We start from the raw sequence: 57,671 nt of genomic DNA on the forward strand, positions 1-57,671 counted from the left end.
CGTCGACTCCGGCGGCGGTCCCACGACCTTGTCCGGCTCGTTCCTCAACTCGGTCATCGTCGCCGGCGTCTCCACGGTGCTGGCCACGGTGCTGGGCGTGCCGGCGGCCTGGGCCTACTCGCGTTTCTCCGTGAAGGCCAAGAAGGACCAGCTGTTCTTCATCCTGTCGACCCGGTTCATGCCGCCCGTGGTGGTCGTGATCCCGATCTTCCTCATGTACCGCCAGGTCGGGCTGTTCGACACCAAGCTCGGCCTGATCCTCATCTACACCGCCTTCAACGTCCCGTTCACGATCTGGATGATGAAGGGGTTCGTGGACGAGGTGCCCGCGGAGTACGAGGACGCCGCCATGCTCGACGGCTACACCCGCCTGCAGGCGTTCTGGAAGTTCACCCTTCCCCTGCTCCTGCCCGGCATCGCCGCGACGGCGGTCTTCGCCCTCATCTTCTCGTGGAACGAGTTCGTGTTCGCCATCTTCCTCACCTCCAGCGACGCCGTGCGGACGGCGCCACCCGCCATCGCCGGCCTCATCGGCGGAACCACCGTGGACTGGGGTCTCGTGGCCGCCGCCTCCATCGTGTTCGCCCTTCCCGTGCTCGTCTTCTCCTACCTGGTGCGCAAGCACCTCGTCGCCGGTGTGACGCTCGGGGCGGTGCGACGCTGATGGCGGGCATCGAGGTGACCACCCTGCACAAGCGCTACCCGGACGGAACGGTCGCGGTCGAGCACGTGGACCTGTCCATCGGCGACGGCGAGCTCTTCGTGATGCTCGGCCCTTCGGGCTGCGGCAAGACGACCACGCTGCGGGCCATCGCCGGTCTGGAGCGGCAGACGTCGGGCGACATCCGCATCGGCGACACGCTGGTCAACGACCTGCCGCCGGCCGAGCGCGACATCGCCATGGTGTTCCAGTTCTACGCGCTCTACCCGCACCTGCGGACCCGCGACAACCTGGCCTTCCCCCTGCGGGCCGAGGGCCTGCCCAAGGCGGAGGTCGAGGAGCGGGTCGCCGAGGCCGCCCGGCTCATGCGGCTCGGTCCGCTCCTGGACCGGCGTCCGCACCGGCTGTCCGGCGGTGAGCAGCAGCGCGTCGCGCTCGCCCGCGCCCTGGTGCGGCGGCCGCGCGCCTTCCTCATGGACGAACCCCTCACGAACCTCGACGCGGAACTGCGTGCGGACATGCGCACGGAGATCAAGCACCTGCAGGGGGAACTGGGGACGACGATGGTGTACGTCACCCACGACCAGGTCGAGGCGATGTCGCTCGGCCACCGGATCGCCATCCTCAACAAGGGCCGCGTCGAGCAGATCGGCACGCCGCTGGAGGTCTACGACCGTCCGGCGAGCCTCTTCTGCGCCGCCTTCATCGGCTCCCCGCCGATGAACCTGATCGAGGTGGAACTGGCCGACGGGAAGCTGCGCAGCAAGAGCGGACTGGCCCTCACTCCGCCGCCGAACCTGCCGCTCGACCGTTCGCTGATCGCGGGCGTCCGGCCGGAGGCCCTGGAGGTCACCGAACCGGGGGCGGACGGGTCGGTCCCGGGCCGCGTGGTCTCGGCGGAGTGGCTGGGCGACGAGATCATCTACGTGGTCGACCACGGCGACCAGCGCGACGTACGGGTTCGTATGCCATTGAACGTCCGTTTCGCCGCCGACGCACCGGTCGGGCTGCGGCACACCGGCGGGCCCCCGCCCGTCTACGACGCGAACACGGAAGAGCTGGTGGCCTGATGGGAACCGTGGCAGTGCAGGGGCTGCGCAAGTCCTTCGGCAAGGTCCAGGCCCTCGACGGGGTGACGCTGGACGTGCCGGACGGTTCGTTCTTCGTCGTGCTCGGGCCCTCCGGGGCGGGCAAGACGACGACCCTGCGGGCGATCGCCGGCCTCGAGAAGCTCGACGCCGGGTCGGTGCACCTGGACGGCAAGGACGCGACCGGCGACACCCCGGCCGCACGCGATCTGGCCATGGTCTTCCAGAGCTACGCCCTCTATCCGCGGCTCACGGCGTACGAGAACATCGCCTCACCGCTGCGCGCCCGGCACCGCTCTTCGAGCGAGATCGCCGCCGCCGTCGAGAAGATGTCGAACCTGCTGCACATCGAACGTCTGCTGCAGCGCCGCCCCGCGCAGATGTCGGGTGGTGAGATGCAGCGGGTCGCCCTGGCCCGGGCGCTGGTCCGTCAACCACGCGCGTTCCTCATGGACGAGCCGCTGACCAACCTCGACCTCAAGCTCCGCGTCGAGATGCGCACCGAGCTCACCCGCATCCACCGCAGCCTCGGCGGCACCTTCATCTACGTGACCAACGACCAGGTCGAGGCGCTGTCCATGGCCGACCAGGTCGCGGTCATCAAGGAGGGGCAGGTGCAGCAGGTCGGCACGCCGACCGAGGTGTACGAGCGCCCCGCCAACAAGTGGGTCGCGGGCTTCGTCGGGAGCCCGTCGATCAGCCTGCTCGCCTGCCACGCCGAGGGAGACCGCCTGGTCGGGGCGGACGGCTGGACGCTGCCGCGTCCTCGCTGGACCACGGCCGAAGACGGTCGTCCGCTGCTGCTGGGCCTGCGCGCGGAGGACCTGTCCGTCGAGCGGCGCGGCGACGCGTCGTTGTCGGGTGAGCTCTACGGTCTCGAGCCGCTCGGCGACCGGACGCTGGTCGACGTCCAGATCGGCTCGGAGATCGTCAAGGTCAAGGCCCGGCCCACCGTCACCGGCACGCCGGGTGAGCGGCTGCAGGTCACGGTCGACCTCGACCGGGCGCACCTGTTCGACGCGGGCACCGGGCTGGCGCTGTCCGAGGCCGGAAGGTAACCGCGCGATCACCATGAACTTCACAGGAGCGACCCAATGAGTGACCCCATGAACGCCTTGGCCCCCGAACACCGCCGGCTCCGGATCGGCGACGCCTGGCGCGACGCCGCAAGCGGAGGCGTCTTCGCCGTCGAGGACCCGGCCACCGGCAAGACCATCGCCGAGGTGGCGGACGCCGGCGTCGCCGACGGCCTCGCCGCTCTGGACGCCGCCAGCAAGGCGATGACCGACTGGGCGGCGACCCCGCCGCGAAAGCGGTCGGAGTTGCTGACCGCGACGTACCGTGCGCTGACCGAGCGATCCGAGGAGGTCGCCCGGCTGATCACGCTGGAGATGGGCAAGCCGCTCGCCGAGGCGCGGGGAGAGGTGGCCTACGGCGCCGAGTTCTTCCGCTGGTTCGCCGAGGAGGCGGTGCGCGTCGAGGGGCGCTACAACACCGCTCCCAACGGCGGCTACCGCATCCTCACCGTGCCGAAGCCGGTCGGGCCGTGCGTCTTCGTGACGCCGTGGAACTTCCCGCTGGCCATGGGCGCCCGCAAGATCGCCCCGGCGCTGGCGGCGGGCTGCACGACGATCACCAAGCCGGCCGCCCAGACGCCGCTGACCATGTTGTTCCTGGCCCGCATCATGGAGGAGGTCGGCGTTCCCCCCGGCGTCGTCAACGTGGTGACGACGAAACGTTCCGGCGAGGTGGTCTCGGCGCTGCTGGCCGACCGCCGGACCCGCAAACTGTCGTTCACCGGGTCGACCGAGGTCGGCCGCGTGCTGCTGCGCCAGGCGGCCGACAACGTGCTGCGCACCTCCATGGAACTGGGCGGCAACGCGGCCCTGATCGTGTGCGCCGACGCCGACCTGGACGTCGCCGTCGACGGCGCCATGGTGGCCAAGATGCGCAACATCGGGGAGTCCTGCATCGCGGCCAACCGCATCTACGTCGAGGAGCCGGTGCGCGAGGAGTTCACGGCGCGCTTCGCCGCCCGGATGGGCGCGCTCACGATGGGCCACGGCCTGGACGACGGCGTGACCGTCGGCGCGCTGATCGACGAGCCCTCCGTCGCCAAGATCGACGAACTGGTCACCGAGGCGGTCGGCCGCGGCGCCCGGGTCGTGGTGGGCGGCGAGCGTCCCGACGGCCCCGGCCACTTCTACCCGCCGACGGTCCTGGTGGACGTGCCCGAAGACGCGCGGATCCTGGAGGAGGAGATCTTCGGCCCGGTGGCGCCGATCATCTCGTTCACCTCCGACGCCGAGGTGATCGCCAAGGCCAACGACACCGAGCACGGCCTCGTCGGCTACGTCTTCACCCGCGACCTCCAGCGGGCGCTCCGGTTCACCGAGGGACTGGAGACCGGCATGGTCGGCGTCAACCGAGGTCTCATCTCGGACCCGTCTGCTCCGTTCGGAGGCGTGAAGCAGTCGGGGATCGGCAAGGAGGGGTCCCACGAGGGCATCCTCGAGTACCTCGACGTCACCTACGCGGCGATCGACCTCCCGTGACCGGCCTCCACACCACCGCCGACGTTTCAGAGAGGCCCTGACATGCTTGAGACCGTGCGCGGCCCGCGCCAGCTGATCGTGGGCGAAGGGGTCGCGCAGAACATCCCGCGAGTGGTGGCCGAGTGCGGCTCGCGCGTCCTCATCGTGACCGACCGTGTTCTCGTGGGACAACCGGGCGTGGCCGGGATCGTGGCCGCCGTGCGGGAGAAGGTCGACGTCGTCGGGGTGTTCGCCGACGCGACTCCGGACGTGCCCCTCTCCGACGTCGCCCTGGCCGTCTCGGTCGCCGCGGAGGTGGACGCCGACGTCATCCTCGCCATCGGGGGCGGCACGGTGATCGACCTGGCCAAGATCGTCGGCGTGATCCGCCGCCACGGCGGCACGCCGCGCGACTACTACGGCGAGTCGAGGGTGCCCGGACCGACGATCCCCCTCGTCGCGGTCCCGACGACGTCGGGCACCGGCTCCGAGCTCACGCCCGTCTCGGTGCTGACCGACCCCGACCGCGCACTGAAGGTGGGCGTCTCCAGCGTCCACATCGTGCCCGACTTCGCCATCGTCGACCCCGAACTCACCTACAGCTGCCCCGCGACCGTCAGCGCCCACTCGGGCATCGACGCGTTCTGCCACGCGGTGGAGAGCTACATCGCCCGCCCCCGCCCCCACGGCCCGCGCGACCCGGTGGAGCAGGTCTTCCTCGGCCGCAACCCGATCACCGACCACTACGCGCTCCTGGCCGCGGAACGCATCGCCCGCAGCCTGCCCCACGTCGTCAGGAACGGCGGCGACAAGGAGGCCCGCGCGGACATGTCGTACGGGTCCATGCTGGCCGGCATCGCGTTCTCCCACGCCGGCAACGGGGCGCCGCACGCCCTCCAGTACCCGATCGGCGCGGCCACCCACACGCCGCACGGGCTGGGCGTCGGGCTGCTGCTGCCCTACGCCCTGGACGCGGCCAGAGACGCCATCGACGACCGCTTGGCCATCCTCGCGGGGGTGTGCGGGCTGGACGTGGCCGCCGCGTCGGACGCCGAGGCCGCCGATGCGTTCCTCACCTGGCTGGACGGGCTTCTCGCCGACATCGGCATCCCCACGACCTTGGCGGACATCGGCGTGGCCCGGGGCGACCTTCCCCGCTTCGCGGAGATGGCCGGCGGCGTGACCCGGCTGATCCAGAACCATCCGGGGCCGACCGACACGGCCAGCCTGACGGCGATCCTGGAAGCGGCCTGGACGGGGGACCGGACGCGGCGCGTCCTGACTCCGGAGTAGAGACGTGGCCACCGTCGTCGGCTGACCAGTACTCGATCAGCGTTCACGCCGGGCGGATCAGCGCTGAGCACCCCCCCGGAGTGATCAGCGGCACGCCGCCCGGCGGTCAGCAGCGGCCCTGGTCGCCTCAACCGTCGGCGACGTAGCCGAACGGCTCACCGTGATCGACCGATAGACGGTATTCATCCCGCACGGCCTGAGCCGTCGATCCCATCTGCGGATATATCAGACCTATACCGCTCCTTCGCATGCTTGGCCCCCAACGCGGGACAGGACAGCAGAAGGAGAACGGATGCGTATCAAGAAGATCCTCATGGTGGCCGTGGCGGGCCTCATGCTGTTCACGGGGTTGCCGATCGGACCCGCCTCGGCCGACCTCCGGGGGGTGTACGTGAGCGTCATGAAGGCGCCGGGCGCGGGGAACACCCTGGTGATCGATCTTCCGGTCCCGTTCCAGGGAGACGGGGTGCGGCCCGAGTTGTGGCCCCTGACCGGAGGGGACACGCAGTACTGGGCGATCGTCCGGACCGGCACCACCTCGGACTTCGCGGGCATCTACGAACTGCGCAACTACGGCTCCAAGAGGTGCCTGGACATGGCGATCGACGGGCCGATCGGAAACGGCACCCGGGTGCAGCAATGGCGCTGCAGCGGCGGCAGCAACCAGCGGTGGGTCGCCCGGCCGCAGGTGAACGGGGACCCCTGGGTCAAACTCGTCAACCTGCAGAGCAACCTCTGCCTGGACGCCGTCGGCGCGAGCTACCGCGCGGGGACGAAGTTGCAGGTCTGGCAGTGCGTCGGCGGCTGGAACCAGCGCTTCAACATCAGCTGACCGCCTGAAGGCCCGCTCCTGCTCAGCGTCGGTGAGGTGGCCGGGAGCGGCTGCCGACAACGGCGACGGCGGTAGGCGCGGGCCACAACGCCAAGCGGCGGGCGTCCATGGCGGCGCCCCACCTACCGCTGCCGACCGGCTCGGCTAGGCCACCTTGGACGAAGGCGCGGTCCAGGCCGCCCGGCAGGCGCCGAGGTCACGGGTGGTGAAACCGCGGTTCATCCAGTACGCGATGTTCTTGCCCGTTCCGTTGTAGATGCTGGCCTCCAGACGCCGCATCTGCCCCAGGACGTCCTTCCAGTCGGCCGCGTCCCGGTGGCGCATCGAACGGTAGACGCTCCCGATGAACGCCCCGGACCGGCAGTACTCCTGGAGGGAGTTGCGCCGGATGAGGTCCATCTCGACGGCACGACTCTCGTCCATGTCGAGCAGGGTCGGCTCGATCCCGGCGATCCAGTTGATGTGCCACGTGTACAGGTTGGACATCATCGTGAAGATGTACAGGTCGTCGGGGTTGCGGCTGAGGAGTTTCCGGTCGAGGACGACGACGATCTTCACGCTGTCCGCGCAGTACTGCAGGAACTGGTATTTGTGCCACGGCATCCCGCACGACCGTTTCGGATTCTTGGTCAGCAGGGTCACCACGGGCTTGCGGAACCTCAGACCCGCCTTGGCGAACTGCGCCGTCCACACCCGGTTGAGGCAGGCCACCACGGCGGTGACGTACTTCTTGGCCAGCGCGGCGTCGTCGGTGCGGCTGATGGGCTTCTCCACGCAGGTGGATCGCGGGATGACGCCGCTGTCGTAGAGCTCGTTGCCGGACAGCTTCGGATGGTCGACCGGATCCGCGTGCGCGGGCGCGGCCGTGAAGGTCAGCGTCGTGAGCAAGGCGATGATCAAAGAACGTCTCATGGATCATGAATGTTCGCCGCCGGCCGGGCACCGCGCAACCGCGAAGACGACCGGCTCCGATGCCCGGTGACGTCGAGCCACGGTGGACTTGTGGGTCATCGACGTCCAGGACTCTGCGGGGGAAGCTTCGCCGGTCCAATCCGGCATGGCAATCGTGGGCGGGTACGGGTCTGTGTTCTTGCTGAGGTTCGGGGTGCCGTAATTCCCATCGGTGAACCCGCGGCGAGAAGATTTGCCGGTTCCAAATCCGTACCGCCGCCGTCGGCGGCACGCTGAACAGGCGGCGCCCCCGAGCGCTCCCGAGAAGGTCACGTACACCTCCGGCAGCGCCAGATCAGGGCGGGCGCGGTGACGACCATCACCAATCCTCGTCGCGATTAGGGCTCATTGCTTGCACTCTGGCGGTTCAGTCGAGGTCGTCTCGCGCCTTTTCTTTGCGACATCCGAAGGTTCTGCCGATAAAGGTTGCGGAGGAAATCCGCGCCATGCGGGCGTGCCACTCCATGGCGATATCGAGGGCCTTGAACAATCAAATGCAAGGCCGTCCTCAGGCTGTTCCACGACTGGCCGTTGACAACAAGGTCGGCGGCGCTGAGAACACCGTCCACCGGTGACCGGACTCGCGCTCGACGAGCGACGGCGCCCATCGCCCTGGGCGGCCCACGCCGGCGTCACGATGAACCGTCGATTCGACATACTCGAATGCCGTGACGAATCCGTCGATCAGCCGGGAAATTCTACGAATCGAAACCCTTGACAAGGTGTCTCGCATTTATCAAGGCTGTGATCAGCACTAAATCGAAGAGGATTCGAGTTATTCGAATGGCGATGACGGGAATGGCGGCGACCGCGAGCGCAACGCCCCGCATGGAGTTCTGGGCTCCCTCGACACCTGGACGGCCGTCCTGAGCGGCGACTCGACCGGAAGCACGCCGACGAGTGAACCGAACCAGCGCACATCGGCACCCGTGACGGCCCCGAAGCCCGGAGCGGCACGAACGGACGCCTTGCTCAATGGAAAAGGAAGCACAATGAGAGCAACAACTCGCAATCGCAGACGTCGCTCGGCCGTGGCGGCCCTGAGCGTGGTCGCCCTGGGGGCGTCTCTGCTCTTCGCCCCGACGTCGGCCGCCGCGGACGGGCCCGTGGCCTCGATCCTCTTGGGCGAGGTCAACGAGGAGAACGGCCTGCGCCAGATCGAGCAGGGTGACGGCACGACCGTGCCCGTGACGGTCGGCGGGAAGAGCGCGCGCAAGACCGTGCAGACCACGGCTCCGGCGCAGCACATGTATTTCCAGGTCGACGACGCGGTCGCCTTCAACGGCACGTACGTCGCGTGCCTGCAGGTCGAGTACTTCGACGAGGGCGGTGCCACCTTCCGCGTCCAGTACGACTCGACCAGCAGCGCCTACGGCTCGACGGGTTCGGTGAACCGCACCGGGTCGAACACGTGGAAGACGGCCGGCTTCGAGCTGATGGACGCCCGGTTCGCCAACCGCGAGAACGGCGGCGCCGACTTCCGCGTCGAGGCGGGCACGACCGGGGTGACCTTCCACAGCGTGAAGTTGACGATCGTCGAGGACGACGGCGTGACCCCGCCGTGCGCGGCCGCCGATCCCGACCCGGAACCCACCCCCATCCGCTGGCGGCTGAAGTACGACGAGCCGTTCAACAAGAAGATCCGCACCGAGGCCAGCCCCTGGGTGCTCGACGACTACAGCGACCCGGTCGACGACTACAACGACGACAACGGCGACCTCTACCGCCTTCAGCTCGGCCCCGAGTTCGACGCGTCGATGGCGACCATGCGGACGTACCGGCAGGAGACCGAGTTCGGCAAGGACGGCTGGCTCACGGCGTCCCTCTCCACGCGTGAGAGCGGCGGGCGGGTCGACGACAGCTACACCGACACCACCGAGCGTCCGTCGATCACGACGGAGAAGCTGGACACCGTGGGGGCCGTCGCCAACATCACGGTGCCTCACTACACGGGTGGCGCGATCATCCGCAACACCGAGCCGCTGCCGAAGTACTACCGCATCGAGTACGAGCTGAAGACGCTCGACTTCGGCGGCCTGCGTAACGGCTCGCTCTTCTACGACGGCAAGTACAACGGGTACAAGCTCGGGGAGTGCAAGACCTTCTACCCGTGGGTCAGCAACCCGAACGACATCGACCCGAACGACCCCTGCGCCACCCGCTCGGTGCGCGAGGACAGCAACGAGGCGTACAACGCCTTCCACTTCATGTCGATCCTCGACTTCCCGGCGATGCCCCGGAACCTGGCGATGTACCACTGGCACCGCAAGGTGCTGATGGACCAGTTCAGCCCGGCCCCGTCGCGGAACACCAACGGCTACGACGTCTGCAACTCGCTGACCGGTCAGAAGTACCCCTGGGACACGAGCAACAAGACCACGGTCAACATGCTCTACTTCACCGGTTCGCTCGGCCAGTCGCAGACGTTCGTGACGAGCTGCGACCGCCGGCCGGTCTCCGGTGTGCAGAAGTCGGCCGTGGAACTGCAGCCCGAGCTGATGCCCCACAAGGACTACGCGTTCGCCATCGAGCGCACCCCGGCGGGTTACACGATGGAGGTCAGCGGCGTCTTCAAGAACGTCGGCAAGCAGACTTACCGGTTCACCCGGGGCTTCATCGACGACGACGCCGGCGTGATCGGGGCGAACGTCCCGATCTTCCACTACAACGTGGACGCCGAGGAGTACGACGGCCAGTTCAACACCTCGCACCGCGCGCAGGGCGCGTTCGGCTCCAAGACGTGGGACAACCAGTGGCCGGCCGGCTCGGCCTACCCCGACTACTTCGTCATCGGTGAGCCGTACACGAACGTCGGCGAGGGTCAGGCCCGCATCGACAACATCCGGCTGTACGTGCCGAAGGATTGACCGACACGGCCGCGCCCCTGGGAACTCGGGGGCGCGGCCCGTCAGGTTCCCGCTCTGATCCCGATCAGCAGCATCTCCAGCAGTCTCCCGATCGCGGCCTCCCGGCTGATCCCGCGCGACCCCCGGACCGACGCGATGGCCGTCATGGCCACCTGTACGTCCCGCGCGGAAACCCCCGCCCGTTCGACCAGCTCCCGCAGCAGCAGGGCGTTCGCCCGCCGGTCGTCCCCGAACGGGTCTCCCGCGTCCTGCGTCCCGAACAGCGCCTGGACCAGCCCCACCGACCGGGCCTGGTGGGCGGCGAAGCGGCGGATGGCCGAGGAAAGGGCCGTCCACGGGTCGGGTTCGGCGTAGGCGGCGCGCATGTCGGCGCGGCAGGCGGCCACGTGGTCGGCCAGGGCGGCGGTGACGAGGTCGGTGCGGGTGGGGAAGTGGCGGTAGATCGTCGCGACGCCGAGCCCCGCCAGGCGGGCGATCTCTCTGGTCGGCACGTCCAGGCCCTCCCGCGCGAAGGCGTCACGGGCGACGGCGACGATGGCGGACCGGTTCGACCGGGCGTCCACCCTCTCTTTCCGAGACACTCCGCCCGGACCTCCTCTCACTTCGTGCTGTTCCGGAACACCTGCTTCGTATCGGTGTTCTACCCCAGCGTCGTCCACGAAGGAGAGGCAACCATGCTGGCAGTGCGGTTCGACCGATTCGGCCCGCCGGACGTGCTGGAGATCGGCGTCGCGCCGGACCCCCGTCCCGGCCCAGGCCAGGTGCGCGTCAGGGTCGAGGCGGCCGGCGTCTCGCCGGTCGACCTGGCGCTGCGCGCGGGAACGTCCCCGGGGAGTAAACACCTCGCGCTGCCGCACATCCCGGGCGTCGACGCCGCCGGAGTGGTGGACGAGGTCGGTCCGGGTGTCGTCGACGTCGCCGCAGGGGACGAGGTGTTCGGCACGGTCGCCCTCGCCGCGCTCGGCGGAGCCACCGCCGAGTACACGATTCTCGACTTCTGGGGACGCAAGCCGGCCCGGATGCCCTGGCACGAGGCGGGCGGGGCGGGTTCCGGGGTGGAGACCGCGACCCGTGCGCTGGACCTGCTCGATGTCCGCGACGGCATGACCCTTCTCGTGCACGGCGCCGCGGGCGGGGTCGGCAGCATCGTCGTGCAGCTGGCCGCCGCGCGGGGCGCCCGGGTGCTGGGAGCGGCGCGGGTGGAGAGCCATGCGTTCCTGGAGTCCCTCGGTGCCCGGCCGGTGAGCCCGGGAGACGTCGCGCAGAGCGTGGACAGGGCGCTCGACGTCGCCGGGGCCGGGGCCCTGGACGACCTCATCGAGATCACCGGCAGCGCCGACCACGTCGTCACCCTGGCCGACTTCGAGGGTCCGGCCAAAGGCGTGCGCCTGTCCATGGGGCGGCCGGCTGGGCAGGCCGACGGCCGTCACGGGCTGGCGCAGGTCGCGGCGCTCGTCGAACGGGGGCTGTTCCGGGTTCCGGTACGCGAGGTCTTCCCGCCCCATGAGGCCGCGGCGGCCCATGCGCTGGCGGCACGGTCTCCCCGGCAGGGGAAGGTGATCATCGACGCCACACGTATTCCCTACTAACCCTATACAAAAAGTAGGTTTAGTAGGCATACTGGCGCCGTTTGCTTCGTTCCCCGCAAGGAGCCACCCGCTATGCGCCGCATCGCTGCTTTATTTGGCGTGCTCACTCTGATCGGCAGTCTCGCCGCCTGCGGGGGAGGTGAGACGACGGCCGACGCCGAGCAACTCCGCGTCGGCTACCAGCGCTTCGGCGGTCAGAGCCTGCTCAAGGCCAGGGGCCTGGCCAAGGACGCCACCTGGTCGTTGTTCGAGAGCGGCCCGGCGCTGACGGAGGCGATCAAGGCGGGCGCGATCGACATCGGCCAGACGGGCGAGGCCCCGCCGATCTTCGCCGCCGCCGGCGGCACCAAGTTCAAGATCATCGCGACCTCGCAGCCGGTGCCGAAGGGCGAGGCCGTGCTGGTCAAGGAGAAGCACGGCTTCACCTCCTTCAAGGACCTCGCGGGCAAGAAGGTCGCGCTCAACAAGGGCTCCAACGTCAACTGGCTGCTGGTCAAGCTCCTCGAAGCCAACGGCATGAAGATCAGCGACATCCAGGTGCAGTACCTCAAGCCGGCCGAGGCGCGCCCCGCCTTCGACAACGACCAGGTCGACGCCTGGATCATCTGGGACCCGTACTTCTCGCTGGCGGAGGCGCCCGGCGTGAAGGTGCTCGCCGACGCCACCGGGCTGGCCAACAACCGGGAGTACCTGCTGGTCTCGCCGGAGGCCCTGGAGAAGAAGCCCGATCTGGTACGCGAGTACCTGAAGGTCTACCGCGAGGTCACCGACTGGGGCATCGCGAACCCGGAGGAGCGCGTCAAACTGCTCGTACCGGAACTGAAGATCCCCGAGGACGTCGCCCGCCGCGCCCTGGACCGCAGCGCCCAGCCGCTGGCCCCGGTGGACGCCACGATCGGCGACGAACTCCAGCAGATCGCCGACGGCTTCGCCGACCTGGACCTCATCCCCGGCAAGGTCGACGTGAAGAGCCTGATCGACTCGAGTTTCGCGGACATCTTGACGTGAAGTTCCGGCCACGGCGGCTGATCACCCCGATCGCCCTCATCGCCGTGTGGGAGGGCGCCGCGCAGGCCGGCGTCCTGTCACCCGACAAGCTGCCCCCGCCGAGCAAGGTCGCCGAGGCGGCCTGGCGCCTGACCCTGGACGGCTCTCTCGGCCTGCACCTGCTGGAGTCGGTGGAGCGGGCCGCCCTGGGACTGCTCATCGGCGGCCTGCTCGGCCTGGTCCTGGGCGCGGTGGCGGGCCTGTTCCGCAACGGCGACGACCTGGTCGACCCGCCCGTGCAGGCGGCCCGCATGCTGCCCCACCTCGGGCTGGTGCCGCTGCTCATCATCTGGGTCGGCATCGGGGAGTCGCTGAAGGTCTCGCTGGTGGCCCTGGGCGCGTTCTTCCCGATCTACCTCAACACCTACGCCGGCATCCGCGACATCGACGAACGCCTGGTCGAGGCCGCCCGCACCTGCGGCCTCACCCAGTTGGAGCGCATCCGCCACGTGGTGCTGCCCGGCGCGATGCCGTCGTTGTTCCTGGGCCTGCGCCTGGCGTTCGCGGCCGGCTGGCTCAGCCTGGTCGTGGGCGAGCAGGTCAACGGCCAGAGCGGCCTGGGCTTCATGATGATGGAGGCCCGCGACTTCAGCCAGACGGAGATCGTCGTCCTCGGCCTGATCGTGTACGCCTCCCTCGGCCTGCTGTCCGACCTGGCCCTGCGTACCGCGGAGAGGAGAACGTTGTCATGGCGTCGCGGCCTGAAGGCGTCGTAACCGCCACCGGCGTGCGCCGCGTCTTCGGCGGCACGACGGTCCTGGACGGCGTCGACCTGCGCATCGAGAAGGGCGAGGTCGTCGCCCTGCTGGGCGAGAGCGGCTCGGGCAAGAGCACGCTGCTGCGCATCCTGGCCGGCCTCGACGAGGAGGCCACCGGCGAGTTCACCACGTCCGGCTCCACGGCCGTGGTCTTCCAGGAGCACCGCCTGCTCCCGTGGAAGCGGGTGGCCGAGAACGTGGCCCTGGGCGTCCGCGGCGGCGACGCCCCCGACCGCACGGCGACCGCGCTGGAGGAGGTCGGCCTGGCCGACCGAGGCCGCGCGTGGCCGTCGGAGTTGTCCGGCGGCCAGAGCCAGCGGGTGGCCTTCGCCCGGGCGCTGGTACGCGAACCCGACCTGCTCCTGCTCGACGAGCCCTTCGGCGCGCTCGACGCCCTGACCAGGCTGAAGATGCAGGCGCTGTTCGGCCGGCTCCGTGCCAGGCACGGCTTCGCGGCCCTGCTGGTGACGCATGACGTGGAGGAGGCGCTGCTCCTGTCGGACCGTCTCCTGGTACTGGACCGGGGACGCATCGCCGAGGAGATCGAGGTGGACCTGGGCCGTCCCCGCGCGGTCGACGTGCCCGGCTTCAACGAACTGCGCCGCCGCCTCTTGGCGCTGCTCCACGTCCCGGCCGATCCGGAGGAGTAGCCCCTCGGGTCAGCGCCGCGCGCAGCTCGGCGAAGGCGGCGACGACGGGCAGAAAGGCACGCAGCAGATCGGCCAACGCGGCGGGGAGCCGGACGGCCGTGTGGAGGACGAGGGTGAGGGCGCCGATGGCCGCCAGGATCGTCGTGGTCATGCCGTCAACCTTCGGGCCGCCGGTGCGTTCGGTGCATCCGGTGGCCCGAAGTCGGGTGAAACGGCCGGTCAGGGTGGCGGTTCGGGGTTAGGCTCCGAACAGCGTCGAATGCCGAGGGGTGATCGTGGTCGACCCCCGGGCCATCCGGACCCGCGCCGATCTGCATACGGCCCTGGAGCAGCTGTTCCACGCGGACGGTCGTTCCTACCTGGCGCTGGCCGGCGCCGCGGGCGTCGGCAACTCGACCCTGCACGGCACGGTCAACGGCACCACCTTCCCCAACTGGCCCACCCTCGCGAAGGTGCTCACCGCATGCGGTGTCCACGCTCAGGCCGGATGGAAACAGGCGCACGCCCGAGCCCGCGCCGATCAGCCCGGCCGGCCGATCCAGGCGGACCTGCCGTTCGCCCCGCCGCTGGATCAGGTGACCGACCCGTTCGAGCACCAACTGGAAGTCCACCGCGCCATCCGGGCCACGACCGGGGCCACCACGGCGTCGGGCGAGCTGCCGCCGCTTCCGGCGTATGTGCCCCGTGCGCACGATCGGGTGCTCGGCGAGGTGGTGGCGCGGGCCGCCGCGGGGAGCAGCCAGATCGCGGTGCTGGTCGGCGGGTCCTCCACCGGCAAGACGCGCGCCTGCTGGGAAGCCCTGCACCCGCTGCGTGCCCAGCCGCCGGAACGCCGGTGGCGGTTGTGGCATCCGATCGATCCCACCCGGCCGGACGCGGCGCTGGCCGACCTGGCGCGGATCGGGCCGTACACCGTGGTGTGGCTGAACGAAGCCCAGTTCTACCTGGCCGACCCGACCCTGGGTGAACGGGTCGGCGCCGGGCTACGGGAACTGCTGCGCGATTCGGCGCGGGCGCCGGTGCTGCTGCTGGCCACGTTGTGGCCCAAGTACTGGGACACGTTGACGACTCGTACCGACCCCGACGTGCACGCGCACGCCCGGGAACTGCTGACCGGGCGCAAGATCAGCGTGGTGGAGCAGTTCACCGCGACCGACCTGCGGGCGATGGCCCAGCAGGCCGATCCCCGCCTGCGGGAAGCCGCCGAGCGCGCCCGCGATGATCGCATCACCCAATACCTGGCCGGGGTGCCCGTCCTCATGGACCGCTACGAGCAGGCCCCGCCCGCCGCCAAGGCACTGATCCATGTCGCGATGGACGCCCGCCGCCTCGGCGCGGGGCCGCACCTGCCGTTGGCGCTGCTGGCTGACGCCGCTCCCGCCTACCTGACCGACACCCAGTGGAACCAGACCGGCGACGACTGGCTGCGACAGGCCCTCGACTACGTCGCCACCCCGTGCAACGGCATCCCCGGCATCCTCACCGCCGTCAAGACCGGCGCTCCCCGCAACCAGCGGCGCCGCCCGGACACCACCGGCGGCGCTGCCGGGCCGCTCTTCCGCCTGGCCGACTACCTCGACCAGCAGGGGCGACGCCACCGTGCCCATCAGATCCCGCCCATCGGCTTCTGGACGGCCGTCGCCGCCCACGCTCACCCCGGTGACCTGAAAGCCCTGGGGGACGCCGCCTGGGCCAGGGGGCTGTACCGGGATGCCGTCCACCTCCACCAGAACGCCACCACTCACGGCGACACCGAAGCAGCCGTCGCCCTGGTCGCCCATCTGCACACCCTGCGACCGGGAGACCGCCGCCCCGCCCACCACGCCGCCGAACATGCCGCACTCGACGACCCGCGGGCCGTGATCCGGTTGTTGAACCAGTTGCGCGACGTGGGAGCGCACGAGCAGGCCGCCGCCTTGCTCGCCCGTGACCCCGCCGCCCACGCCGCCCTCGACAATCCGGGCGTTGTGGCGCAACTTCTGGAGCGGCTGCGGAAACGGGAAACGCACGGGCAGACCGCCGTGCTGGCGGAACGGGCCGCCGCTCACGCCGCTCTCGACCGCCCGGGGGCGGTGGCCCGATTGCTGAAGGCACTGGGCAGGCCGCCGTCACGTGAACATGCCGCCGTGCTGGCCGAACGGGCCGCCGTACACGCCGCACTGGACAACCCCGGTGCCGTCGCCGACCTGCTGGAGCGCCTGCGCAGGATGGGAGCGCACGACCAGGCTTCCCGGCTGGCCGAACGGGCCGCCGCCCACATCGCCCTCGACCGACCAGGCGCCGTGGCAGAGTTCCTTGGTCAACTCCGCAAGATGGGGGCGCACAGGCAAGCCGGCATGCTGCTGGCCCGTGAGCCCGGCGCTCACGCCACCCTCGACGACCTGCGCGCCGTGACGAGACTGCTCGACCGGCTGCGCAAGGACAGAGCAACGCAGGACCAAGCCGCCGTGCTGGCCGAACGGGCTGCCGTGGACGCCCCGCTGGACGACCCAGGCGCCGTCGCCGACCTGCTGGAGCGGCTGAGCAGGATGGGAGCGCACGACCAGGCTTCCCGGCTGGCCGAACGGGCCGCCGCCCACGTCACCCTCGACCATCCAGGCGCCGTGACAGCGCTGCTGAACCGGCTCCGCAAGATGGGCGTGCACGAGCGACTGGCGGCAAACCCTGCGGCCCTGGACGACCCCGGCGCCGTGGCGCGACTGCTGGCTCGGCTGGACAGGATGGGAGCGCAGGAGCAGGTCACCGCGTTGCTGGCCTGTGACCCCGCCGCCAATGTCGCCCTCGACGACCCCGGTGCCGTGGCAGGGCTGCTGAAGCTGCTGGGCGGAATCGGAGCGCACGACCAGGCCGCCGCACTGGCCGACCGGGTGGTCGCCCACATCCTCCTGAACCGACCGCACGATGCGCTGAGGCTGGTGCGGGCGCTGGGGGCGGCGGGGGCCCACGACCAGCTCTTGGAGCTGGCCAAGCGAGCCGCCGCCCAGCCTCAGGACAGCTCGTCCGGGCTGGGGGAGGAGCAACTCGCGGTGGTGCTGACCCGTGAGCCCACCGCCCCCGTTCCCTCGAAAAACGCGGACGCCGTGGCCCTCCTCATGAAGGTGCTGCGGGAGGCGGGCGCGCACGATCAGCTCACTGCGCTGGTCGCACGGCTGCCCGCCGCAGGACGCTTCGCGACGTTCCTCGACGTCGGAGACCACCGGGAACGGTTCAGGTTCGGACGTGAGCCCGACGGAAGCGCCGCCGCGCCGTGGTCGTGGGAAGACCTGGACTGATCCACCCGCGTGGTCGACCGCGCTGCGAGGCTGGTGACCTCGAAGAGCCGAGGCCGCGAATCGTCCTCCGCAGGGGTCCCACGAGTTCGAGGAGGTGAGACGCACCCATAGATGAGGTCCGCGCTTCACAGCCGTTTCTGAGACCGGCCCCCGTGGAGTTATCGGGCGAACTGAGCTACTTGGTATGAGATGTCTATATACGGTCGATATACGGCGTTCTCTTATGTTGGCGATGACTTCTCAACGAGATCGGAGATTGATATGTCACGCCGATGGAGTCGCCTGTTCGCGGCCGTCGCACTGGGGGCCGCCGTCGTGGTGCCCTTGGCGCCTGCCCAGGTCGCCTATGGTGGCGTCTTCGACGGGGACGTCACCAACCGGCTCCCCTCCAGCTACACCGTCAAGGTCGCGACGTTCACTCCGCCGAACTTGCCGGAGACGTGCGTGCTGAACACGGGAGAGAGTGTGCGGTGCCGCACCTACTGGCTGCCGTCCGGCAGGGCGGATGATCAGATCAACGGCACGAACTGGGACACCGATGCGCTGATGGTGGAGTCGAACTACCGGTTGTACAAGATCAACGGCTCGTACATCAACATCCCGGCATTCCGTTGGTACAAGATCCTCAGCGGCGACAACCGGACCTGTGAACTGACGTCGAACGTCCCGGCCTGCTTCCCTCGATGAGGACTCGTCCACACCCAGCCGAGAGAGGGACGCGGGCATCTCGCGATTTCTCACCGCTCCCGCGACGGATTCGTTCCACGAGCGGGAGCATGCCAACGGCCACTCTCCAGACTTGGTCGTCCGGCCGGACACTGGGTGGGGATCGCCCTGCACTGGCCCGACACCGCCCTTGGAAGAGCGGGCGCGCGGTGCGTCCTCAGCGGTTAAGGGTGCCCGTCTCTGGCGAGACGACACGATTCGCAATGTCGGCTTCGAATGGAGAAACGGGCACCAACCAGACTCGGTAAAGGCGGTATGGCCATGAGGCTGAGAGCTGGACGCGTGCGATTTTCATCAGGCCGATAGAAATGGCATGCGTGGGCTCTCGGCACCCAGGCTCAGTGGATCTGGCACCGTGACCGAGGCGGGTGCAGTGATGTCAATGGCCCGGCCGGATCGTGTTCTGGGAGATGGAGAAGAACGCGGGGGCGTGCCGGAGTCGGATCGGGTCACCGACAGTGACGCGCACGCCAGCCGCCCCGCGTCGACGTCAACCCGGTCAGTACGCCGTTCCGCCGGCGCGGCGGCCGGGCGAGCTGGACAGCGAGCTGATGGTGTCGTGCTTGACCCAGCCGCCGGTCGCCGAGCCGTCAGGGCTTCGGTTGATCGACACGCCGTCGGAGTTGGCCTGGCTCGACGTGTAGGTCATCGACTGGACCGTCGCGGCCGCCGAGTCGCGCAGGATCACCTGGTCACCGCTGTTGGACAGGTTGAGGTCACCCGTGCTGGCGGCTACGCCGACCACGCCGCCGGGGATCGCGGAGGCCGCGCCGAACACGGTGATCGCCTTGCCGGGCTGCAGCGTCGTCCCGGCCGCGAACGTGTGCCGCAGCGCCGATGCGTCCCGGACGGTCCAGCCGGCGATGCTGATCGCCGTGCCTCCGGTGTTCACGATCTCGACGGCCTCGCCGGCGGTGCCGCTGCCCGGCTCGTTGGCCAGCACCTCGTTGATCATGACGTTGGCGGGCCCGCCGCCACCGCCGGTGGTGACGGTGACGTTCCTGGTCGTGGTGTGGGTGGCCCCGTCGTCGTCCGTCGCGGTCAGCGAGACCGGGTAGGTTCCGGCCGACGCGTAGGTCACGGCCGGGTTCGCGGCCGTCGAGGTCTGGCCGTTGCCGAAGTTCCAGGCGCGGCTCACGACGGTGCCGTCGGAGTCGGTGCTGCCGTCGGTGAAGGTGCAGCTCAGCGCGGTGCAGGTCGGCGTGAACGACGCCGTGGGCGGCTGGTTCCCGCCGCCACCGCCGATGACGAAGTCGTAGCGGGCGAACACCGGGTAGTGGTCGCTGGTCGTCGAGACGTAGTTCGGGATGTAGGCCTGGGGCTGGAAGGCCTTCGCCGAGCCGGCGACGTACTTCGCCTGCACCTCGTTGGTGGTGAGCTGGTGGTCGATGAAGTCGGGGTAGCCCGCCGTCGACGACACGCCCGCCAGCGACAGGGCCCGCGTCGGGAACGTGTAGCGCGCCGTGTCGCTCACGAAGTTGGCGTAGGGCGAGGCCTTCCCGGACGTGATGGAGGTGTCGACGTCGTCGTTCCAGTCACCGATGACGAAGACGTTCCGGGTGGGATGGGTCGAGTCGAGGTACGACTTGAGCGCCTGCGACGCCGGGTTGCGCAGGTTCCACGCGGCCTGGTCTGACCCGGCCTTGGCGTGCACGACGATGAAGACGAGGTCACGGGTGACACCGTCGAACGTGCCGCGCAACGTGAACTCCACCGGCGGGCGGCCGGCGAAGTTGCTGTTCTGGCCGGTCAGGATGACCTTCGCGCTCACCAGAGTGGCCAGGCTGGACCGCCAGACGAGGGCGACCTTCTGCTCGGCGTTGCTGAAGTCCGAGTAGTACTGCGCGCCGTTCGTCACGATCGGGTCGTTGGCCACGACGCCGGTGTACCCGGGCATGCCGGCCACGAGCGTGTTGAACGCCGAGGTGCTGACGATCTCGGACAGGCCCCACACGTCCATGCCGGCGCCCGCCATGACGTCGCGCACGTTCTGCTGCTGAAGCGCCTCGTTGGCCGGGCCGTTGCCGGTCGAACCGAACCATTCGATGTTCCAGTTGCCGACGTCGAGCTGCGTCGCCGATCCCTGCGACGGAACCGTGGCGGCGTTCGCCGCGGGGGTGCTGGTGAGCGTGGCCAGCGACATGGCGGCGGCCAGGGCCCCCGTGAGCGCGCGGAGCCTGAGTTTCATCGACAGGAGACCTTCCGGGTCGAGGTGCGGGACGGGCCCGCGACCATGCTGACGGCGGGCTCAAGAAAGTGTCATCAGGCGCACACCACGCCTGTGGCAAACATGCGGCCTCGTGATGGTGAACATTCGACAGCCGACTCGATTGAGGTGCGGAACGTCGAATTGATGACAATTCGACGGCCGGAATTCTGTTACTCGCGCCCACCGCCGACGGCCGACATCCCGGACAATGAACAGCTCTTCTCCTGTGGCGGACCGTCCCCATGGTGGGGGAGTGATACGCGCTGCCCGCGATTCTCGTGTGGTCACGACGTCTCCGTAATTCGACGGCGCCGAATCCCCGAGAAAAGACATCTCACACATCACTCATGATTCATGGAATAGCGTTGCGGATATTCAAATCACACGATGGCGTCCTGGCCGCTCGTGCTCCTCGATGTACTCGGCGTCGCTCCGCCATGCGTCACCGCAGGAAGTCGTGCATCGACCGGGTGCGCCGTCCGAGCAGCGGTATCAGACGCCGTCGCCAGGCTGGGTGGGCCAGGAGCGGGACGAATCCGTGCAGGGGTCAAGGGGCCAGCGGGCCGTGTCTCCCACGCGGACGACCCCGGCGCTGACGTCCCCTCGGTCCATGCCCGGCAGTGAACCCCGACCGCCCTCGATCGGCCACCTGTGTGGCGCGCTCACCCGTGAGTCAGCGCCAGGAACTCCGTCCGGCCGAGGAAGAACGCGGCCTGGATGTTCTCGGCCCCCACCCGCCGTTCGAGGTCGGCGGCGCCCGGTCCGGCCGGACCGGCGGGACCGCCCATCGCCACGACGACCTGGGACGCGAGCAGCTCGACCAGCGCCTCGACCAGTCGCGGATCCACGGCGGCGATCAGCTCGGGATGGGCCAGCCGGTGCAGCAGGCCGTGCGCCAGATCCGCGAGGAGCCGGGAACGCCCGTCGGCCGGGACGGTGAACGGGACGTACACGGCGTCGACGGCATGGGAGACGGAGTTCAGGATGACGTGCCGCACCCGTTCCGCCAGGCCCGGATCGTCGATGAGGCCGCGGCGCAGCAGCTCGGGGTCGGCGCCGGTCCGCCGGTGGAGCTCCTCGGCCTGCGCGCCGAGCCCGGCGGGACGTTCGGCGGAGCTCAGCAGCGCAATCGAGAGATTGAAACCGCTGGTCAGCGGGCCGTTGGGGCGCGCCGTCGGGTAGGGGCCGAAACCGGAGGCCAGGAAGTCCTGGACCTGCCCGGCCAGGTCGAGCACCCGGCTCGGATCCTCGGCGGCCAAGGTCACCCCCGGCGGGCGCAGCGCCAGGTCGGCGGCCAGCGGCCGCTCCTCGACGCGCACCTCGGGCCCGGTCGCGGGGATCCGGAGCCGGGCGGGCAGCACCTCCGCCTGCCAGCCGCTCACGGCCAGCACCTCGGCCTCGAACGCCGCTCCGGAGCCCGGTTCGGTGGTCCGGCGGGTGGTGTGCCGCACCAGCCGGGCCAGCGCCGCCGCCCGGTCGAAGCCGGGGCCGGCCTCGGCGGCCCGCCCCCGCAGCAGATAGGCGGCGTGGATCAGCCACGACCGCTCGACCAGCGACATCGCCGCCACCGTCGGCCGGTGGGACACCGTCGGCCCGGCCCCGGCCAGCGCCGACTCCAGGGTCAGGAACGCGTTCTCCGCGCCGTCGCGCAGCAGCTCGTCGAGGCCCGGCTCCGGTCTGGTCGCGCGCTTGCTCTTGGTCAGCGGCACCATCGTGCTCACTTCCGCTTCTTGAGACCGGCCAGGTGCACACCGCCGAGGAAGAAGGCCGCCATGACGTTGTCCATCCCGACGATCCCGGCGATCTGCTGCGCCTTCGCCCCGGCCTCGTCGTAATCGATCTGGAGCAGTCCGTCAGCCGGACTCTCGAACGCGACGCCCGGCCCGAGGATGCTCGCGCAGACCTCCGGATCCCGCTTGGCCGCCGCGACGAGTTCCGTGAAGATGTGCAGGGCGACGAGGTCGGTGAATCCCTCGTGGACGATCTGGTCGTGTTCCACGAACGCGGCCGCCGCCAGCAGGTCGGGGTGGCTGAGCCGGTGCATGAACTCGTGGATCATCGTGCGGGCCAGGCTCCAGCGCGCCGCCGCTGCGGAAAGACTCCCGAGGAAGGCCGGGCAGATGAAGATGAGCCCGGCCTTCCTGTCATGGCGGCCGGTGACCAGGATCAGCCGTCTCACCGACTTCACCAGTGCGGTGTCCTGCAGCATGCCCTTGAGTACCTGGTCGAGGATCAGCCGGTCGCCGGGCCGTCCGGGGTGGTAACCGGCCGTCTCGAAGGGTTTGCCGTGTTTCGCGCTCCAGCCGATGAGCTCGGCCCGGTTGGCCAGCATGCCCAGGACGGCGGCCTCTCCGGTGTCCGCCTCCAGGGTGCTGGCCACCGTCGTGGCGTAGGGGGCCACGGTGAAGAACGGTCCGGTGGGGCTGGCCGACGGGAACGGGCCCACGCTCTCGTAGACGAACCGCTCGACCGCGCCCGCCACCCCGACGACGTCGTTCCAGGCGAGCTGCGTGCGGGTGGGCCATGCCTCCATCACCTGGGCGGCCCGCTCGTTGAGGACCTCGGTGAGAGCGGGGACGAGCGCGTCGGTGAGCTTCTGCTGGTCGACGACGCCGTCCGGCAACTCGGGCTCCGGCCCGTCTTCGCCGTCGACGAAGACGAAAGCCTGGGGAAGCGGGTCCAGGACGACCGCGTAACTCGGATTGCAGAGGTTGTGGACGCGCACCCGCTCCAGATCGGTCAGCCGTCGACGCGCGCTGAGCAGGTGGCAGGACAACCAGCCGCTCGCCCTGATCACGTCGAGCTCGAACCGCCCGGAGTTCCGTGCCATGGCTTGGGGGGACAGGCATCGCCGCACCAGCCGGGGGAACACCAGGCTCCGCTCGAGCCCGGCTTTCTCGGCCTCCTTGAGGTTGACGACGCAGATCGACAGGGCGTCGACCAGCCACTGGGTCTGCGCCGCCGAGAAGCGGAGGAGGATCTCCGGGACGTCGTCCACGTTCTCGAAGTTCAGGAGCTTGGCGGCCCTGTGGATGAACACCTGCTGCTGGTTCGCGTCCATGGCGGAGAGCTTGGCGTGGTCGACCGTCGCGGTCAGGCCGGCCAGGGTGAAGGTCTGGTGGCTCGTGGTCAGCGCGGTGGCCACGGCCGGGCCGGCGGTCGGCTGAATCGCGATGCGGACGGGCTCGGCCATGGTGAGCTTCGAAGCCTTCTTCAGGGGGGCTTCGCCCTTGGTCTTCTCCAGAGGGGCGTCGGGTTCGGGGGTGCCCTCGACGGACTTCCGCCGCTTACCGGGGGACGAACTCGATCTCTTGTGCACGGGTCCTCCTCGGCCGCGTTCCGCGAGGAGGGAACGTTCCACCACGGTGACGTACGGGATCTTGGTCTCATGCTCCAGCATGCGCAGGGGTGGCCAAACTTACTAAAGCGCTACATGTCCGACCCGCGCTCGGCGCGCAGGCCGGCCAGGGCCACCCGGAAGACCCGCTCCCGTTGTTGCTCGTCGACGTATTCGACCGTGCTGATCCCCGAGATCATCCGCAGGACGTCGTCGATCGAGACCTCCCGGCGGGCGGCGCCGGCCTCCTGCGCCCGTTCGAGCAGTGGCCCGGCGGCGGCGCGCATGGCCCGGCGGCCGGCCTGGAAGCCGTCGGTGCTGCGGTTGAGCGCGTCGGCGAAGGCCAGCTTGGTCCCGATGTACTCGACGAAGCGGTGCAGCCAGACGACCAGCGCCTCCCACGGCTCCCGTCCGGCCACGTCGTCGGCGGCCCGGCACAACGCCTCGACCTCTTCGCTGTGCACCTCCTCGACCAGGTCCTCCCTGGTGGGGAAGTTGCGGTAGAGCGTGGCGATGCTCACGCCGGCGCGGCGGGCGACGTCTTCGAGCGAGGTCTGCGCGCCCTTCTCGGCGAACATCTCGCGGCCGGCCGCGACCAGGGCGTCGAAGTTGCGGCGCGCGTCCGCGCGTTTCGGGCGCCGCGACACCAGGCCGTACCCCATGGGACTCGTCCGCCTTCCCGTCTTTGACAAGCGTAGGATCCCTACGGTTAAAGTGTAGGGGTACTATCACTTTACTGGAGGAGAGCACGATGACTCCGTCCACCCCGATCATCGCCCTGGTCACGGGGGCCAACAAAGGACTGGGGCTGGCCACGGCCCGGCAGCTGGCCGGGCGTGGCTGCGCCGTTCTGCTCGGCAGCCGCGACGAGGAGCGCGGCGCCGAAGCGGCCCGCGAACTCGCCGGAGCCGGGCTCGGCGTGCGCCCCCTGCGGATCGACGTCACCGATGACGACTCCGTCGCCGAGGCCGCCGCGTTCGTGGAGCGCGAATACGGCCGCCTGGACGTGCTGGTCAACAACGCCGGCGTGCTCGTGCGCAAACCCGGGACCGAGGTGTCCGCCGCCGATCTGCGTCCGGAGTTCGAGACCAACGTCTTCGGCCTGGTGCGGGTCGTGCACGCGATGTTGCCGCTGCTGCGCCGCCCCCGATCGCCGAGGGTCGTCAACGTCTCCAGCGACTCCGCGACCTTCGCCAACGCCACCAGCCAGGGCTCCATGTTCGCCCGCTCGCACGAGTCGTTCGCCTACTCGGCGACGAAGGCGGCCGTCAACATGCTGACGGTCAAGTACGCCAACGCCTTCCTCGACGACCCCGAACTGAGCCACGTGAAGATCAACGCGGTGACGCCCGGCTACGTCGCGACGGATCTGAACGGCTTCAAGGGCGTGCGCACCACCGAGGAGGGCGCGCGCGCCGCGGTGCACTGGGCCCTGGTCGGCGACGACGGCGAGACGGGCGGTTTCTTCGACGAGAACGGCCGGGTCGCCTGGTGATCCCCATGGGTCACCGGGCCTCCTGCCGCGCCGGCGAATACGAGCAGATCACGCAACCGTTTCCAGACGGTGTCGCACCCTCTGATCACCTCATCCCAACTGCGGGGATGTCGAAGAGCCGACAGATCTCCGGGCATCTTCTGACAAGATTCTGAAACCGCTTCCTGACTAGTGCCCAGGTGAATCAGCCAGGCCGACATGTGGGAGAATCGCGGTGTGGTCGTGACGATCAAAGATGTGGCGAGACTGGCCGGGGTCTCGGTGTCGTCGGTCTCCCGGACACTGGCCGCGCCCGAGAGCGTACGGCCCGGAACGCGCGAGCGGGTCCTGCGGGCCGCGGCCGAGGTCGGATACTCGCCCAACGCGGCGGCGCGGGCACTGACCACCGGCCGGACCTACAACGTCGGTCTCGTCGTCCCCGACCTGGCCAACCCCTTCTTCCCGACCGTGGTCAAGGCCATCCAGTCCCGGGCCAGGGAGTTCGACTACTCGGTCCTCCTGGTCGACACCGACGAAGACCCGACGGCCGAGGTCGAGTTGATCCGCAAGCTGGTCAAGCAGGTCGACGGGTTCCTGTTGTGCGGTCCGCGGGCCCCCGACGAAGACCTCCGCTCGTTCATCGGCGAGACGCCGGTCGTCACGGTGAACCGGCGGGTCGGGCCGATCCCGTCGGTGATCTGCGATCACACCGACGGCGTGCGCCAGGCGGTGGGGCATCTGGCGGCGCTGGGGCACCGCGCGCTGGCCTACGTCGGCGGTCCCCGCGCCTCGACGGTGAACCGCGAGCGCGCGCGGGGGCTGCGCACGATGTGCGCGTCGATGGGCATCGAACTGGTCGACCTCGGGAACGCGACGCCCAACTTCGACGGAGGCGCGGCCGCCGCCGATCTGGTGCTGGCCGCGCCCGTCACCGCGGTCCTCGCCTACAACGACCTGCAGGCGCTCGGGCTGGTGAGCCGGTTCAGGGAACGCGGGGCGTCGGTGCCCGAGCAGATCAGCGTGGTCGGGTTCGACGACATCCCGCTCGCCGGCCAGGTCAGCCCGCGCCTGACCACCATCGCCCAGCGGGGCGACCTGCTGGGCCGGGCGGCGGTCGACCTGCTGCTCGACCTGTTGCAAGACCGCGTCGGTGCGGCCGGTTCGCGCCGGGTCATGCCGACCCAGCTGATCGTGCGGGATTCGACCGGATTGGCGGCCGTCTGACGGCCGTCACACCCCTTCCAGCGTCGCCGCGGCGCCGTGCCGGGTGAGAGCGGTGAGCCACGCGACGATCTGCGCGCGGAGCGGGTCGTCGTGCGCGAGGTCGGCCGGGAACACGGCGCGCAGGCCGAGGAGGGCGTCGACGACCCCGGCGGGGCCCGCTCCGGCGGTGGCGAGCGCCGACCGGATCCGGTCGGCGAGCGGGTCGTCGAGCGGCAGCGGCCGGCCGTCGTCGGCCGTGCCCTGGACGAAACGCATCCAGGCGGCGACCACGAGCGCCGCCCACGGCGTCGTCGCGCCCTGGGCGCGGCGCTCGGCGATGGTCCGCAGGATGCGCGGGGGCAGTTTGTGGCTGCCGTCGGTGGCGACCTGAAGGGTGCGGTGGTGGATCGCCGGGTTGGCGAACCGGTCGAGCACGCGTCGACCGTACGCCGCCGTGTCGACGCCCGCCGGCGGCGTGAGCGTGGGCAGGATCTCCTCGGCCAGGAGACGTTCGGCGAACACCCGGGCGTGGGGGAGGGCCAGCGTCTCGGCGATCGTGGCGCGGCCGGCGAGCGCGCCGAGGTAGGCGAGCGAGGAGTGCAGCCCGTTGAGGGTGCGGAGTTTGAGCTGGTCGTAGGGGCCGGTGTCGGCGGTGAGGACGGCCCCGGCGCGGTCCCAGGCCGGGCGGCCGTGCGGAAAGGCGTCCTCGATGATCCATTGCCGGTACGGCTCGGCCTGCACCGCGGCGAGATCCGCCACCCCGAGCCGGTCGCGGACCAGGGCCAGCGTGCCCGGCGTGACGGCCGGCACGATCCGGTCGACCGTCGTGCTCGGGAAGGTGACGTTGCCGGCGATCCACTCCTGGGCCGGCGTACCGGCCGCGCGGACGGTCCGGCCGACCAGCTCGCCGAGCCGCCTGCCGTTGCCGGGCAGGTTGTCGCAGCTCACGACCGCCAGCGGCCCGGCGTCGGCGCGGGCCCGCGCGAGCAGCCCGAGGGCGAGCAGCCCGGTGACCGTGCGCGGATCGTCGGCCGGGACGTACGCCTTCTCGGTCACCGTCAGCGTCACGACGCGGACGCGCGGGTCGGCGAGCAGCGCGACGACGCCGTCGGGGTCCCCGGCGGCGTGCCGGACGCCGGTGAGCGCCGCCACCACCCTGACGTCGGTGTGGTGCGCGGCCGTCGACGCCACCGCGTACATCAGATCCTGGGCCCGCAGCGCGTCGACGACGGCGCGGGAACGCGGCGCGACGGCGACGATCCCCCAATCGCCGCCGTCTGAGGCCATCGCCTCCTCGGTGTAGACGGCCTGGTGCGCCCGGAAGAAGGCGCCGAGCCCGAGGTGGACGATGCCCGTCCCCGCCGCGCCCGGCTCGATCAGCGGCCGGCATTCGGCGGGCAGTGCGGCCAGGGCGGTTCGCCGGAGCACCGCCCTCGGCCCCGTCATCACCACGACGGAACCGGGGCCGGCGGCCGGTCGAGCCGGAAGACCTTTTTGGGCAGCCGGTAGGCCAGGTCGACGACGGTCTCCGCGGCCTCGTCCATCGGAAGCCGGTGCTCGGCCACGAGCCGGGCGAGGAAGCCGGCGTCGATCCGGCGGGCCACCTCGTGGCGCACCGGGATGGAGCAGAACGCGCGGGTGTCGTCGACGAAGCCGGCGGTGTTGTAGAAGCCGGCGATCTCGGTCACGGTCTCGCGGAAACGGCGCAGCACGTCGGGCGAGTCGAGGAACCACCACGGCGCGCCGAGGTACATGGCCGCGTAGCCGCCGGCCAGCGGGGCCAGCTCGCGGGTGAAGGCGTCCTCGTCGAGCGTGTAGACGACCAGGCGCAGGCGGGGGTCGTTGCCGTGCGCCGACAGCAGCGGCGCCAGGCCGTGCACGTAGTCGGTCGGTTGCGGGATGTCGCCGCCCACGTCGCGGCCGTAGGTGGCGTGCAGCCACCGGTTGTGGTCGCGCACGGCGCCGGGGTGCAGTTGCATGACCAGGCCGTCGTCGATGGACATCCGGGCCGACTCGACGAGCATGTGCGCCCGGAAGGCCTCGGCGCTTTCGGGGTCGCCCCGGCCGCGCAGCGCGGCGGTGAACAGCGCCGCCGCCTCGCTCTCGTCGAGCACGAGGGTCCGGGCGGTCGGGTGGCCGTGGTCGGTGGACGTGGCGCCCGCGGCGATGAACGCCTCCCGGCGTCTGCGCAACGCGGCGAGGTAGCCGCGGTAGGTGCCGGTGTCCTCCCCGGTCATCTCCCCGAGCCTGGCCACGTTGCCGGCCCAGTTCTCGAACTCGGGGTCGACCACGTTGTCGGGCCGGAACGTGGTGATGACCCGGCCGCCCGGCCCGCCCCAGCCGTCGGCGGCCAGTTTGGCGTGCCGGCTCAGATCGTCGAGAGGGGACTCGGTGGTGGCCAGCACCTCGATGCCGAACCGCTCGAACAGCGCCCGGGGGCGGAATTCCGGCTCGGCCAGCCGGGCGGCGATCTGGTCGTACGTCTCGTCGGCGGTGGCGGGGCCGAGGGCGGTGTGCACGCCGAACACGTCCTGCAGCACCCGCTCGGTCCACAACCGGGTCGGCGTGCCGCGGAACAGGCGCCAGTGCTCGGCGACCAGCCGCCAGATCTCCCGTCCGTCGGCCTGCGCCGGGCCGGCGCCGGACGCCCCAGGGCGCGGGGGCACGCCCAGCAGCGCGGGCGCCACCCCCTGGCTCAGCAACATCCGGGTCAGGTAGTGGTCGGGCACGACCAGGAGCCTCGCCGGATCGGGGAAGGGCAGGTCGTCGGCCAGCAGGGACGGATCCACGTGTCCGTGCGGGGAGATGATCGGCTGATCGTGGGCGAGAGCGTACAACTCCTGAGCGATGGCCCGGGTGTACGGGTCGGGCGCGAACAGCAGATGGGGGGAGGACACAGAGCTCCTTGGGCGTCGTGACCCGGCCGTGGGATTTTCACACTGAGCCAATCGTTTCCAGTTTGTCAATCCTGCCTATCCAGCAGGTCAGAGGTGTCAGCTGGCAACACGAACGTCATCTCTTGACAAGATTCCGGAAACGGTTCCAGACTGACCGCACAGTTACCGGGTCCACGTCGAGAGATCGGGAGGGCCCCGTCGTGACGGGGGGCGTCTCCCCGTCCTCTGCGTGCCGCGCTGTCCGGCCAGGTGAACCCACGCACCCCCCAACGGAGAGCAGAGTCATGCGTACGTACAGACACCCGTTCCTCGCGGTGGCAGCCGCCGCGGCCCTGCTGACCGCCGCGTGCGCGCCGCCGGACGGCGGCGCCTTACCGGGTCAGACCGGCGGTCCCGTACCGGAGAAGCCGGCCTCCCCGGTGAACATCAACATCCTCGACGTGGCCGGCAACCTCCAGCTCACCCAGGGGATGATCGAGGAGTTCGCCGAGAAGAACAAGGACGTCGTCTCCCGGGTGACCTTCACCAAGGCCACCTCTCCCGAACTGGTCGGCAAGATCAAGGCCCAGCAGGGAGCCGGCCGGGTCGACATCGACCTGGTCCTGACCGGCGTCGACGGCCTGGCCGCCGGCATCGAGCAGGGGTTGTGGACGCCGCTGCTGCCCGCCCACGCCGACCGGCTGGGCGGCATGAGCGCCTACCAGCCCGGCGCGGCGGCGATGCAGGAGCTCGCCGGCGACCACGGCGTGACCGTCACCTACTACCCGTCCGGGCCGCTGATCGAGTACCTGCCGGCGAACGTGCCCAACCCGCCGGCCAACGCCCAGGAGCTGCTCGACTACGCCAAGGCCAACCCGGGGGCGGTCCAGTACGCCCGCCCGTCGAACTCCGGGCCCGGCCGCACGTTCCTGATGGGCCTGCCGTACCTGCTCGGCGACAACGATCCGAAGGACCCGGTCAACGGCTGGGACAAGACCTGGGCCTACCTGAAGGAACTGAACAAGCACATCACGCTCTACCCGTCCACCACCAGCGAGACGATGAAGAACCTCGCCAACGGGTCGGCGAAGATCATCGTGTCGACCACCGGCTGGGACATCAACCCGCGGGTCCTCGGCACGGTGCCCAAGGAGGCGAAGATCGGCACCCTCGACGGCTTCCACTGGGTCACCGACGCCCACTACGCCGTGGTGCCCAACGGGGTGCCGGCCGACCGGCAGGCCGCCGTGCTCGCCCTGGTGCAGTGGATGCTCACCCCCGGGCAGCAGGCCAAGGCCTACGACAAGGGCTACTTCTACCCCGGGCCGGCGATCAAGGACGTGCCGCTGTCGATGGCGCCGGCCGACAGCCGCCAGGCGATCGAGGAGTTCGGGCGGCCGGAGTACGACCAGCTCATCGCCGGCAACCCGCTGGAGGTGCCGCTGGGATCCAAGGAGCTCGTCGCGGCGTTCGACCGCTGGGACCGCGAGGTCGGCGGGGCCAAGGTGCGGAAATGACGGACGGCGGCCGGTTCGACCGGCTGCGCCTGGACGGGGTGACCCGCCGGTTCGGCGGCAGCGACGCGCTGGCCGGACTCGACCTCACGATCGAGCGGGGTGAGTTCATCACTCTGCTCGGCCCCTCCGGGTGCGGCAAGTCGACCGCCCTGAACTGCCTGGCCGGGCTGCTGCCGCTGACCCGCGGCAGCATCTGGCGCGACGAGACCCGCCTCGACACGCTCCCGCCCGAACAGCGCGGCTTCGGCATGGTGTTCCAGAACTACGCGCTGTTCCCGCACATGTCGGTCCGGAAGAACATCGCCTTCGGGCTGCGGATGCGCAGGGTGGCGCGGGCCGAGGTGCGCCGGCGCACCGAGGAGGCGATCCGGCTGGTGCATCTGGAGGCCCACGCCGACAAGCTGCCCGGCCAGCTCTCCGGCGGCCAGCAGCAGCGGGTGGCGATCGCCCGCGCCGTGGTCGTCGAGCCGTCGCTGGTGCTGATGGACGAGCCGCTGTCCAATCTCGACGCCAAGCTGCGGCTGGAGATGCGTACCGAGATCCGCCGGCTGCACCAGTCGCTCGGCCTCACCACCGTGTACGTCACGCACGACCAGGAAGAGGCGCTGTCCATGTCCGACCGGCTGGTCGTGCTGCGCGCGGGGCGCGTCCAGCAGATCGGCACCCCCGAACAGGTGCACACCCGCCCTGCCAACCGGCACATCGCCGACTTCATGGGCTTCCGCAACCTGCTGCCGGTCCGGGTGGCCGAACAGGCGGGCGACGGCGTGGTCGTGGACGGGGGAGGGCTCCGCCTGACCGGCAGCCCGGTCGGCGGGATCGGCCCGGGTGAGCCGGCGGTCGCCGCCATCCGGCCGGAGGACGTCCGGATCGCCGATCAGCCGGGTGGCGGCGTGGAGGTGACCGTGGAGGTCGTCGAGTACCAGGGGCGGGAACTGAGCGCCGAGGTCCGCACCGGAGACGGCGTTCCGCTGCACCTGCGCACCACCCGGCGGCTGGCTCCCAAGGACCGGATCGAGATCGTCCTCGATCCGGCCCGCCTGCTCGTGTTCCCCGCCGAACCGGACGGTGCGCCGTGACCCCCGTCGCGTTCCGGCACCGGCTGGCCGAACGGGGGATCGACGCGCAACTCCTGCTGCTCGGGCCGGCGGCCGTGTTCGTCGCCGCCCTGTTCGTCTACCCGTTCTGCTACGGCATCGCGGTGTCCCTGCAGCCCGTCGAGGGCGGCCCGTTCGCCGCCTACCAGGCGTTCTTCCGCGACGCCTACCAGCGCGACACCATCGCCACCACCCTGCGGATCGCCCTGCCGGCCGCGTTGCTCAACGTGCTGGCCTCGGTGCCGATCGCCTACCGGATGCGCGGCCGGTTCCGGGGCAAACGGGTGCTGACCACCGTCCTGGTCGTCCCGATCACCCTGGGCACCGTGCTGACGGCCGAGGGCCTGCTGAACTTCCTCGGCCCGACCGGCTGGTTCAACCGCGTCCTGCTCGCCCTGGGCGTGGTCGACGCCCCGGTGACCCTGACCCACAACTACTGGGGCGTGTTCCTGTCGCTGGTCATCACCGGGTTCCCGTTCGCGTTCCTGCTCGTGTCGTCCTACCTGTCGGGCATCGATCCCAGCCTGGAGAAGGCCGGCGCGGTGCTCGGCGCGGGCTGGGCCCAGCGGTTCTTCCGGATCACCCTGCCGCTGCTCGCGCCGGGGCTGGCCACCACGTTCTGCCTGACCTTCGTGCTGGCCTTCAGCGTGTTCCCCTCGGCGATCCTCGTCGGCGATCCGTCCGGCACCACCCGGGTGATCTCCATCGCCGCGTACGAAGCGGCCTACGTGCGCTACGACTACGCCGGCGGCGCCGCCGCGGCGATCATCATGGGCCTGGTCGAGCTCGTGGTCATCGGCGTCGTGCTCGGGCTGCGCAGCCTTCTCTACACCGGTTCGACCGCGGGAGGGAAAGGGTGACGCGCGTGCGGCGACGGATCGTCGCCACCCCGGCGGCCTGGGCGGTGTGGGGCACCGTGACCCTCTTCTTCGTCGGCGTCGCCGGCGTCATCGGCTCCGTCCTGGTCAACTCCTTCGCCACCCGCTGGTTCGACACCTGGTTGCCCCAGGGCTACACCACCGAGTGGTACGGGCAGGCGTGGGAGGAGTTCACCCTTCTCCCGGTTCTCGGCGTCACCCTCGTGGTGTGCCTCCTCGTGGCCGGCGTCTCCGTGCTGGTCGGCGTGCCCGCCGCGTACGTGCTGGCCCGCCGTTCCTTCTACGGCCGCCGCGCCGTCTACCTGATGTTCCTGCTGCCGATCCTGATGCCGCCGATCGCCTACGGCATCCCGCTGGCCACCGTGTTGTACAAGTACGGCTTCGCCGGCCACCTGTCGGGCGTCGTGCTGGCCAACCTGGTGCCGTCCATCCCGTTCGTCATCCTCACCATGACCCCGTTCATCGAGCAGATCGACCCGGCGGTCGAGCGCGCCGCCCGCATGTGCGGCGCCCGCACCCGCCAGGTGTTCGTCCGGATCCTGGCGCCGCTGCTCGTCCCGGGGATCCTCGCCGCGTCGATCCTGGTGGTCGTGCGTACCGTCGGGATGTTCGAGCTGACCTTCCTCACCGCCGGGCCCGACTCGCAGACGCTCGTGGTGGCGCTGTTCTACTCCATGTCCGCCTCGGGCATCCGCGCCCAGCAGTCGGTCGACGCGATGGCCGTCATCTACACGGCGATGATGCTGGTCCTGCTCGTCGTCGCGCTACGGTTCGTCAACCCGACCCAGCTCGTCGCGCGTGTCAAGGAGGATCCGGAGTGAAGATCGAGGACGCCTGTGTGATCGTCACCAGTCCCGGCCGCAACTTCGTCACGCTCAAGATCATCACCGATGAGGGGGTGACCGGCGTCGGCGACGCCACCCTCAACGGCCGCGAACTCGCCGTCGCCGGTTATCTCACCGAGCACGTCGTCCCGGCCCTCATCGGGCGTGACCCCAGCCGCATCGAGGACACCTGGCAGTACCTGTACAAGGGGGCGTACTGGCGGCGCGGCCCGGTCACCATGACGGCCATCGCGGCCGTGGACACCGCCCTGTGGGACATCAAGGGCAAGGTCGCCGGCCTGCCGGTCTACCAGCTGCTCGGCGGCCGGTCGCGGGAGGGCGTCACCGTCTACGGCCACGCCAGCGCCCCCGACACCGAGGCCGTGCTCACCGAGGTCGCCCGGTACGTCGACCTCGGCTACCGGGCGGTCCGGGTGCAGACGGGCGTGCCGGGCCTGCAGACCACCTACGGCGTCGGCAGAGGCCGGATGTTCTACGAACCGGCCGACGCGGCGGTCCCCAGCGAGGCGACCTGGTCCACCGAGCGTTACCTCGCCCACACCCCGTCGGTGTTCGCCCGGGTCAGAGACGAGTTCGGGCCCGGCCTGCGGCTCCTGCACGACGTCCACCACCGGCTGACCCCGATCGAGGCGGCCCGGCTCGGCCGCGACCTGGAGCCTTATCACCTGACGTGGATGGAGGACCCCGTCCCGGCCGAGCTGCAGGAGGGCTTCCGGCTCATCCGGCGGCACACCACCACCCCCATCGCGGTGGGGGAGGTCTTCAACACCATCTTCGACTGCCAGCAGCTGATCACCGAGCAGTTGATCGACTACATCCGCACCACCGTCGTGCACGCGGGCGGCATCACCCACCTGCGGCGCATCTTCGACCTGGCCGCGCTCTACCACGTGCGCAGCGGCTCCCACGGCGCCACCGACCTGTCGCCGGTGTGCATGGCCGCAGCCCTCCACCTGGACGTCAGCATCCCCAACTTCGGCCTGCAGGAGTACATGCGCCACACCGAGGAGACCGACGCGGTGTTCCCGCACGCCTACCGCTTCGAGGACGGGTACCTGCTCCCCTCGGAGACCCCGGGTCTCGGCGTCGACATCGACGAGGATCTGGCGGCGAGGTATCCGTACAAGCCCGCCTCCCTGCCCGTGAACCGGCTGGAGGACGGCACCATGCACAGCTGGTGAAACCCTCAGTGGACCAGGCGGAAGAACGTGCGCACCTCGTCGACGAACGCCTCGGGCTGCTCGAAGGCGGCGAAGTGGCCGCCCCGGTCCAGCTCGTTCCAGTGCCGGATGTCGGTGAAGCGCTTGGCGGCCCACCGGCGGGAGGGACGCGGGTTCTCCTTGGGGAAGATCGAGCATCCCGCCGGCGCCGTCACCACGTCGGTCGTCGGCTCCAGTGCGGCCAGTGCGGCGCCGGGTCGGGGGCGGCATGAGGTGGATGCCCGCCACGTGCTCGGGGTCCTGCCGGCCGATGCTCTGGTTCCCCAGTCGCCGCCCTGGGCGCCGTAGCGGTCGTACCGCAGCCGGGCCATGAGCCCGACCCACGCGGCCGCGATCCGCTCGACGCCCCAGCCGGTGCCGGCCGGCTTGTCGCTGGACCCGTAGCCGGGAAGCGACGGGCATACGACGTGGAACGCGTCGGCCGCGTCGCCGCCGTGGGCCGGCGGGTCGGTCAACGGGCCGATCACCTTCAGGAACTCCACGATCGAGCCCGGCCAGCCGTGCGTGAGGACGAGCGGCAGCGCGTTCTCGTGCGGTGAGCGCACGTGCACGAAATGGACGCCGAGCCCGTCGAGGGTGGTGCGGAACTGCGGCAGCGCGTTCAGCCGCCGCTCCGATATTCCTCGGCCCCGTAGCGGCGCAGTTCCCGCAGGTAGGCGAGCGGGACGCTCTGCGTCGTCCACGGTCTCCTTGCCCCGCCACCTGGTCCGGGCCAGGCAGTCACGCAGAGCGCCCGACTCGGCCTCGGGAACCACCAGGCGGAACGGTCACCAGATGGGACATCATGTGATCCTTTCGATCAGAGACCGGCGTGTCCGCGTATGTATTTGATGAGCATTAATCACATTATTTTGGGCCTTGACGCATTATTTGGCCCCATGCATTCTGTGCAAGGATCCAGCGCGCCCAGGAGGCTCCCTGGTCCCCACCGGCGGGGGAAGAGGCCGGTAATCGCGGCGGACGGCCACCACGCGTGTTCCGTGCGCGCACATTCGATCGCGTCATTCGGTGGCGCGAGCCTGCGCGAAAAGGAAAAGGGGACGGTATGCGCGGGGACAATTCCTTGCCCAATTACGAATTACTCTTCGGCGAACTCGATTTCCGGACGGGGGACGAGGGCCGTTCGGTCACCTCTCCGGCCGCCTACCTGGCCGATCTGCTGCGGCTGCTCGACGAGCAGGTGGGCGAGGGCGTGCTGAGCGACCGGCGGCCCGACATCGCGCGCATCCCGCTCGACTCCGAGCACACCTTCACCGAGACCCCCTACCTCGACATCGTCGTGGAGATCCTGGAGCAGCTCGTCGGGGCGGACCCCTATGAGGACCTGCGGACCCGCGCCCATCCGTTCGACAAGCCGTTCAACCTCGCCTTCGACGAGCTGCGCGAGCACCTGCGCCGGCGCGGGGTGGGCAAGGACGAGGTCGTCCGCCCCTTCACCGGGGACGCGGCCGCGATCTGCCGGGAGTTCCTCGGCCTGGCCCCCGAGGCGGCCGAGGTGATCTTCGTCGCCCGGCCCGATGCGCTGCGCGACCAGCTCGGCCTGGAGCCCGGCGAGGTCCTGGACGACGACCGGTTCGTCCGGGCGGCGGCGCTGTCGGACCTGGAGGTGGAGCAGCTGGGGGTCTCCTCGTTCGTCCGGCGCGGCCAGGACGGCTGGATGGAACGTGCCAACCGGTTCGTGCGGCTGGCGCGGCGGCTGGAGCTGCCCTTCCCGGACCTGGATCTGGTCCTGGTGTCCTGTTGCGACAACCGCCTCGACGCCGACGCGCTCCCGGTGCTCGCGGCCGTGGTCCACCTGGCCCGGACGTTCACCCTGCCGATCACGGTCTCCCTGGCCGCGCCGGTCGACGACCCGGCCGCCCTGGACGGCGTCGCCCCGGCGGAACTGGCGCGGATCCGGGAGCGGTTGCGGGAGGTCGACCCGCAGGGCGGCGACGACAGAGCCGTGCGGCGGGCGGCGCGTTACCTGGCGGCCCTCGGATTGTCGGCCGACGAGTTGTTCGACCTGCTGCGGGTGGTCGAGGCGTCGTTCCCGGTGCCGTTCGCGCTGACGCGGCGGGTCGGGGACGGGCGGCGGGTGCTGGCCGGGCCGGGCGTGCGGGAAGGGTTGTGGCTGGCGCAGGCGCTGCCGCCGCTGGTGGTGTGGATCCGCGCGACCGGGCTGAGCGCCGCCGATCTGGCGGCCTTCGCGGGCGGCCCGTCGGCGGCCGCCGTGCCGCCGCTGGAGGCCGGGGTGGAGGTGCCCGCCACGGTGTTCGCGTCGGCGCGGTTCTCCGAGCGGGCCTCCCGGGCGCTGAAGGACCTGCTCGACGCGGGAGCCTCCCCGTACGAGGCGCTGGTGCGGATGGGCGAGGTGACGGCGGCCGACTTCCCCGGAATCGGGGCGGCGCTGGCCGGGAAGATCTTCACGAACCTGGTGCTGCGGCGGCACCTGACCGCCGAGGGCGACCTGGTGCACGTGCCCCGCGAGCTGGCCACCGACTTCTCCGGCTACCAGGACAAGGTCACCGAACTGCTCCAGCGGGCCGCCGTCTACCCCTCCGATCTGGGCGGGCTGCCGGGGCTGACCGAGAACCAGCGGGCCGAGCTGTACGACAACCTCGTCTTCGCCGGCGTGATCGGCCGTGACGGGGTGGTCGCCGACCCGCTGGGCCGGGTCACCTGCGACCTCACCGCGGTCGAGCGGCCGGTCGTGGACCTGCTGCGGGCGCGGCAGCAGGCGTTCGAGAGCGGGCCGATCCCGGCCGTCTTCCCCGACGACGTGCTGGAGTCGCTGCGGATCAACGGGTACGTCGACGCCGCCGGGAACCACACCCGCAAGAAGGCGACCCTGGCCGACTTCGCCCTGGGCGCCGAATTCGACCACGACCGCCGCGAGATCTTCGACACCCTCCAGGCGCAGCGGGCGGCCTTCCGCGAGCGGACGTGCCGGTTCACGCCGGAGGACTTCGCCTTCGCCGCCGACCCCGTGGCGCTGGCCGGGCTGGCCGATCCCGTCCTGCCGGAGGTGGAGTGGGAGCAGCGGCCCTACCGGCTGGACCTGGAGGCGATCGCCGCGCTCGGCTTCACCGGCGAGGAGAGCGACGCGCTGGTGGCGCTGCTGACCGGGCGGGGCGACCTGGACGGGCGGCTGGCCGTGCCCGCCGACCGGCTGGCGTTCTTCGTGCGGCCGCACAACGTGCTCGCGTTCGACCTGCCCGGCCTGGACGACTACGCCGCCGAGGTGTTCGCGCTGCTCGGCGCGGTGGCGGTGGAGATCTCCGCCGGCACGGCCGAGATCGAGGCGACGCTCGCCGCGGTCGAGTCGGCCCGCCGGGACGCGCTGGCGCAGGCGGCCGAGGCGGAGTTCGGGCCGCTCGCGCCGGCGATCTGCGACGGCATGGGCGTCGACGTCGCGGCGCTCGCCGACCCGGCCGAAGGGCTGCTGCGGCGCAGGGTGAAGGCGTTCGCGCTCTTCGCCGGCAAGCTCGGCATGGGCCCCGACCTGGTCGTGGCGGTGTTCCGCGACCTCGCCCTGACCGGCCGCCACCCGGAGCCGTTCGCGCTGCCCGACGGGGTGACCCGGATCGACGCGCTGCTGGAGAGCTCCGACGGGCACGTCCACGTGTTCTCCGGCGGCACCTGCTGGCGCTACTCCTCGGCCACCCGCGCCCTGGTCGACAGCCGGCCGCTGCCGGGCGGCCTGACCCGGGTCGACGCGGCCTTCACCCGTCCCGACGGCGGCGAATGGCTGGTCGAGGGGGCCCGGACGCTGGTCCGCGCCAAGGGCGGGCAACGCTGGGTGCCCGGCACGCGGACGTGGGGCGCGATCCGCAACGACTTCACCACCGGCGCGGTCGAGGCCGCGCACGTCGACGACGACGGGCGGACCTACCTGTTCTCCGGCGACCAGTACGTCCGCTACTCCTCCACCGACTTCTCCCGCGTCGACGAGGGGTTCCCCCGGCCGGCCGAGGAGTTCGGCGAGCTCCCCGAGACCTCCTTCGACGGCTCCCCGGACCTGCCGGAGGGGCCGCCCGACACCGTCTACTCCGACGAGACCGGCGTCTACGCCCTGATCGGCCGCATGGTCGTCAAGCACGGCCAGAGCCTGGAACAGCGGGACGCCTACGCCGACGACGGCTATCCCGTCCTGATCGCCGACCACTTCCCCGGCGTGCCGGCCGAGTTCGAGATCGGCGTGGACGCCGCCTTCCGCGACGACGACGGCGTGACGCACCTGTTCAAGGACGGCCGCACGGTCGCCCTCGACGGTACCGCCCAGGTCGTCGCCACCACCGGCCGGTGGGGCGTGCACACGCCGCTGACCAAGGTCGACGCCGCGTTCGTGGGTCTCGACGGGTTCACCTACCTGTTCGGCGGCGAGGACTACGTCCGCTACAGCGGGTCGGACTACACCCGCGCCGACCTCGGCTACCCCCGGCCCATCGCGCCCGACTGGGGCGGCCTCACCCGGGTCGGCGCCGCGTTCACCCTCGACGGGAAGACCCACCTGTTCGGCGACCGGTACGTGCGCTTCTCCACCGCCGACTACCGCACCCCGGACACCGACCCGCCGCCGTTCACGTGGTGGAACCTGCCCGACGGGTTCGGCGTCGACGCCGTCTTCACCGACCCCCGCGGCCGCACCCACCTGCTCGGCGGCGGCGGGCAGCGGGTGCACTTCGACGGGCGCGAGCGCTGGTGGTCGGCGCCCGAGCCGCTGTGGGACAGCCTGCCGTTCCAGCAGGTCGACGCCGCCTTCACCGGACGCGACGGCCGCGTCTACGTCTTCTCCGCCGACCGCTACGTCCGGTATTCGGGGGACTTCTCCCAGGTCGACGACGGCTACCCGGCGTCGGTGCCGAACTTCTGGGGCCGCACCCCAGATCTGCTGACCCGCACCGGCCGGGTCGACGCGGCGCTCAACCACGACGGGCACGTCTACCTGTTCTCCGGCGACCAGTTCCGCCGCTACACCGGCGGCGCGGCCGACCCCGGCTACCCGCGCCCGCTGGCGGAGTTCGCCCCCGAGGTGCCGCTGACCCGGGTGGACGCCGTCTACGCCAGCGGCGGCGACCTGTTCCTGGTCGACGGGAGCACCACCCACGTGATCTCCCGCGAGCTCTACCGCGTCCGCGACACCCCAGGCGTCACCTGCGCGTTCGTCGAGGACGGCCGCCTGGTCACCGAGGGCCCGGCCGGCTGGTCGTCGCGGCCCAGGGTGCTGGCCGGGGTGCCGGAGAAGTTCCGCACCGGCCTGGACGCCGTCCTGGACGGCGCCTACCTGTTCAAGGGCGCCGCCTGTTACGACACCCGCGTCGACCAGGAGTTCCCCGTCACCGAGTCGTGGGGCCTGGCCCCCGAACCGGGCGTCGTGGACGCCGGATACGTCAAGGACGGCAGGACCGTGTTGTTCAGCGGGCCCATGTTCACCGACGGCGGGGCGCCGCAGCCGATCGCCGCGCGGTTCGGGCTCGACTCCGTCATGATCGCCTACGTCCACGACAAGCTCACCCACCTGTTCGAGCACCCCGCCGCCGACGGCACGATGCGGCACCTCGTCGTGGAGACCGGGGAGAACGACGTGGCCGACGCCTCCTACTGGGGCGCCGGCCACATCCCCCGCGCGGTCGTGGCGCGGGAGGACACGCTGGTCCTGCTGGACGGCGACACCTACACGCTGCCCGGAGACGGCACCCGGCGGCCGGCCGGCCTGCTCTGGCGGGGTTTCGAGGGCGAACTCACCACGGTCGTCGGCGACCGCTTCTACTTCGGCGAACGCTACCGCGACTACCGCGACGGCGGTTTCGGCCCGCTCACCGAGCCGCGCCCCACCGGGATCGCCACGGTCGACGCCGCCTTCGTCTGGGACGGCGCCGCCTACCTGTTCAGCGGCGACCGCTACGTGCGGTACTCCACCGGCGACCACACCGCCGCCGACCCCGGCTATCCCAAGCCGATCGCCGGCGAACTACGCCGGGAGGAACCCTTCCGGAACCTGCCCGAGTCGTTCGACGACGCGCTGACCACGATCGACGCCGTCCACGCCGACCTGCGCACGGTGACCGTCGTGATGGGCGGCCGCTCGCACGTGGTCGCCACCGAGGCCGTCGCCGCCTACGAGGACCTCGCCGGGGCGGTGCGCCCGCTCGGCGACGTCGTGGACGCCGAACTGGTCGTCGGCGACCGCACCTACCTGCTGTCGGGCCGGTGGTACTCGCGCCGGACCGGCCAGGGAGAGCACGCCGACCCCGGTTACCCGCGCGACATCGCCGACCTGGCCGGCGACCTGGGCGTGCCCGCCTTCCCCGACGCCTTCCTCGACGGCGTGGACGCCGGGTTCGCCGGCGCGGGCGGCATCCACCTGTTCAAGGGCCGCACCCACCTGCGCGCCGACGCCCCGGACACCGGATCGCCGGCGTGGGGCCACGTCGACAGCCGCTTCGACGGGGGCCTGGACGCCGCCTTCACCGGCGAAGACGGCGAACTGTACGTCTTCCGCGCCGGCCAGTACGCCCGCTACTCCGGCGCCGACCTGACGTGGGCCGACCCCGGCTACCCGCGCACCGTCCAGGACGACTGGGGCGACCTGCCGGCCGACTACGAGGAGGGCGTCGACGGCGCGTTCACGCTGCGTGGCAAGACCTACCTCACCCGGGGCGAGGAGTACGTCCGGCTCGGCGACCCCGGCTTCCCCCGCGTGGTGGCCGAGGCGTGGGCCGACGCCGCTGACTACCGGCTCGGCGACCTGCACACCATCGCCCGGTTCACCGTGCTCGACCACGCCACCGGGGGCGCGCTGACCACGGCGCTCACCGAACCCGACAGCGACCCCTACCGAACGATGGCCGCCCTGTTCGGCTGGGATCCGGCGGAGCTGATGTGGGCCGAGCGCACCCTGCGGGCGCCCTCGGCCGTGGAGTTCGTCCTGAAGGCCGCGGAGGTGTTCAGCCTCGCCCGCCGCGTGGGCGTGGCCCCCTCGGCGCTGCCGGCGCTGCGGGGCGAGCGCGACAACGCCGTCCGGCGCGACGCGCTCCTCACCGCCGTCGGCGAGCCGGGCGAGTTGTTCGAGCGGCTGCTCCTGGACGTCGAGATGGGCGGCCAGGGCACCACCTCCCGGGTGCGCGAGGCCATCGCGGCGGTCCAGTTGTACGTGCACCGCCTGCTGCTGGACCTCGAACCGGCCTCCGAGGAGACCAGGGAACGGCTGCGCCGCTGGTGGACGTGGATGCGCAACTACCGCGTCTGGGAGGCCAACCGGAAGGTGTTCCTCTACCCGGAGAACTACCTGCGGCCCGAACTGCGCGACACCAAGACCCCGGCGTTCCGGGAACTGGAGAACGACCTGCTGCGCAGCGGCGTCACCTCGGCGACCGCGCAGCGGGCGTACAAGAGGTACCTGGACGAGTACACCGAGGTGTCCCGCCTGGAGATCACCGGCGGCTACGTCGACGAGAGCGCCGACGGCGCCCGCGACCTGGTGCTGTTCGGCCGGACCCGGACCGAGCCACGCCGCCACTACTACCGGTACGCCACCTTCCGCGACGGTGAGAAGACCTCCGCCGCCTGGGGGCCGTGGCTGAAGGCCGACGTGCGGATGGACGCGGCCCGCGTCCATCCGGTCCGCGCCTTCGACCGCGTCTTCGCGTTCTGGGCGACGGTCGAGACCGTGCCGCCCGACCGTCCCGACACGGCCACGATCGTCACCTCGCAGCAGAGCGAGACCACCCAGACCGTGTCGGCCCCGGCGGCGGCCGCCCGCTGCGTGAAGATCTACTACTCCTTCTGCAACCTCAACCAGGAATGGGTGCCCGCCCAGTTGCTGGCCACCGGGGCGCCCCGCACCGACACGATCGGCGAGGTCACGCTGACCGTGCGGACCGGCACGCTGCCCGATTCCGACCACGCGGCGATCCGGGTGTCGTACACGGCCGTCACCGGCGCCGGGGTGGTCGGCGCCGCGTTCGCACTGGCACCCGAGCTGTACACGGTCGAACTCGACGAGGTGACCGCGCCGCCCCCGATCGCCGGGGACGTCACCGAGATCTTCGACGAGCCGCAGCGGCTCGACCCCGCCTCGGTCGTCTGGTTCAACCGGCCCGTCGGATTCACCGACGGCGCCTGGTTCAGCCTCGACCACAAGGGCGGCAGCGTGCTCTGCCGCCCGATCATGCCCGCCCCCGACGAGACCGTCGCGCTGCCGCTGCGCGGCAACTCCGAGAGCCTGCCGTCCTGGGACCGCGTCCACACCGGCTTCGAGCTGTACGGCCTGCGCTACCTGTTCGACAACACCGACGACGGGAACGGGAACGGCGGCCGGTTCGTCACGATCAGGAACGGCAATTCCCGCGGCGGCGCCCCGCAGCTCATCTCCAGCCGCTGGGGCAGGGTGCGCCCGCCCGCCGGACCCGCGCCGGGCGTGGTGACGGCGACGATCGGCACCCCCGTGGTGCTCCCGACGGCGATCCCGCTCACGGGGCCCGCTCTCCCCGGGGGACACAATCCGCTGGCGCAGGGCGACGGCGGGTCCGACGACGGCGGGGTCGTGATCCCGCCCGTGGTGGCCCCGCCGGCGACCGGCTGGACGTCCGTCGACGCCGCCTGGATCACCAACCGGGTGCTCTACCTCACCAGCGGCACCACGATCGGCGCGTACACGCTCAGCGCGAGTGGTGAACTCGACGAGTACATGGACGCCGGATACCCGAGGGAGATCCCGCGCCCGATCAAGGGCGTGTTCTGGCAGTACGCCTTCACCGGCGACCACTACACGAAGATCTTCGACTGGGACTTCAAGCCGGTCGAGGGGGACTGGGACGGGCTGCCCGAGCGGCTGACCGGGGCGATGGAGACGCCCGACGGCCTCTACCTGTTCATCGAGGGCGACCCGGGCGCCGACGGGACCGGGCCCGGCCAGTACCTGTTCACCCCGGCCGGGGCCGCCGTCCAGCGGCCCTACCGGCTCGGCACGCTCAAGCACGAGATCGTGCGGCTGACCACCTCGACGGCCTACAAGCTGAACCAGCGGCTGCTGGCCGGGGGAGTGGCGGCCCTCCTCGACACCGCCACCCAGGAGACCGACGAACTGCCCGCCTTCGACACCCGGACGTCGGACTCCACGACCATCCGGGTCCGGGAGGAACGCGTCGTCGAGGAGCTGCTGCCCGGCCGCAGCCACCTCGACTTCCACAGCGCCAACGGCGTCTACTACTGGGAGATCTTCTTCCACGCGCCGCTGCTCATCGCGCAGGCGCTCAACACCGCCCAGCGCTTCGACGAGGCCCGGACCTGGTACGAGTACGTCTTCGACCCCACCCGCGCCGACCAGTACTGGCGGTTCCTGCCGTTCCTGGCGGCCGACCCGGGGGCGCTGGCCGAGACGCTGCGCGACCAGGGCGCACCCGGCGAGGTCATCACCCTGCTCGAATCGCTGGTCCCGGTCTTCCAGGGGCTCCAGCCGCTGACCGCGCAGCAGCGCCGCGACCTCCAGGCCCTGGAGGCGCTGCCGCCGAGCGAGGACCTGGCCGTCGCCATGGAACTCGACCGCCAGTACGACCTCACCGGCGACCGCGTGAGCCTGCTCGCCGCCTACCGCGAGGACCCGTTCGACCCGCACACGATCGCCGCGCTGCGCCCGGTCGCCTACCGGCGGGCCGTCGTCATGGCGTACGTCGACAACCTGCTCGACTGGGGCGACACGCTGTTCCGCCGCCACACGATGGAGAGCGTCGACGAGGCCCGCATGTTGTACATCCTGGCCTGGGACCTGCTCGGCCGCCGGCCCGACCAGCCCGGCACGATCCCGGCCGGTGAGGCGGCCACGTTCGAGACCCTGCCGGCGCTGCCCTCGGGCCACGACCTGATGACCGGCCCGCACGCGGGCGTCGCCGACCCCTACTTCCACGTGCCCGCCAACACCGCGCTGTCGGGCTACTGGGACCTGGTCGCCGACCGGCTCACCAAGATCAGGGCCTCGCTCGACATCATGGGCGTCAGCGGTGCGCTGCCGCTGTTCGAGCCGCCGGTCGAACCCTCGGCGCTGGTCCGCGGCGCCGCCCTCGCCGGCGGGGCCGCCCCGGCCGGGGCGCCGCCCGCCGAGGTGCCGCACCAGCGGTTCTCCGTGACGGTGAAACGCGCGCAGGACCTCGCCGAACGGGTCCGCGACCTGGGCGGACGGCTCCTCGACGTGCTCGAGAAGCGCGACGGCGAGGCGTTGGCGCTGCTGCGCGACCGCCAGGAGGGCGCCGTGCTGGAGCTCACCCAGGGCGTCAAGGAGGCCCAGGTCGCCGCGGCCGCCGCGAACCTGCGGGCGCTGCAGGCGAGCCTGGCGGCGGCCGAGGACCGCGTCGCCTACTGGGAGGGCGTCGTCGCCGACGGCCTGTCGGCCCTCCAGGAGGCCCAGCTGGCGATGATGGGCTCGGCGTCGGCCTCGCACGCGGTGGCGGCCGGGCTGAAGATCGGCGCGTCGTTCGCCTTCGGCATGCCGGAGGTCCTCATCGGGCCCTTCATCTTCGGCACGTCCTTCGGCGGCGACGACATGGGCGAGGCGCTGGAGAGCGCGGCCGGGATCGCCGAGTCGTCCGCCGAGAGCCTCAGCGTGATGGGCGAGCTGCTGGGCGTGCGGGCCGAGCACGAACGGGCCGAGGCCGACTGGCGGTTCCAGCGGACCTCCGCCGAGGCCGACGTGACCGAACTCGGCCACCAGGTCGGCGCGGGCCAGGCCCAGCTCCTGGCCGCCCAGCGGGAACTGGACCTGCACCTGGCCGAGTCGGCCGGGCAGGCGGCCGTGTCGGCCTTCCTCGCCGGACGGTTCGCCGGCCACGAGCTCTACCAGTGGATGTCGGGCCGGATGACCGAGTTGTACTTCCAGGCGTACGGGCTGGCCTATGAGATGGCCCGTGCTGCGGAGAAGGCGTGCCAGTTCGAACGCGGCACCGACGTGACGGTGATCCGGCCGACGTACTGGGACGGCCTGCGCGGCGGCCTGCTCGCCGGGGAGGCGCTCCTGGCCGACCTCGACGCCCTCGTGGCCGTGCACGCGCGCGCCGACCGCCGCCGGCTGGAGATCACCCGCCGGGTCTCCCTGCTGGAGCACGACCCGATCGCGCTGCTCACCCTGCGGGAGAGCGGCACGTGCGAGTTGGGGCTGCCCGAAGACCTGTTCGACCGCGACTTCCCCGGCCACTACCTGCGTCAGATCCGCTCGGTCGCGGTGGCCTTCCACGACGGCGAAGGGTCCCCGATCGAGGTCAACGCCACGCTGACCCAGCTCGCCCACAAGACCGTGACGGCCGCCGACCCGAAGGCCGTGCAGTACCTGCTGGACCCGAAGGGCGCGGCCCCGGCGAACCTGCGCGTCGACTGGCGGCCCAGCCAGCGCATCGCCCTGTCGCACGTGCCGGAGGGCGCCGAGAACAACGGCCTGCACGAGATGCGCTACGACGACGACCGCTACCTCCCCTTCGAGGGCACCGGCGCTGTCGGCGCGTGGCGCCTGGAACTGCCGGGTCTGCGCGGCCGGGACCTGCCCGGCGACCTGGCCGACGTCCAGATCACCCTCCGCTACACCGCCGAGCACGGCGGCGACGCCTTCGCCTCGACGGTCCGCGGTCTGCTCCAGCCGGCGCCCGCCGCGATGTACTTCGACGTCCCCGGCGAGTTCCCGGACGAGTGGGAGAGCCTCGGCACCGACCTGGTGCTGCCCCTGACCTCAGCCGACCTGCCGGACCTGGCCGCCCCGATGATCACGGGCCTGTACGCCGTGTACGACGGCGAGGCCCGCCTGTCCCTCGGCGACCTGGCCCTGCCCCACGGCAGGCTCGTCCCGACCCCCGGCCTCGTCCTGACGGGCGGCGGCCTCCGCCTGACCTTGACCGGCGACCGCACGGCCCTGGAGGGCCTGGGCCTCGTCGTCACCTACCGCGCCGGCACGCGCTGACGGGAGCAGGACCGATGAGAAGACAACCCCCGAAGCAGCAGAAGAAGAAGGACGACGGCTTCATCTCAGAAACGATCATCTATTCGACCGAGGACGACTACCCGACGGAGCCCGTCGAGAGGAAGCGGCCGACCGGCTCGAAGGTGATCAAAAAGCCTTCCAAGTCGACATACAAGCGAAAGATCACCGAGCTCGACGACGCTCCCGGCACCGGGACCGGCGATCGGATGACCAGGGCCCAGAAACGCGCGAGCCAGAAGCTCATCAGCACCGACGACCTCATCGAGTCCCCGCCCGCGCCGATCGTCCCGCCCGTGTCGCCCGAACTGCAGCGCACCCGGACCGAGGCCCGGGTGGCGGGGTACACCCTCTTCGCGACAGCCCTGCGGAAAAAGGTGAACTGGGCGGTGAAGATGGCCGCGGCGCTGGGGATCGACGGCGGCCCCAAGAGCCTGCGGCGCTGGCTGGAGCAGGTCGGCGGGCTGCACCCGGCCTCGACCGTCCCGGAGGTGATCGAGGCGCTGGCGTCCGTCGACGCGCCCGTGCCCGCCCGAGCGTGGCAGGAGATCGCGGCGATCCTCGGCCACACCGACGCGACGGCGGAGAAGGTGCTGGCCAGGATCGCCGTCGAACACGCCACCGACGGCGACGCCGACCTCCAGGGGGCGATCGCGGACTTCTGCGCCCAGGCGGGGCTCGATCACGCCGCCTACCTCACGGCGTACGGCCGTCTGGGCGGCCTGAATCTGTTCGGCGCCGCGGCCACCGACAAGGTCACGACCACCCTCGGCACGCCCATCACATCCCGGCTCGGGGACGCCCTGTCGAGCCATCTGAGCAAGCTCCACGGACCCTTCGCCTCGCCCGTGGTCGCCAGAGGCGGGAACAACGACCTCGACAGGCTCGCCTGGGTGCTGGCCAACATGAAGTCCGCCCGCCAGTGTGTCGCCCTGATCACGGTGTTCGGCCAGGAGATACGGCTGTTCGCCAACCAGCCCGACGCGAAACTCGGCGCCGACTTCCTCAAGCTGCTGAACCTCGCCGAGGCCGACGCGCAGGCCGTCACCACCCAGGTCGAGAAGCTGTTCAACGAGTTGGCCGGACAGAAACTCGGGCAACGCAAATCCGAGCGGATCTCGGACGACGTGCTGCACAAGGCCGAGCGGCGGCTGCGCAAGACGATCCGGTTCCTGGGCGCGAACTACGACACCTGGGCCGACCTGCGGGTCAGGGCGCACACGGCGGCGACCTCTGACAAGGTCCACGCCGAGACCCAGGCGGCCGACGTGGTGCTGCGCCACCGCGACAAGGCGCTGGCCGGCGACCTGAGCGACACCGAGGACGGCGACCTCCGATACCGGCAGGACGTCCTGGAGGCGAAACTCGCCGACGGGAAGAGGGCGGAGTTCGGCCGGCTCGTCGCCAACGCCCAGCTCGCCATCGGGATCTCCAAACTGTGCTGCTTCAAATGCTGGCTGATGCTCCTCGCCGCGGGCAAGAAGAGCGTGCAGTTGCCGGCGGCCGGATCCCACGGCAAGGTCTACGGCTGGCCCGCGCCCGCCGTCCTGGCCAAGTCCTCCATCCTGCTGGCCTTCCTCCAGCTCGACACCGGCGCGCTCAAGGACGACGACGAGGAGGTCCTGGCCGCGGCCATCGCGACGAAGAAGGGACGGCAGGAGATCGTGAACGGGATCAGCACCTGGATGTCGACCGCCGGCCTGGAGTCCGACTACCCGTCGAGCGAGGACGAGAAAGACCTCGACCTCAGCCTGTGGCAGTCCTATTACGACGACGTCGAGGAGTTCACCGACCCCGAAGACGAAGAGGAGGACCCGGACCAGGACGAGGACGAGGAACTCTCGGAGGAACTCTCGGAGGCCGAACCGGTCGTCGTCATCGCGCAGAACACCGTGTCCAAGAAAAAGCAGACGCTCAATTCGGGCTGAGGCCGGGCCGGTCAGGCGGACTCGGGCACCACCGCGGCGGGGCCGGTCGGGGCCGGCTCCGTCTCGTGGGGCGCCTTCCGCACGCCCAGCACCGCGATCAGGCTGATCAGCGCCAGGCCGGCGATGAACAGCGCGACCGGGGTGGAGGAGCCGCTGGCGGCATAGATGGCCGGGAAGGCGGGGGTGGCGGCGCCGGCCACGGTCGCGCCGATGGCGTACGCGACCGAGATGCCGCTGTAGCGGACCTTCAGGTCGAACAACTCGGTGAACAGGCCGCCCTGCGCGCCGGCCATGATGCCCTGGACGATCGCCGCCACCAGGAAGCTGACCAGCGCCAGCCCGGCGTTACCGGTGTTGACCAGGGCGAACATCGGCACCGGCCAGATCACGGCGGTGACCGCGCCGATGACGTAGAGCGTCTTGGCGCCGAAGCGGTCCGACAACCGGGCCGCCACCACGATCGCCACGATCCACACCGACGTGGAGGCCAGCACCAGCGTCAGCAGCGTGTTCCGTTCGAACCCGGCCACCTGCGTGCCGTACGTCAGCATGTAGACGGTGACGGCGTACCCGACGGCGGGCGGGGCGATCGCGGCCAGGCCGGCCAGGACGAGGTTGCGCGGGTGCCGCCGCAGCAGTTCCCTGAACGGCACCCTCTCCACCGCCTTCGCCCGCTTGACCTTCGCGAACGCCTCCGGCTCCGTCAGGCGCACCCGGATCACGAAGCCGACCACGACCAGCACCGCCGACAGCAGGAAGGGGATGCGCCAGCCGTAGGAGAAGAAGTCCTCGTCGGGCAGCCCCGCCACGGCCAGGAACGCCAGGTTCGACAGCAGCACCCCGACCGGCACGCCGAACTGCGCGAAGCTGCCGTAGAAGGCCCGGTTGCGCGGAGTGGCGTTCTCCGTGGAGATCAGCAGCGCGCCGCCCCACTCGCCGGCCACCCCGAAGCCCTGGATCATGCGCAGCGCCACCAGCAGCAACGGCGCCCCGATGCCGATCGCCGCGTACGTCGGCAGCGTGCCGATCAGGAACGTCGCGCCGCCGGTCAGGATCAGGGTGAGCACCAGCATCGACTTGCGGCCGATCCGGTCGCCGAAGTGCCCCACGACGGCCGCGCCGATCGGGCGGACGAGAAAGCCGACCGCGAACGCCGACAGGGAGGCCAGGGTGGCCGCCTCGGGCGAGGAGTCGGTGAAGAACAACCGGGGGAACACCAGCGCGGCGGCGGTGCCGAAGATGAAGTAGTCGTACCACTCGATCGAGGTGCCGATGAAACTGGCCGCGAAGACGCCCTTCATCGACGTCGATCTCTTGGTGCCGTGCTGGGCCATGGGCGTCGCTCCTCAGGACAGGGGGGTGGATGGCGCCGCGACCGGCGGGGCGCCGGAGGGTCCGCCGTCGACGGTGAGGGTGTGCCCGGAGATCCACCGGGCGCGGTCGCTGAGCAGGAAGAGCGCGGCCTGGGCGACGTCCCACGCGGTGCCCTCGGTGCGCAGCCCGGTGGCCTCGCGGCGCGGCCCGCGGCGTTCCTCGGGCATGTTCGCCGCGGCGAACGACCCCCAGATCATGCCGACCCGGACGCAGTTGACCCGGATGCCACGCGGACCCAGCGTGGCGGCCGCCCCGTCGGTCAGGTTCTCCAGCCCGGCCTTGGCCACGGAGTAGACCATCCCGGGGCCCCGGGAGGCCACGGTGACCGAGGAGATGTTCACGATCGCGGCCCCGCGCGGCAGGAGCGGCACGGTGTGCCGCATGACCTGCCAGGCGGAGGTGAGGTTGACCGTCATCAGCGCGGCGAACCGGTCGGGCGTCACGTCGAAGACCCCGGCCGGGTCGCCGGCCGCGACGTTGTTGACGACCGCGTCCAGGCCGCCCAGCCGCTCCCGCACGGCCGAGACGGCGTCGGCGACCTGCCGGTCGTCGGTGACGTCGGCGAGCACGGCCATGGCCGCGCCGCCGTCGCGGTCGATCAGCTTCACGGTGCGCTCGGCGGCCTCCGGGTCCCGGTCGAGCACCGCGACGCGCGCGCCGTGCCCGGCGAGCACCCGGGCGACGGCGTACCCCACGCCCGGGAGCTCGCCCTGCTGGCCCGCCCCGGTGACCAGGGCGGTCCGGCCGTCCATCCACCGCGCCCCGGAGCCGGTGAAGGGATCGTTCAGGGGATCGGAACACGTCAACGGAAGCTCCTTCGGCTGAGACCCGACTATGACGATCGGGGAAGAGGGCGGTCGAGCCGACTTCCGCAGCGTGGAAGTCCGTGTATGGAAAGCGGGTGCGTTTGGGTAGCCTCGGTTAACAGGCGCGTAACTTAGACGGACAGGTGAGCACATGACCGTCCTGACGTCGGCGCAGCGGGTGCTCGCCATCCTGGGGGTCTTCGACACCGAGAACCTGGCGTTGTCCCTCAGCGAGATCAGCCGCCGGACCGGCTTCACGCTCAGCACCACCCATCGGCTGGTGAACGAGCTGCACTGCTGGGGCGCGTTGTCCCGGCACGGCGACGGCAAGTACACCATCGGGCTGCGCATCCTCGAACTGGGCAGCCTCGCGCCCCAGGGCGGCCAGCTGCGCGAGATCGCGCTGCCGTTCCTGCACGACCTCCAGCACGCCACCCGGGCCAACATCCACCTCGGCGTGCCCGAGGGCCACGACGTCATCTACGTCGAGTCGCTGCGGGCGCGCGACACCGTGCCGGTGCCGAGCCGCCTGGGCGGACGCTGGCCCATGCACGCCACCGGGACCGGCCTGGTGCTGCTCGCGCACTCCAGCCAGGAGTTCCAGGAGGAGGTGCTGGCCTCCGACCTGTTCGCGTACACCGTCAACACGCTCACCGACCCCGGCGCGCTGCGGCGCTTCCTCGCCGAGGTGCGCACGTCGGGTGTGGCGATCGTGGAGAGCCAGCTCACCTACGACGTGATGGCGGTCGCCGTGCCGATCCGCGGTCCCCGCGACCGGGTCGTGGCCGCGGTCGGCATCACGCTGCCGAGCGGTTCGGCCTCGCCGCACTCCCTCGTGCCGGCGCTGGCCACCACCGCCCGCAGCATCTCCAGGGCGCTGGGCGCCCCTTCGGCCGCCCACTTCACCGCCCGCGAGGTCAGGCGCGCGCCGAACCGGTGACGCGGGTCAGGCGCGACTTCATCTCGGTACGCTCCAGCGAACCCGGCGGCACCAGCTCGACCGCGGCGCGTACGGTCAGCCGCGACCTGATCAGTTCCTCGATCTCCCGGCGCAGCGCCTCGGGGTCGCAGGGCGCCTCACCCCGCTCGACCTCGACCCGCAGCGGCGGCTCCACCCTCGGCCCGGGGCCGGGCAGCACGATCTGCAGCACGCCGCTGGTGCGCGGATGCAGCGTCTGCACGATGTCGCGGATCGCCGTCGGGAACACGTTCACGCCGAGCACGATCAGCATGTCGTCGGTACGGCCCACACACCGGATCAGCGGCGCGCCGTCCCGCGCCCGGCCGGTCACCAGCACCCGGTCGCGGGTGCGGAAACGCACCAGCGGGCAGCACTCGCGGTCCACCGACGTGTAGACCAGTTCCCCGGACGCGCCCGGTTCGGGGTCGACGGGTTCGCCGCTGTCCGGGTCGATCAGCTCGACCACGACGTGCCGCCCGCCGGTGAAGCGCATGCCGCCCGCGCCGGGCGGCTCGGCGAACAACACCGGCGCCATGTCGGCGTTGCCGAGCCCCTCGGTGACCCGCGCGCCCCACTCCTGCTCGACGTGCCGCTGGAACGCCGGCTCTCCGCCGCCCGGCTCGCCGCCCACGAAGACCTTCCCGACGCCGAACCCGCGCGGGTCGCGTCCCTGCCCGCGCAGGTGTTCGCCCAGGTAGCGGATGTATGAGGGGGTCGCGTGCAGGGCGGTCACGCCGAGGGTCTCCAGCGCGAGCACCGCCTTCTGCGTGGCGCCGGTGCCGATGGGGACCAGGGTGCAGCCGATGCGTTCCAGCGCGTCGCGGATCGGCAGGCCGCCCACGAACAGCGTCAGTCCCGCGCCGTGCAGCACCACGTCCTCGCGCCGGGCGCCCATCGTGACGAAGGCCCGCGCCGTCATCTCCGTCCACGCCTCGGAGTCACGCCTGGTCACGCCGACCCAGCTCGGGCGTCCGGTGGTGCCGGTGGAGGCGTGCACCCGGATCACCTCGGTCATGTCCACACCCGCGTGGCGGCCCAGCGGCGGGGCCTCCTGCTGGGAGTCGCGCAACGTCTGCTTGTCGGTGAACGGGAGTTTGCGCAGGTCGTCCAGGCCCGTGAAGGTCGCGGAGCCGACTCCGTGCGCGGTGAACAGGTCGGCGTAGAACCGCGAGCGCCGGGGCAGCCCGGCCAGGTGCGCGCGGAGCGTCGCGGTGACGGCGTCTCGGTCCTCGTCCGCGACGAAGCCAGCTGTGATCACGTGGGGTCCTTCCTGGGAGGTGGACTCATGATGCCCAGCGGCCGCCGCGGCCCGCGATACGACTTTCACGTCGTGGAAGCCACGTCGATTTCCCTCCCGGGGCTGCTCAGGCTGGCAGGTATGGCAGACACAGTGCGCGCGGCCGTGCAGGCCGCCCCCGGCGTCATCGAGGTGCGCGAGTTCCCCCGGCCGGTCATCGGGCCCGACGACGGCCTGCTGAGGGTGGAGGCCAACGGCGTCTGCGGCAGCGACGTCGAGATCTACCGGGGCCACCTGCGCCCGATGGGGCAGGAGGGCGGCGGGCCGGTGCCGTTCGTGGCCGGGCACGAGCCGATGGGCGTCGTCGAGGAGATCGGCGACCGCGCCTCCGAACGCTGGGGCGTCCGGCCCGGCGACCGGGTGGCCGTGGAGATCATCGTGCCGTGCCACGCCTGCCGCAGGTGCCTGACCGGCCACTACCAGTCCTGCCCGAACCGCAGGCACGCCCACGGCGCCACCGGGATCGACGTCGAGCCGTCACTCTGGGGCGGCCTGGCCGAGTACATGTACCTGTCGCCCGGCAGCATCGTGCACCCGATCGACCCCGCGCTCCCGGCCGAGGTCGCCGCCCTGTTCAACCCGATGGGCGCGGGCGTGCGCTGGGCCTGCCACCTGGGCGGCGTGGGCCTCGGCGACACGGTGCTGGTGCTGGGGGCGGGCCAGCGCGGCCTGTGCTCGGTCGTCGCCGCCCGCGCCGCCGGAGCGGGCGCGATCATCGTCACCGGCCTGGCCTCCGACGCCCGCAAACTCGCCCTGGCCAGGGAGTTCGGCGCCGACCACACGATCGTCGCCGACGAGGAGGACACCGTCGCACGGGTCCGGGAGATCACCGGCGGGGACCTGGCCGACGTCGTGCTGGAACTGACCCCGATGGCGGGCGGCCCGGTCACCGACGCGCTGCTGTCGGCCCGGCACGGCGGCCGGGTGGTGCTGGCCGGCCTGAAGGGCGACCGCGAGATCCCGCTGCGCACCGACCTCATCGTCAACCGCGCGCTCACCGTGGTCGGCGCGTTCGGCGTCGACCACCGCGCCTACCGCGAGGCCGTCGCCCTCATCGAGTCCCGCCGGTACGCGCTGGAGAGGATGCACACACACTCGTTCGGCCTGGAGGAGACGGCGCGGGCCATCGAGACGCTGGGCGGGGACACAACGGCGATCCACGTGTCGGTGCACCCGTGAGCCTCAGTCCAGGACTCCCGAGCGGCGCCACGCCTCGGTTCTCGCCAGTTCGTTGAACGTGAACAGGTGGAACCCGGCCACCACGCCGCCGACGTGCGGCGAGAGCTGGGCGACGAGCCGGTCGGGCCGGTAGCCGCCGGGCAGGAAGAAGCGCGCGGCGAGGTTCTGCTGTTTCCGCAGGAAGCGGGCCGACGGGCCCAGTCCCAGCCCGGCCGAGATCCGGATCAGCCGCTGCCGCGTCACCGCCCCGGGCAGGCCCACCACGACCGGCAGCTCCACGCCGCGTGCCCACGCCAGCGTCGTCCGGGCGTCGAAGCACATCTGGGTGATCACGTGCGTCGCGTACGGGGTCTTCAGCGCCAGCGCCCGATCGATCACGTCCCGGCCGATCGTGCCGTGGCCCTCGGGGTAGCCCGCTATCCCCACGCGCCGGAAGTGGTGTCCCGTCGCGTCCAGCACCTCCAGCAGGGACAACGCGTCGGGGAAGGTCCCCACGGGATGCGGGGCGTCACCGCCGACGACGAAGACGCCGTCGACCCCGGCGTCCTTCAGGCGGGCCACGATGTCGGTCAGTTCCTGTTTGTCGCGGACCAGCCGCGCCGCCAGGTGCGGGGAGACGGTGTACCCGCTGCCCCTCAGCCGCACCGCCAGGTCGAGCGTCGGGCCGAGCCCCTTGGCCTCGGTCGTGGTCACCGTCAACGGCACCGTCGTGGGGACGTGGGTGAGGACGGACTCCTCGGCGTCCCGGAACGGCAGGATCTCGTAACTGATGGCGTGCACCCTGCCGACGTTAAGGAGCGGCTCCGCGCCGGGAACGACGCGGATGACGGCACTTGCGCGCGACAAGTGACGTAGGCGGCCTACGCCTCCTGCGGGTGCGTGGCCAGCGGCTCCACCGTCACGTCCAGCCACGGCCACTGCGGCAGCGAGGCCAGCGCGTCGTGCAGCGCGGTGGCGTCGGGGGCCTCCCACAGGCCGATCACGGCGCGTCTGCCGGGCACCCGCCACAGGCGCCTGAGGGTGCCGTCGGCGCGCAGTTCCCTGGCGCGGGCCCGTTCGGCCTCCTTCAGCCGGGTACGTTCCGCGTCGCTCATGCCGTCCGGGAGACGGGTCTCGAAACGCACCAGGAATTCCATGCGGTCGACGCTAGACCGGCGGCGGAGCCGGCGAATGGGACAAATGACGTAGTGCCCGCCCTGACGAAGCGCGGCATCATAAGGCGTTGTGGACGGCAGACCGCTTTTCGACGCGACCACGCTGCTGGAGCGCCTCCCCGACGGCGTCGCGGTCATCGACGCCGGCGGCCGGTTCGTCCAGGCCAACCCGGCCGCCCGCGCGCTCTGCGGCGACGCCGACCTCGTCGGGGCCGACTCCCCGTTCCCCGCCGGGACCGCCGACGGCGTGGTCGGGTGGGGGGCGGGGCGCGAGTTCGCGTACCAGATGAGGGAACTGACCGGCCGGGAACGGCTGGTGGTCTTCCGCGACGTCACCGAGAGCCGCCGCCACCAGCGGCGGCTGGCGGCCATCGCCAGCGCGGCCGGGCGGGTCGGCGGCGACCCCTCGCTCGGCAGCGTGCTCGACGCGCTGGCCAGGGAGGTGCTGGAGGCGGACGCGCTGGCCAGCGTGCAGATCATGACGGTCAACGCGGCGGGCGCGCGTTTCCAGGTCATGGGCAGCGCCGGGTTCGGGCCCGCCGCCAACTTCTTCGACCTGCTGCTCGACTGCGCCGAGGCCGGGGCCGAGTTACGCATGATCGACGCATTCACCTCGCGGCTGCCGGTCGTGGTGCCCGGCCGGTACGCCGCCGTCATGGCCGACCCGGCCTGGGAGCCGCTGCGCGAGCACATGCGCCACCCCGAATGGGACTGGTTCGCCAGCGTGCCGCTGCTGGTGCGCGGAGAGCCGGTCGGCATCCTCAACGCCTTCTACGCCCCCGGCCAGGAGATCAACGGCACCGCCCTGGACTTCCTGCTGGCGATGGCCGACCAGGCGGCGATGGCGGTGCACTACGCGGCCATGCTGGACCGCGAACGCGAGGTGGCCCGCCGGGAGGAACGCCAGCGGCTGGCCCGCGACCTGCACGACTCCGTGGTGCAGCACGTCTTCTCGATGGGCATGCAGGCCGAGTCGCTCGGCATGACCTCCGGACGGGGGGCGAAGGTCGACTCGGCCTACGTCGTGCGCGTGGCGGGGGAGCTCGGGCAGATCTCCAAGGCGGTGCTCACCGACCTGCGCGTCATGGTGACCGACCTGCATCCGACCCCGTCGGCCGACCAGGGGCTGGCGGCGGCGCTGTTCCTGCTGGCCGAGTCGACGATGGGACGTACCGGACTCGAGGTGGCCGTCACCGTCGACGACCCGCGCCACGACCTCGACGACCTGGAGTCCGAGCTGCGCGAGGACGCCTACCGGGTGATCGCCGAGGCGCTGCACAACAGCGTCAAGCACTCCCGGGGCGGCCGGGTGACGATCACCGCCGGCCTGTCCGGGCGCGGCACCCGCAGGCTGCTGGTCTGCGAGGTCGCCGACGACGGCCGCGGCCTGGACGCCGCGACGGCGGGCGAGGGCGGCTTCGGCATGACCACCATGCGCGAACGCGCCGCCCGCTGGTCGGGACGGCTCACCGTCCGCTCGGAACCGGGCGGGGGAACCTCCGTCCGGCTCGAACTGCCCCTCCCGGCCTCGCTGCCGGCCGAGATACCAGCGCTGAGGATCACATGACGGAGACCATCGGGGTGCTGGTGGTCGACGACCACGCGGTCGTGCGCCGGGGAGTGGTCGCCTACCTGGACGCGCTCGACAACGTCGAGGTCGCGGGGGAGGCCGCCAACGGGCGCGAGGCCCTCGACACCCTGGAGTCGCTGCGGGTACGCCGCCAGCCGCTGCCCAGGGTCGCGCTCATGGACCTGATGATGCCGAAGATGGACGGCGTCGAGGCCACCGCGGAGATCGCCCGCCGTTTCCCCGAGGTGCGCGTCGTCATCCTCACCAGCTTCGGCGAGGTCGAACGCATCCAGGCCGCCCTGGAGAACGGCGCGGCCGGCTACCTCCTCAAGGACGCCGGGCCCTCCGAGGTGGCCGCCGCCATCCACGCCGCCGCCAACGACGACGTCTTCCTCGACACCGCCGTGGCCCGGCGGCTGGCCCAGAAGATGCGCTCCCCGCAGTCCGGCGTGGCCGCGCTGACCAGCCGCGAACGCGACGTGCTGGTGCTCGTCGCGCAGGGGCGCTCCAACCGGGAGATCGCCACCGAGCTGGTCATCA

At 71.1% G+C, this 57,671-nt stretch carries 40 protein-coding genes (2 of these 40 cut by a window edge); 26 read left to right on the forward strand and 14 right to left on the reverse strand.

Annotated features, from left to right (window positions below; genetic code table 11):
• The 6 genes from AW271_RS22485 to AW271_RS22510 form a co-directional block, all read left to right on the forward strand.
• On the forward strand, positions 1-664 hold the 3' portion of the coding sequence (locus AW271_RS22485) for a carbohydrate ABC transporter permease (RefSeq protein ID WP_062339363.1). Its footprint begins 248 nt before the window's first position; only the last 664 of its 912 coding nucleotides appear in the window; its start codon lies off the left edge, out of view; it ends in the stop codon at positions 662-664.
• Positions 664-1,731, forward strand: coding sequence for an ABC transporter ATP-binding protein (locus AW271_RS22490; RefSeq protein ID WP_062339364.1), 1,068 nt, complete (start codon positions 664-666; stop codon positions 1,729-1,731). The genes AW271_RS22485 and AW271_RS22490 overlap by 1 nt, the downstream gene beginning before the upstream one ends.
• Positions 1,731-2,807, forward strand: coding sequence for an ABC transporter ATP-binding protein (locus tag AW271_RS22495; protein ID WP_062339365.1), 1,077 nt, complete (start codon positions 1,731-1,733; stop codon positions 2,805-2,807). Before AW271_RS22490 ends, AW271_RS22495 begins: the two co-directional genes overlap by 1 nt.
• Before the next feature lie 36 nt (positions 2,808-2,843).
• Positions 2,844-4,304, forward strand: coding sequence for an NAD-dependent succinate-semialdehyde dehydrogenase (locus AW271_RS22500; RefSeq protein WP_062339366.1), 1,461 nt, complete (start codon positions 2,844-2,846; stop codon positions 4,302-4,304).
• A 42-nt stretch (positions 4,305-4,346) separates the two neighbouring features.
• Positions 4,347-5,576: an iron-containing alcohol dehydrogenase gene (locus AW271_RS22505; RefSeq protein ID WP_062339367.1), complete on the forward strand. Its 1,230-nt coding sequence runs from the start codon at positions 4,347-4,349 to the stop codon at positions 5,574-5,576.
• A 292-nt stretch (positions 5,577-5,868) separates the two neighbouring features.
• Positions 5,869-6,408, forward strand: a complete 540-nt coding sequence (locus AW271_RS22510; RefSeq protein ID WP_062339368.1) for an RICIN domain-containing protein — start codon at positions 5,869-5,871, stop codon at positions 6,406-6,408.
• A gap of 144 nt (positions 6,409-6,552) precedes the next feature.
• Here AW271_RS22510 and AW271_RS22515 read toward each other — a convergent pair whose 3' ends face one another.
• Entirely contained in the window at positions 6,553-7,320 is a 768-nt protein-coding gene (locus tag AW271_RS22515) for a hypothetical protein (RefSeq protein ID WP_157554492.1), read from the reverse strand.
• Positions 7,321-8,351: 1,031 nt separating this feature from the next.
• Here AW271_RS22515 and AW271_RS22520 point away from each other — a divergent pair.
• Complete coding sequence (locus tag AW271_RS22520) at positions 8,352-10,226, forward strand: mucin-5B (protein ID WP_157554494.1); 1,875 nt, start codon at positions 8,352-8,354, stop codon at positions 10,224-10,226.
• A gap of 41 nt (positions 10,227-10,267) precedes the next feature.
• Here the strand turns inward: AW271_RS22520 and AW271_RS22525 are convergent, their stop codons facing one another.
• Positions 10,268-10,807, reverse strand: coding sequence for a TetR/AcrR family transcriptional regulator (locus tag AW271_RS22525; RefSeq protein WP_063818071.1), 540 nt, complete (start codon positions 10,805-10,807; stop codon positions 10,268-10,270).
• A 93-nt stretch (positions 10,808-10,900) separates the two neighbouring features.
• Between AW271_RS22525 and AW271_RS22530 the strand changes: the two genes are divergently transcribed.
• The 6 genes from AW271_RS22530 (at position 10,901) to AW271_RS22555 (ending at position 18,229) form a co-directional block, all read left to right on the forward strand.
• Positions 10,901-11,815 carry an NADP-dependent oxidoreductase gene (locus AW271_RS22530; protein WP_062339518.1) on the forward strand — a complete coding sequence of 305 codons (915 nt, stop codon included), beginning with the start codon at positions 10,901-10,903 and terminating at the stop codon, positions 11,813-11,815.
• Positions 11,816-11,914: 99 nt separating this feature from the next.
• Complete coding sequence (locus tag AW271_RS22535) at positions 11,915-12,823, forward strand: aliphatic sulfonate ABC transporter substrate-binding protein (RefSeq protein ID WP_218008128.1); 909 nt, start codon at positions 11,915-11,917, stop codon at positions 12,821-12,823.
• A complete protein-coding gene (locus AW271_RS22540) occupies positions 12,820-13,578 on the forward strand; it encodes an ABC transporter permease (protein ID WP_062339373.1) in 759 nt (252 codons plus the stop codon). Before AW271_RS22535 ends, AW271_RS22540 begins: the two co-directional genes overlap by 4 nt.
• Positions 13,551-14,270 carry an ABC transporter ATP-binding protein gene (locus AW271_RS22545; RefSeq protein ID WP_062339374.1) on the forward strand — a complete coding sequence of 240 codons (720 nt, stop codon included), beginning with the start codon at positions 13,551-13,553 and terminating at the stop codon, positions 14,268-14,270. The genes AW271_RS22540 and AW271_RS22545 overlap by 28 nt, the downstream gene beginning before the upstream one ends.
• A gap of 275 nt (positions 14,271-14,545) precedes the next feature.
• Positions 14,546-17,542: a hypothetical protein gene (locus AW271_RS22550; protein ID WP_157554496.1), complete on the forward strand. Its 2,997-nt coding sequence runs from the start codon at positions 14,546-14,548 to the stop codon at positions 17,540-17,542.
• 261 nt (positions 17,543-17,803) lie between these two features.
• The gene (locus AW271_RS22555; protein WP_062339376.1) at positions 17,804-18,229 is read left to right on the forward strand and encodes a hypothetical protein; all 426 of its coding nucleotides are present in this window, start codon (positions 17,804-17,806) and stop codon (positions 18,227-18,229) included.
• Between the two features lie 538 nt (positions 18,230-18,767).
• Here the strand turns inward: AW271_RS22555 and AW271_RS22560 are convergent.
• The 4 genes from AW271_RS22560 to AW271_RS22575 all read right to left on the reverse strand — a co-directional run bounded on the left by AW271_RS22560 (position 18,768) and on the right by AW271_RS22575 (position 24,476).
• Positions 18,768-20,456 (reverse strand): lamin tail domain-containing protein, encoded by a 1,689-nt coding sequence (locus AW271_RS22560; protein ID WP_062339377.1) that lies wholly within the window; start codon positions 20,454-20,456, stop codon positions 18,768-18,770.
• A gap of 683 nt (positions 20,457-21,139) precedes the next feature.
• Positions 21,140-22,198 carry a hypothetical protein gene (locus tag AW271_RS22565; RefSeq protein ID WP_062339378.1) on the reverse strand — a complete coding sequence of 353 codons (1,059 nt, stop codon included), beginning with the start codon at positions 22,196-22,198 and terminating at the stop codon, positions 21,140-21,142.
• Positions 22,195-23,796 (reverse strand): hypothetical protein, encoded by a 1,602-nt coding sequence (locus AW271_RS22570; protein ID WP_157554498.1) that lies wholly within the window; start codon positions 23,794-23,796, stop codon positions 22,195-22,197. The genes AW271_RS22565 and AW271_RS22570 overlap by 4 nt, the downstream gene beginning before the upstream one ends.
• A 110-nt stretch (positions 23,797-23,906) precedes the next feature.
• Positions 23,907-24,476, reverse strand: coding sequence for a TetR/AcrR family transcriptional regulator (locus AW271_RS22575; RefSeq protein ID WP_062339380.1), 570 nt, complete (start codon positions 24,474-24,476; stop codon positions 23,907-23,909).
• 89 nt (positions 24,477-24,565) lie between these two features.
• Between AW271_RS22575 and AW271_RS22580 the strand changes: the two genes are divergently transcribed.
• Both AW271_RS22580 and AW271_RS22585 read left to right on the forward strand, forming a co-directional pair.
• The gene (locus tag AW271_RS22580; protein WP_062339381.1) at positions 24,566-25,309 is read left to right on the forward strand and encodes an SDR family oxidoreductase; all 744 of its coding nucleotides are present in this window, start codon (positions 24,566-24,568) and stop codon (positions 25,307-25,309) included.
• Between the two features lie 222 nt (positions 25,310-25,531).
• Positions 25,532-26,512: a LacI family DNA-binding transcriptional regulator gene (locus tag AW271_RS22585; RefSeq protein WP_245653159.1), complete on the forward strand. Its 981-nt coding sequence runs from the start codon at positions 25,532-25,534 to the stop codon at positions 26,510-26,512.
• 6 nt (positions 26,513-26,518) lie between these two features.
• Here the strand turns inward: AW271_RS22585 and AW271_RS22590 are convergent, their stop codons facing one another.
• A complete protein-coding gene (locus tag AW271_RS22590; RefSeq protein WP_062339383.1) occupies positions 26,519-27,937 on the reverse strand; it encodes a mannitol dehydrogenase family protein in 1,419 nt (472 codons plus the stop codon).
• Complete coding sequence (gene uxaC / locus AW271_RS22595) at positions 27,937-29,388, reverse strand: glucuronate isomerase (protein WP_062339384.1); 1,452 nt, start codon at positions 29,386-29,388, stop codon at positions 27,937-27,939. The genes AW271_RS22590 and uxaC overlap by 1 nt, the downstream gene beginning before the upstream one ends.
• 284 nt (positions 29,389-29,672) lie before the next feature.
• Here uxaC and AW271_RS22600 point away from each other — a divergent pair, with 284 nt between their 5' ends.
• Genes AW271_RS22600 through manD form a run of 5 tightly spaced genes read left to right on the forward strand, consistent with a single transcriptional unit; the run spans position 29,673 to position 34,885 of the window.
• Entirely contained in the window at positions 29,673-30,884 is a 1,212-nt protein-coding gene (locus tag AW271_RS22600; RefSeq protein WP_062339385.1) for an ABC transporter substrate-binding protein, read from the forward strand.
• Positions 30,881-31,963, forward strand: a complete 1,083-nt coding sequence (locus AW271_RS22605) for an ABC transporter ATP-binding protein (protein ID WP_062339386.1) — start codon at positions 30,881-30,883, stop codon at positions 31,961-31,963. Before AW271_RS22600 ends, AW271_RS22605 begins: the two co-directional genes overlap by 4 nt.
• A complete protein-coding gene (locus AW271_RS22610) occupies positions 31,960-32,841 on the forward strand; it encodes an ABC transporter permease (RefSeq protein WP_062339387.1) in 882 nt (293 codons plus the stop codon). Before AW271_RS22605 ends, AW271_RS22610 begins: the two co-directional genes overlap by 4 nt.
• Before the next feature lie 5 nt (positions 32,842-32,846).
• On the forward strand, positions 32,847-33,680 hold the full coding sequence (locus AW271_RS22615; RefSeq protein ID WP_062339520.1) for an ABC transporter permease: 834 nt from the start codon (positions 32,847-32,849) through the stop codon (positions 33,678-33,680).
• On the forward strand, positions 33,677-34,885 hold the full coding sequence (manD, locus tag AW271_RS22620) for a D-mannonate dehydratase ManD (protein WP_062339388.1): 1,209 nt from the start codon (positions 33,677-33,679) through the stop codon (positions 34,883-34,885). Before AW271_RS22615 ends, manD begins: the two co-directional genes overlap by 4 nt.
• A gap of 5 nt (positions 34,886-34,890) precedes the next feature.
• On the opposite strand, the gene AW271_RS22625 is transcribed toward manD, so the two are convergent.
• Positions 34,891-35,607, reverse strand: a complete 717-nt coding sequence (locus AW271_RS22625) for an epoxide hydrolase family protein (RefSeq protein WP_218008129.1) — start codon at positions 35,605-35,607, stop codon at positions 34,891-34,893.
• A 380-nt stretch (positions 35,608-35,987) separates the two neighbouring features.
• On the opposite strand from AW271_RS22625, the gene AW271_RS22630 reads away from it, so the two are divergent.
• Complete coding sequence (locus AW271_RS22630) at positions 35,988-46,844, forward strand: Tc toxin subunit A-related protein (protein WP_062339390.1); 10,857 nt, start codon at positions 35,988-35,990, stop codon at positions 46,842-46,844.
• 14 nt (positions 46,845-46,858) lie between these two features.
• Positions 46,859-48,790, forward strand: a complete 1,932-nt coding sequence (locus AW271_RS39945; RefSeq protein WP_062339391.1) for a nucleic acid/nucleotide deaminase domain-containing protein — start codon at positions 46,859-46,861, stop codon at positions 48,788-48,790.
• 11 nt (positions 48,791-48,801) lie between these two features.
• Here the strand turns inward: AW271_RS39945 and AW271_RS22640 are convergent, their stop codons facing one another.
• On the reverse strand, positions 48,802-50,124 hold the full coding sequence (locus AW271_RS22640; RefSeq protein WP_083977054.1) for an MFS transporter: 1,323 nt from the start codon (positions 50,122-50,124) through the stop codon (positions 48,802-48,804).
• A 12-nt stretch (positions 50,125-50,136) separates the two neighbouring features.
• Positions 50,137-50,970: an SDR family NAD(P)-dependent oxidoreductase gene (locus tag AW271_RS22645; RefSeq protein ID WP_218008130.1), complete on the reverse strand. Its 834-nt coding sequence runs from the start codon at positions 50,968-50,970 to the stop codon at positions 50,137-50,139.
• A gap of 151 nt (positions 50,971-51,121) precedes the next feature.
• On the opposite strand from AW271_RS22645, the gene AW271_RS22650 reads away from it, so the two are divergent.
• A complete protein-coding gene (locus AW271_RS22650; protein WP_062339392.1) occupies positions 51,122-51,910 on the forward strand; it encodes an IclR family transcriptional regulator in 789 nt (262 codons plus the stop codon).
• Here the strand turns inward: AW271_RS22650 and AW271_RS22655 are convergent.
• Positions 51,888-53,189, reverse strand: coding sequence for a phenylacetate--CoA ligase family protein (locus AW271_RS22655; protein WP_062339393.1), 1,302 nt, complete (start codon positions 53,187-53,189; stop codon positions 51,888-51,890). The two genes, AW271_RS22650 and AW271_RS22655, sit on opposite strands and share 23 nt — an antisense overlap.
• Before the next feature lie 120 nt (positions 53,190-53,309).
• On the opposite strand from AW271_RS22655, the gene AW271_RS22660 reads away from it, so the two are divergent.
• Positions 53,310-54,407 (forward strand): zinc-dependent alcohol dehydrogenase, encoded by a 1,098-nt coding sequence (locus AW271_RS22660; protein ID WP_062339394.1) that lies wholly within the window; start codon positions 53,310-53,312, stop codon positions 54,405-54,407.
• 3 nt (positions 54,408-54,410) lie between these two features.
• Here AW271_RS22660 and AW271_RS22665 read toward each other — a convergent pair whose 3' ends face one another.
• A complete protein-coding gene (locus tag AW271_RS22665; protein WP_218008131.1) occupies positions 54,411-55,187 on the reverse strand; it encodes a methylenetetrahydrofolate reductase in 777 nt (258 codons plus the stop codon).
• A gap of 80 nt (positions 55,188-55,267) precedes the next feature.
• Positions 55,268-55,543: a muconolactone Delta-isomerase gene (locus AW271_RS22670; RefSeq protein WP_062339395.1), complete on the reverse strand. Its 276-nt coding sequence runs from the start codon at positions 55,541-55,543 to the stop codon at positions 55,268-55,270.
• An 88-nt stretch (positions 55,544-55,631) separates the two neighbouring features.
• Here AW271_RS22670 and AW271_RS22675 point away from each other — a divergent pair, with 88 nt between their 5' ends.
• Positions 55,632-57,128, forward strand: a complete 1,497-nt coding sequence (locus AW271_RS22675) for an ATP-binding protein (RefSeq protein WP_062339396.1) — start codon at positions 55,632-55,634, stop codon at positions 57,126-57,128.
• Positions 57,125-57,671, forward strand: the 5' portion of a protein-coding gene (locus AW271_RS22680) for a response regulator (protein WP_062339397.1). The gene runs 116 nt beyond the window's last position; 547 of the gene's 663 nt are visible here — the first part of the coding sequence; its start codon is at positions 57,125-57,127; the stop codon falls past the right edge of the window. Before AW271_RS22675 ends, AW271_RS22680 begins: the two co-directional genes overlap by 4 nt.

The sequence above is a fragment of the Herbidospora sakaeratensis genome (assembly GCF_001570525.1).
Lineage (GTDB): Bacteria > Actinomycetota > Actinomycetes > Streptosporangiales > Streptosporangiaceae > Herbidospora > Herbidospora sakaeratensis.

What these genes read in the sequence shown, in the direction of transcription:
- AW271_RS22575 (WP_062339380.1), bottom strand. Translation starts at nt 24,476, where the DNA reads ATGGGGTACGGCCTGGTGTCGCGGCGCCCGAAACGCGCGGACGCGCGC.
- AW271_RS22640 (WP_083977054.1), bottom strand. Translation starts at nt 50,124, where the DNA reads ATGGCCCAGCACGGCACCAAGAGATCGACGTCGATGAAGGGCGTCTTC.
- AW271_RS22670 (WP_062339395.1), bottom strand. Translation starts at nt 55,543, where the DNA reads ATGGAATTCCTGGTGCGTTTCGAGACCCGTCTCCCGGACGGCATGAGC.
- AW271_RS39945 (WP_062339391.1), top strand. Translation starts at nt 46,859, where the DNA reads ATGAGAAGACAACCCCCGAAGCAGCAGAAGAAGAAGGACGACGGCTTC.
- AW271_RS22590 (WP_062339383.1), bottom strand. Translation starts at nt 27,937, where the DNA reads ATGACGGGGCCGAGGGCGGTGCTCCGGCGAACCGCCCTGGCCGCACTG.
- AW271_RS22495 (WP_062339365.1), top strand. Translation starts at nt 1,731, where the DNA reads ATGGGAACCGTGGCAGTGCAGGGGCTGCGCAAGTCCTTCGGCAAGGTC.
- AW271_RS22560 (WP_062339377.1), bottom strand. Translation starts at nt 20,456, where the DNA reads ATGAAACTCAGGCTCCGCGCGCTCACGGGGGCCCTGGCCGCCGCCATG.
- AW271_RS22555 (WP_062339376.1), top strand. Translation starts at nt 17,804, where the DNA reads ATGTCACGCCGATGGAGTCGCCTGTTCGCGGCCGTCGCACTGGGGGCC.
- AW271_RS22515 (WP_157554492.1), bottom strand. Translation starts at nt 7,320, where the DNA reads ATGAGACGTTCTTTGATCATCGCCTTGCTCACGACGCTGACCTTCACG.
- AW271_RS22600 (WP_062339385.1), top strand. Translation starts at nt 29,673, where the DNA reads ATGCGTACGTACAGACACCCGTTCCTCGCGGTGGCAGCCGCCGCGGCC.
- AW271_RS22520 (WP_157554494.1), top strand. Translation starts at nt 8,352, where the DNA reads ATGAGAGCAACAACTCGCAATCGCAGACGTCGCTCGGCCGTGGCGGCC.
- AW271_RS22660 (WP_062339394.1), top strand. Translation starts at nt 53,310, where the DNA reads ATGGCAGACACAGTGCGCGCGGCCGTGCAGGCCGCCCCCGGCGTCATC.
- AW271_RS22510 (WP_062339368.1), top strand. Translation starts at nt 5,869, where the DNA reads ATGCGTATCAAGAAGATCCTCATGGTGGCCGTGGCGGGCCTCATGCTG.
- AW271_RS22650 (WP_062339392.1), top strand. Translation starts at nt 51,122, where the DNA reads ATGACCGTCCTGACGTCGGCGCAGCGGGTGCTCGCCATCCTGGGGGTC.
- AW271_RS22530 (WP_062339518.1), top strand. Translation starts at nt 10,901, where the DNA reads ATGCTGGCAGTGCGGTTCGACCGATTCGGCCCGCCGGACGTGCTGGAG.
- AW271_RS22580 (WP_062339381.1), top strand. Translation starts at nt 24,566, where the DNA reads ATGACTCCGTCCACCCCGATCATCGCCCTGGTCACGGGGGCCAACAAA.
- AW271_RS22605 (WP_062339386.1), top strand. Translation starts at nt 30,881, where the DNA reads ATGACGGACGGCGGCCGGTTCGACCGGCTGCGCCTGGACGGGGTGACC.
- AW271_RS22490 (WP_062339364.1), top strand. Translation starts at nt 664, where the DNA reads ATGGCGGGCATCGAGGTGACCACCCTGCACAAGCGCTACCCGGACGGA.
- AW271_RS22500 (WP_062339366.1), top strand. Translation starts at nt 2,844, where the DNA reads ATGAGTGACCCCATGAACGCCTTGGCCCCCGAACACCGCCGGCTCCGG.
- AW271_RS22505 (WP_062339367.1), top strand. Translation starts at nt 4,347, where the DNA reads ATGCTTGAGACCGTGCGCGGCCCGCGCCAGCTGATCGTGGGCGAAGGG.
- AW271_RS22545 (WP_062339374.1), top strand. Translation starts at nt 13,551, where the DNA reads ATGGCGTCGCGGCCTGAAGGCGTCGTAACCGCCACCGGCGTGCGCCGC.